This is a genomic window from Pseudomonas sp. MAG002Y, assembly GCF_019400845.1.
Lineage (GTDB): Bacteria > Pseudomonadota > Gammaproteobacteria > Pseudomonadales > Pseudomonadaceae > Chryseomonas > Chryseomonas luteola.
In genome coordinates, this window is sequence record NZ_WOEJ01000002.1 from 1 (window position 1) to 57,478 (window position 57,478).

At 55.4% G+C, this 57,478-nt stretch carries 48 protein-coding genes and 1 tRNA gene; 23 read left to right on the forward strand and 26 right to left on the reverse strand.

The window, feature by feature from the left end:
- Positions 1 to 152 precede the first annotated feature (152 nt).
- The 3 genes from GM154_RS03020 to GM154_RS03030 are packed head-to-tail and all read left to right on the forward strand — an operon-like array spanning position 153 to position 3,691.
- The gene (locus GM154_RS03020) at positions 153 to 812 is read left to right on the forward strand and encodes a paraquat-inducible protein A (RefSeq protein ID WP_219650955.1); all 660 of its coding nucleotides are present in this window, start codon (positions 153 to 155) and stop codon (positions 810 to 812) included.
- Entirely contained in the window at positions 799 to 1,407 is a 609-nt protein-coding gene (locus GM154_RS03025; RefSeq protein WP_219650956.1) for a paraquat-inducible protein A, read from the forward strand. Before GM154_RS03020 ends, GM154_RS03025 begins: the two co-directional genes overlap by 14 nt.
- Positions 1,400 to 3,691: a PqiB family protein gene (locus GM154_RS03030; RefSeq protein ID WP_219650957.1), complete on the forward strand. Its 2,292-nt coding sequence runs from the start codon at positions 1,400 to 1,402 to the stop codon at positions 3,689 to 3,691. The genes GM154_RS03025 and GM154_RS03030 overlap by 8 nt, the downstream gene beginning before the upstream one ends.
- Positions 3,692 to 3,702: 11 nt before the next feature.
- Here GM154_RS03030 and mksF read toward each other — a convergent pair whose 3' ends face one another.
- The 3 genes from mksF to mksB are packed head-to-tail and all read right to left on the reverse strand — an operon-like array spanning position 3,703 to position 8,454.
- On the reverse strand, positions 3,703 to 6,534 hold the full coding sequence (mksF, locus tag GM154_RS03035) for an Mks condensin complex protein MksF (RefSeq protein WP_219650958.1): 2,832 nt from the start codon (positions 6,532 to 6,534) through the stop codon (positions 3,703 to 3,705).
- A complete protein-coding gene (mksE, locus tag GM154_RS03040; protein WP_219650959.1) occupies positions 6,531 to 7,202 on the reverse strand; it encodes an Mks condensin complex protein MksE in 672 nt (223 codons plus the stop codon). Before mksE ends, mksF begins: the two co-directional genes overlap by 4 nt.
- A complete protein-coding gene (gene mksB / locus GM154_RS03045; protein ID WP_219650960.1) occupies positions 7,192 to 8,454 on the reverse strand; it encodes an Mks condensin complex protein MksB in 1,263 nt (420 codons plus the stop codon). Before mksB ends, mksE begins: the two co-directional genes overlap by 11 nt.
- Before the next feature lie 215 nt (positions 8,455 to 8,669).
- Between mksB and GM154_RS03050 the strand changes: the two genes are divergently transcribed.
- Together GM154_RS03050 and rimI are read left to right on the forward strand one after the other, a co-directional pair.
- On the forward strand, positions 8,670 to 9,434 hold the full coding sequence (locus GM154_RS03050) for an energy transducer TonB (protein ID WP_219651184.1): 765 nt from the start codon (positions 8,670 to 8,672) through the stop codon (positions 9,432 to 9,434).
- A complete protein-coding gene (gene rimI / locus GM154_RS03055) occupies positions 9,431 to 9,883 on the forward strand; it encodes a ribosomal protein S18-alanine N-acetyltransferase (protein ID WP_010795944.1) in 453 nt (150 codons plus the stop codon). Before GM154_RS03050 ends, rimI begins: the two co-directional genes overlap by 4 nt.
- 8 nt (positions 9,884 to 9,891) lie before the next feature.
- Here the strand turns inward: rimI and GM154_RS03060 are convergent, their stop codons facing one another.
- Positions 9,892 to 10,422, reverse strand: a complete 531-nt coding sequence (locus tag GM154_RS03060; RefSeq protein WP_219650961.1) for a hypothetical protein — start codon at positions 10,420 to 10,422, stop codon at positions 9,892 to 9,894.
- 162 nt (positions 10,423 to 10,584) lie between these two features.
- Between GM154_RS03060 and otsB the strand changes: the two genes are divergently transcribed.
- Together otsB and otsA are read left to right on the forward strand one after the other, a co-directional pair.
- Positions 10,585 to 11,352, forward strand: a complete 768-nt coding sequence (gene otsB, locus GM154_RS03065) for a trehalose-phosphatase (protein WP_219651185.1) — start codon at positions 10,585 to 10,587, stop codon at positions 11,350 to 11,352.
- Between the two features lie 2 nt (positions 11,353 to 11,354).
- Positions 11,355 to 12,773 carry an alpha,alpha-trehalose-phosphate synthase (UDP-forming) gene (gene otsA / locus GM154_RS03070; RefSeq protein ID WP_010795941.1) on the forward strand — a complete coding sequence of 473 codons (1,419 nt, stop codon included), beginning with the start codon at positions 11,355 to 11,357 and terminating at the stop codon, positions 12,771 to 12,773.
- A 103-nt stretch (positions 12,774 to 12,876) separates the two neighbouring features.
- On the opposite strand, the gene GM154_RS03075 is transcribed toward otsA, so the two are convergent.
- Positions 12,877 to 12,953 (reverse strand) — tRNA-Met (locus tag GM154_RS03075).
- Between the two features lie 235 nt (positions 12,954 to 13,188).
- Between GM154_RS03075 and GM154_RS03080 the strand changes: the two genes are divergently transcribed.
- The 3 genes from GM154_RS03080 to GM154_RS03090 all read left to right on the forward strand — a co-directional run bounded on the left by GM154_RS03080 (position 13,189) and on the right by GM154_RS03090 (position 15,165).
- A complete protein-coding gene (locus tag GM154_RS03080) occupies positions 13,189 to 13,413 on the forward strand; it encodes a DUF2188 domain-containing protein (protein ID WP_074821781.1) in 225 nt (74 codons plus the stop codon).
- Positions 13,414 to 13,784: 371 nt separating this feature from the next.
- Entirely contained in the window at positions 13,785 to 14,051 is a 267-nt protein-coding gene (locus tag GM154_RS03085; protein ID WP_083397816.1) for a DUF2790 domain-containing protein, read from the forward strand.
- A 334-nt stretch (positions 14,052 to 14,385) separates the two neighbouring features.
- Positions 14,386 to 15,165, forward strand: coding sequence for a DUF4886 domain-containing protein (locus GM154_RS03090; RefSeq protein WP_219650962.1), 780 nt, complete (start codon positions 14,386 to 14,388; stop codon positions 15,163 to 15,165).
- A gap of 44 nt (positions 15,166 to 15,209) precedes the next feature.
- Here GM154_RS03090 and GM154_RS03095 read toward each other — a convergent pair whose 3' ends face one another.
- Positions 15,210 to 16,256 carry an SDR family oxidoreductase gene (locus GM154_RS03095; RefSeq protein WP_219650963.1) on the reverse strand — a complete coding sequence of 349 codons (1,047 nt, stop codon included), beginning with the start codon at positions 16,254 to 16,256 and terminating at the stop codon, positions 15,210 to 15,212.
- 292 nt (positions 16,257 to 16,548) lie between these two features.
- Here GM154_RS03095 and GM154_RS03100 point away from each other — a divergent pair, with 292 nt between their 5' ends.
- Positions 16,549 to 17,874: an APC family permease gene (locus GM154_RS03100; protein ID WP_219650964.1), complete on the forward strand. Its 1,326-nt coding sequence runs from the start codon at positions 16,549 to 16,551 to the stop codon at positions 17,872 to 17,874.
- Between the two features lie 50 nt (positions 17,875 to 17,924).
- Here GM154_RS03100 and GM154_RS03105 read toward each other — a convergent pair whose 3' ends face one another.
- The 9 genes from GM154_RS03105 to pqqF all read right to left on the reverse strand — a co-directional run bounded on the left by GM154_RS03105 (position 17,925) and on the right by pqqF (position 26,615).
- Entirely contained in the window at positions 17,925 to 18,167 is a 243-nt protein-coding gene (locus GM154_RS03105) for a hypothetical protein (protein ID WP_010795935.1), read from the reverse strand.
- Between the two features lie 146 nt (positions 18,168 to 18,313).
- On the reverse strand, positions 18,314 to 18,616 hold the full coding sequence (locus tag GM154_RS03110; protein WP_219650965.1) for a hypothetical protein: 303 nt from the start codon (positions 18,614 to 18,616) through the stop codon (positions 18,314 to 18,316).
- A 186-nt stretch (positions 18,617 to 18,802) separates the two neighbouring features.
- The gene (locus tag GM154_RS03115; RefSeq protein WP_219650966.1) at positions 18,803 to 20,650 is read right to left on the reverse strand and encodes a prolyl oligopeptidase family serine peptidase; all 1,848 of its coding nucleotides are present in this window, start codon (positions 20,648 to 20,650) and stop codon (positions 18,803 to 18,805) included.
- A gap of 26 nt (positions 20,651 to 20,676) precedes the next feature.
- Positions 20,677 to 21,837, reverse strand: a complete 1,161-nt coding sequence (gene pqqE, locus GM154_RS03120; protein ID WP_219650967.1) for a pyrroloquinoline quinone biosynthesis protein PqqE — start codon at positions 21,835 to 21,837, stop codon at positions 20,677 to 20,679.
- Positions 21,809 to 22,084: a pyrroloquinoline quinone biosynthesis peptide chaperone PqqD gene (gene pqqD / locus GM154_RS03125; protein WP_074821790.1), complete on the reverse strand. Its 276-nt coding sequence runs from the start codon at positions 22,082 to 22,084 to the stop codon at positions 21,809 to 21,811. The genes pqqE and pqqD overlap by 29 nt, the downstream gene beginning before the upstream one ends.
- The gene (pqqC, locus tag GM154_RS03130) at positions 22,081 to 22,830 is read right to left on the reverse strand and encodes a pyrroloquinoline-quinone synthase PqqC (protein ID WP_219650968.1); all 750 of its coding nucleotides are present in this window, start codon (positions 22,828 to 22,830) and stop codon (positions 22,081 to 22,083) included. Before pqqC ends, pqqD begins: the two co-directional genes overlap by 4 nt.
- Before the next feature lie 42 nt (positions 22,831 to 22,872).
- On the reverse strand, positions 22,873 to 23,784 hold the full coding sequence (gene pqqB / locus GM154_RS03135; RefSeq protein WP_010795929.1) for a pyrroloquinoline quinone biosynthesis protein PqqB: 912 nt from the start codon (positions 23,782 to 23,784) through the stop codon (positions 22,873 to 22,875).
- Between the two features lie 175 nt (positions 23,785 to 23,959).
- Positions 23,960 to 24,031 carry a pyrroloquinoline quinone precursor peptide PqqA gene (gene pqqA, locus GM154_RS03140; protein ID WP_003243383.1) on the reverse strand — a complete coding sequence of 24 codons (72 nt, stop codon included), beginning with the start codon at positions 24,029 to 24,031 and terminating at the stop codon, positions 23,960 to 23,962.
- 130 nt (positions 24,032 to 24,161) lie between these two features.
- Entirely contained in the window at positions 24,162 to 26,615 is a 2,454-nt protein-coding gene (gene pqqF / locus GM154_RS03145; RefSeq protein ID WP_219650969.1) for a pyrroloquinoline quinone biosynthesis protein PqqF, read from the reverse strand.
- Between the two features lie 372 nt (positions 26,616 to 26,987).
- Between pqqF and hhe the strand changes: the two genes are divergently transcribed.
- Complete coding sequence (gene hhe, locus GM154_RS03150) at positions 26,988 to 32,306, forward strand: DUF4011 domain-containing anti-phage protein Hhe (RefSeq protein ID WP_219650970.1); 5,319 nt, start codon at positions 26,988 to 26,990, stop codon at positions 32,304 to 32,306.
- Positions 32,307 to 32,350: 44 nt separating this feature from the next.
- Here hhe and GM154_RS03155 read toward each other — a convergent pair whose 3' ends face one another.
- The 5 genes from GM154_RS03155 to GM154_RS03175 form a co-directional block, all read right to left on the reverse strand.
- Positions 32,351 to 32,794: a globin domain-containing protein gene (locus tag GM154_RS03155; RefSeq protein ID WP_010795926.1), complete on the reverse strand. Its 444-nt coding sequence runs from the start codon at positions 32,792 to 32,794 to the stop codon at positions 32,351 to 32,353.
- A gap of 245 nt (positions 32,795 to 33,039) precedes the next feature.
- Positions 33,040 to 34,515, reverse strand: coding sequence for an aminoacyl-histidine dipeptidase (locus GM154_RS03160; RefSeq protein WP_219650971.1), 1,476 nt, complete (start codon positions 34,513 to 34,515; stop codon positions 33,040 to 33,042).
- Positions 34,516 to 34,621: 106 nt separating this feature from the next.
- Positions 34,622 to 34,987 (reverse strand): HdeA/HdeB family chaperone, encoded by a 366-nt coding sequence (locus GM154_RS03165; protein WP_019366404.1) that lies wholly within the window; start codon positions 34,985 to 34,987, stop codon positions 34,622 to 34,624.
- A gap of 648 nt (positions 34,988 to 35,635) precedes the next feature.
- Positions 35,636 to 36,394, reverse strand: coding sequence for an outer membrane beta-barrel protein (locus tag GM154_RS03170; protein ID WP_219650972.1), 759 nt, complete (start codon positions 36,392 to 36,394; stop codon positions 35,636 to 35,638).
- A 496-nt stretch (positions 36,395 to 36,890) separates the two neighbouring features.
- Complete coding sequence (locus GM154_RS03175) at positions 36,891 to 37,649, reverse strand: outer membrane beta-barrel protein (protein WP_219650973.1); 759 nt, start codon at positions 37,647 to 37,649, stop codon at positions 36,891 to 36,893.
- Positions 37,650 to 38,037: 388 nt separating this feature from the next.
- Between GM154_RS03175 and rtcR the strand changes: the two genes are divergently transcribed.
- The gene (gene rtcR / locus GM154_RS03180; protein WP_219650974.1) at positions 38,038 to 39,645 is read left to right on the forward strand and encodes an RNA repair transcriptional activator RtcR; all 1,608 of its coding nucleotides are present in this window, start codon (positions 38,038 to 38,040) and stop codon (positions 39,643 to 39,645) included.
- Positions 39,646 to 39,700: 55 nt separating this feature from the next.
- Here the strand turns inward: rtcR and GM154_RS03185 are convergent, their stop codons facing one another.
- From GM154_RS03185 to GM154_RS03200, 4 genes are all read right to left on the reverse strand, one after another.
- On the reverse strand, positions 39,701 to 40,249 hold the full coding sequence (locus GM154_RS03185; protein ID WP_219650975.1) for an RNA 2'-phosphotransferase: 549 nt from the start codon (positions 40,247 to 40,249) through the stop codon (positions 39,701 to 39,703).
- Positions 40,250 to 40,345: 96 nt separating this feature from the next.
- Complete coding sequence (locus tag GM154_RS03190; RefSeq protein ID WP_219650976.1) at positions 40,346 to 41,023, reverse strand: DUF799 domain-containing protein; 678 nt, start codon at positions 41,021 to 41,023, stop codon at positions 40,346 to 40,348.
- Between the two features lie 10 nt (positions 41,024 to 41,033).
- Positions 41,034 to 41,393, reverse strand: coding sequence for a DUF4810 domain-containing protein (locus tag GM154_RS03195; protein ID WP_074821817.1), 360 nt, complete (start codon positions 41,391 to 41,393; stop codon positions 41,034 to 41,036).
- 23 nt (positions 41,394 to 41,416) lie between these two features.
- A complete protein-coding gene (locus GM154_RS03200) occupies positions 41,417 to 42,088 on the reverse strand; it encodes a CsgG/HfaB family protein (RefSeq protein WP_219650977.1) in 672 nt (223 codons plus the stop codon).
- 718 nt (positions 42,089 to 42,806) lie between these two features.
- On the opposite strand from GM154_RS03200, the gene GM154_RS03205 reads away from it, so the two are divergent.
- Positions 42,807 to 43,694, forward strand: a complete 888-nt coding sequence (locus GM154_RS03205; protein WP_010795923.1) for a manganese catalase family protein — start codon at positions 42,807 to 42,809, stop codon at positions 43,692 to 43,694.
- Between the two features lie 198 nt (positions 43,695 to 43,892).
- Positions 43,893 to 44,426 carry an ankyrin repeat domain-containing protein gene (locus tag GM154_RS03210; RefSeq protein ID WP_010795922.1) on the forward strand — a complete coding sequence of 178 codons (534 nt, stop codon included), beginning with the start codon at positions 43,893 to 43,895 and terminating at the stop codon, positions 44,424 to 44,426.
- A gap of 52 nt (positions 44,427 to 44,478) precedes the next feature.
- On the opposite strand, the gene rtcA is transcribed toward GM154_RS03210, so the two are convergent.
- A complete protein-coding gene (gene rtcA, locus GM154_RS03215; RefSeq protein WP_219650978.1) occupies positions 44,479 to 45,498 on the reverse strand; it encodes an RNA 3'-terminal phosphate cyclase in 1,020 nt (339 codons plus the stop codon).
- 58 nt (positions 45,499 to 45,556) lie between these two features.
- On the reverse strand, positions 45,557 to 46,777 hold the full coding sequence (locus GM154_RS03220) for an RtcB family protein (RefSeq protein ID WP_074821825.1): 1,221 nt from the start codon (positions 46,775 to 46,777) through the stop codon (positions 45,557 to 45,559).
- A 472-nt stretch (positions 46,778 to 47,249) separates the two neighbouring features.
- Between GM154_RS03220 and GM154_RS03225 the strand changes: the two genes are divergently transcribed.
- From GM154_RS03225 to GM154_RS03260, 8 genes are all read left to right on the forward strand, one after another.
- Positions 47,250 to 48,395 carry a polysaccharide lyase family 1 protein gene (locus tag GM154_RS03225; RefSeq protein ID WP_219650979.1) on the forward strand — a complete coding sequence of 382 codons (1,146 nt, stop codon included), beginning with the start codon at positions 47,250 to 47,252 and terminating at the stop codon, positions 48,393 to 48,395.
- Between the two features lie 175 nt (positions 48,396 to 48,570).
- Positions 48,571 to 49,710 carry a polysaccharide lyase family 1 protein gene (locus tag GM154_RS03230; protein ID WP_219650980.1) on the forward strand — a complete coding sequence of 380 codons (1,140 nt, stop codon included), beginning with the start codon at positions 48,571 to 48,573 and terminating at the stop codon, positions 49,708 to 49,710.
- Between the two features lie 260 nt (positions 49,711 to 49,970).
- Complete coding sequence (locus tag GM154_RS03235) at positions 49,971 to 51,113, forward strand: polysaccharide lyase family 1 protein (protein WP_219650981.1); 1,143 nt, start codon at positions 49,971 to 49,973, stop codon at positions 51,111 to 51,113.
- Between the two features lie 453 nt (positions 51,114 to 51,566).
- Positions 51,567 to 53,024, forward strand: coding sequence for an alginate export family protein (locus GM154_RS03240; protein ID WP_219650982.1), 1,458 nt, complete (start codon positions 51,567 to 51,569; stop codon positions 53,022 to 53,024).
- Positions 53,025 to 53,052: 28 nt separating this feature from the next.
- On the forward strand, positions 53,053 to 54,300 hold the full coding sequence (gene mhpT, locus GM154_RS03245; protein ID WP_219650983.1) for a 3-(3-hydroxy-phenyl)propionate transporter MhpT: 1,248 nt from the start codon (positions 53,053 to 53,055) through the stop codon (positions 54,298 to 54,300).
- A gap of 9 nt (positions 54,301 to 54,309) precedes the next feature.
- Complete coding sequence (locus GM154_RS03250) at positions 54,310 to 54,873, forward strand: DUF3237 domain-containing protein (RefSeq protein WP_010795914.1); 564 nt, start codon at positions 54,310 to 54,312, stop codon at positions 54,871 to 54,873.
- A 172-nt stretch (positions 54,874 to 55,045) separates the two neighbouring features.
- Positions 55,046 to 55,876 (forward strand): p-hydroxycinnamoyl CoA hydratase/lyase, encoded by an 831-nt coding sequence (locus GM154_RS03255; protein ID WP_010795913.1) that lies wholly within the window; start codon positions 55,046 to 55,048, stop codon positions 55,874 to 55,876.
- Between the two features lie 108 nt (positions 55,877 to 55,984).
- Positions 55,985 to 57,436: an aldehyde dehydrogenase gene (locus GM154_RS03260; protein WP_219650984.1), complete on the forward strand. Its 1,452-nt coding sequence runs from the start codon at positions 55,985 to 55,987 to the stop codon at positions 57,434 to 57,436.
- Positions 57,437 to 57,478 lie beyond the last annotated feature (42 nt).

Here is a 57,478-nt window from a genome sequence, read left to right on the forward strand (position 1 = left end):
TGAGAGTAGGTCATCGTCAAGCACCTATACCCAAAACCCCCAGGCCTAACCGCCCGGGGGTTTTGCTTTTGCAGCAGGAAAACTTCCAATATGCTGCTTATCACTGCCAGAATGATCGGCTGATGAATATATTTATCAGGTAATCTAGGCCGATGTCAGATCTTCTTAATCCACATATATCGCATGATCCTGATACGTTGATCGCTTGTCCTGAGTGTGATCTTTTAATGCAAAAGGTCACACTAGCAGTAGAAACTGAGCACAAGATATTGTGCTCAAGATGCGGCTATGAGCTTTATCACTTTAAAAGGCGAGTGGTTGATAAGGGGCTCGCTTTGGTCGTGACTGCTTTGCTTCTTTTTATACCTGCTAATTTCCTGCCCATCATGAAGCTTAAAATGTTCGGGCAACAGACATATGACACTGTCTGGAGTGCAGTCATAGCGCTCTATAAAGCAGACATGACTATCATTGCTTCACTTGTGCTCTCGTGTAGCCTATTTATTCCTCTCATTAAACTGATTTGTCAGTTGCTGGTCCTTATCAGCCTTAAGCGACCTTCAATCAGATCAACAGGTATCTTATTGCTAAGGTGCTATCAGCATCTTCGTGAGTGGGGAATGTGGGAGATCTACTTGTTAGGCATCCTGGTTGCGATGGTCAAAGTCGGCGATGTAGCCGAATTAAGTCTGGGTGTGGGTTTGTTTTGCTTTACGGCTCTACTGCTTATCCAAGTCTGGCTGGACTCGCTTATGTCACCCCAGCAGTTATGGCAGGAAATAGAGGTGGAGTCTGGTCATGCGGGCCGTTGATCAAGGCCTATGGGTATGCCGTGAATGTCATAAGTTAAACAAGCCTGCCAACTCTTGCAGTCGTTGCGGAGCGGCTCTTTATCCCCGTGTTCCCAAGAGCATATCGAGGAGTTGGGCGCTACTGGTTGCCGCCGCTATCTGTTATGTTCCGGCAAATCTTTTGCCCATCATGACGGTGAGCTATTTTGGCAAGGGCGAACCGTCAACCATCATCTCTGGCATCATTGACTTGATTAACAACGGAATGATTCCTATTGCTGCAGTCGTCTTTGTCGCTAGCATTATTGTTCCTACATTCAAACTTATTGGACTGGCCTGGCTGTTGATTTCCGTCCAGCGCAAAAGAGCAATGCGCGCTCGGCAACGCATGTTTCTGTTCCGTTTTATCGAGTTGATTGGACGCTGGTCCATGCTTGATATCTTCGTAATCGCAATTTTGGTAACCCTGGTTAATTTCGGCAGTTTTGCCAACGTGGATGCCAATCCCGGCGCGATCGCTTTCGCAGCTGTAGTAATTTTGACCATGCTTGCTGCAAAGACTTTTGATCCTCGATTGATCTGGGATCATGCCTGCTCAGAGGATAACGATGAGTGATTTGCCCCAGTCTGTAATACGTCCTGCCTCACGTTGGTCTGCCCTTTGGGTGTTACCACTGATTGCCTTGGCCATTGCTGCCTGGTTAGGGTGGAAGGCTTATAACGAGTCTGGAACGCAAGCCACGATCCGCTTTGATGATGGGGAAGGTATTAGTGTTGATCGAACAGAGGTGCTTTATAAAGGTATCTCTCTGGGTAAGGTAAGTCACATCAAGGTCGCAGAGGATAGCCGGGGAGTTATCGCTACGATCAATATCAACAAGGATGCCGAGAAATACCTGCGTTCTGAAACACGTTTCTGGCTGGTGAAACCCCGCGTGTCGTTAGCAGGTGTAACCGGCTTGGAAACCCTTGTCTCTGGGCAGTACATTGCAATTCAGCCTGGCGGCGGAGAGGCTGCACGGGATTTTGTGGCATTGCGCGATCCTCCACCATTAACCAGTAATTTGCCCGGCCTGCACCTTACGCTCAAAGCCGAACGATTAGGTTCTCTTATACAGGGTAGCCCTGTGTATTACAGGCAGCTGGAAGTTGGGCAGGTAGAAGGGTATCAGCTAGGCAGCGATCCTCGAGTTGTCGAGGTCAAGATTCATGTCCGTGAAGAATATGCGCACCTTGTCCGCAAACATACTCGCTTTTATAACGCCAGCGGTATCAGTGTTTCCGGTGGGCTTGACGGCTTCAAGGTGCATACTGAGTCGATCATAAGTCTTGCGGCGGGCGGGATTGCCTTCTTCACGCCTGGAAACCATGAAGACAGTCCACCTACCAACAGCTCTCCTTTCAAGCTGTATAGCGATTATGAGGCTGCCGAGGCGGGTTACAAGGTGGTTCTGCATGTGCGCGACGTTGCAGGGCTGAATCCGGGGCGCACGCCTGTCATGTTCAATGGTGTGCAAGTAGGTACCATGAAAGCCTTGAGCATGAATGAGGACTATACCGGTGCTACTGCCGAGTTGATGATGGATCCTCGCACCGAATCGCTCATGAATGTGGGCAGTGAGTTCTGGACGGTCAAGCCTTCGATTTCACTGGCAGGCGTAACGGGAATCGAGGCATTGGTAAAAGGAAATTACCTTGCCGTGCGGTTTGCCAAGCATGGACGTCCCGCTCGCGAGTTCACGATTCGTTCCAAAGCGCCTCCATTGAACACAGATGCACCTGGTCTGCACTTGGTTCTGTTCAGTGATCGTTTGAGTTCAGTTGATATTGGAAGTCCGATTCTCTATCGGCAAATGCAAGTGGGAAGCGTGCAAAGCTATCAGCTGTCTCGCGATCAACAGAGGGTTGTTATCGGTATACATATCGAGCCTGAATACGCGTCTCTTATCAACTCTTCGACTCGCTTTTGGAATGCCAGCGGCGTGACGCTTACCGGTAATCTGAATGGTGTTCAGGTCAAAAGCGAGTCGCTGCAAACGTTGATTGCTGGCGGGATTGCATTTTCTACGCCGGATCTAAAAGCCAAACGTGTAGGTGATGCACATCGTTTTTCGCTGTTCAAGGATCAGGATGAGGCGATACGTAAAGGCACACTGATTGAGCTGCGTATGGATAACGGCGAAGGCATGAAGCCTGGAACTCCGCTTAATTTTCGTGGTTTGAAGGTGGGGCAGGTAGAAGATGTCGAGCTGGCAGATGACCTGGCCAGTGTAAGGGTCAAGGTTCGCGTGACCGACGCGGAAGACCGTATTGCCAGCTTGGGTGCTCAATTCTGGGTGGTAAAGCCCGAACTGGGGCTCTTGAGAACGGAAAATCTTGGTACGTTGGTAACCGGACGCTATATCGAAGTTTCACCGGCTGCTCGTGCAGGTGTCGCCAAGACCCGTTTCGATGTTCTACCCGAGCCACCTAACACGTTGGATAAAGAGCCGGGGCTGCATCTGGTCCTCAGCGCTTCTCGACGTGGTTCGCTTAAGCCAGGCGTTGAGGTGAGCTATAAGGAAATACCGGTAGGCAAGGTTACGCGCCTGGAGTTGAGTAGCGAGGCCAACCGCGTGCTGGTACATATTCTGATCGAGCCACGTTATGCCCCATTAATACATGCCGGAACGCGGTTCTGGAATGCGAGTGGTGTTGCGGTGGATGCCAGCCTGTTCAGGGGCGTCAAGCTACGCAGCAACTCGTTTGAGGCTCTTCTGGAAGGCGGAATCGCCTTTGCCACGCCTGAACAGGATATGGGTAAGCAGGCCCTGCCAGGCCAGACGTTTGTTCTGTTTGATGAAGTAGAGCCTGAGTGGCAGGGCTGGTCGCCGAAGATCAAATTGGGTAACGCAAATTGAGAGGAACAGGCCTAAGCCTGCTCTTCTTCAAGCGTCTCCGTTATTGCAGGCGCGACCGATTCTTCCTTGCGATGAATGTATTTCCAGTCATCCTCATCGATATAAATACCATTCGGACTGCTGCCGCCCTCAAGGTCTATCGCCACATGGGCGGCTACCTGAGGCTTTACGCTGGCCAGGATAGGTACGAAGCCTAGCTGGCGGCTCGTCTCGATCAGGGCTATCTGATTGCGTTCGTCAATATCCGCGGCTTCGTCGAGATAGTAGGGCAGACGTATACGGCTGGCCTGTTCACGATCCATCAAGTGCAGGAGCAGGTACATGTTGGTCAGTGCCTTGATGGTCATGGTCGTGCCGTTTGAGGCTGCACCGTCAATATCGGTGTGAATAATCGGTTGGCCACCGACCTTGGTAATTTCAAAGGCCAGTTCGAACAGATCTTTCAGGCCCAGCTGGTTATGGTTGGCTGCAACCAGGCGAGCAAGATATTCCTTGGCCTCTTCGTTCTTGGCGTCCTGCTCGGCGCTTTGGGTAAGATCGAAAACAGAAAGCGTTTCGCCCTCTTCATATTGGCCTGCGCTGTGAATGATCTGATCGATGTGCTTGAGCGCGTCCTTGTTTGGTGCGAGAACAATGCGAAAGCTTTCCAGGTTCGAAACCTGGCGGCGGTTGATTTCTCGGTTGAAGAGTCCCAGCTGGTGCTCCAGGTTGTCGTAGTCGTTACGGATGTTGCGCAGCGTACGGGCAATATCGGTCACAGCGGCGCGACGAGCTTTGGCTAGCGTCAGTGCTTCGTCCTGGCGATGGGCGTAGGCATTGACGAGTAGGGTCAGTCGGCGCTCCGGGTCGTCTTCGTTGTCAAACTTGGCGACTCCTTTGAGGCGAACCTGGGCATAGAGGGCGTCGATTTGTGTATCGATACGCTGCAAGGCTTGCCAGGTGTCTTGATAGTCGTTAAGCAGGGGCAGCAGGTTATCCAGCGAGTCATCTACTGATTCCATGAAGGGAATTCCCTGGGGAAGATCGCTAGGAAGAAGCTGCCGGCGACGCAGGGAGTCGTCCAGGGTACGTTGCTTGGCTTCCAGATCGGCCAGTTGGCGTGCGATCAGCTGAAGCTTTACGGAAACCTGCTGAACACGTTCAGTAAATGCATCGCTTGAACGCTTGAGCTCGTCCTGGGAGGCTTCGAGTTGAGCCAGCTGCTCGAGTTTTTCAGCCTCCTGGGCAGCCAGCGTCTGATAGCGACGGAAGTCTTCCAAAGCTTTTTGAGCATCCAGTACTTCCTGATAGAGCTTATCGGACTGCGCCTTGCTCAAGACGCGATCAGCGGCAACGGCTTGCTGGGTCTTGAGCTGCTTGAGTTCGCGTTCCAGACGATCACGCTGGTCGCGTAGTGCAGCGCGGTCAGCCAACGCCTGCAAGGTTGGAGGCTCAATGGATGAAAGATCTATCGAGAGGCCTGGAGCCTCGAAGCGATCCCCGTTGAAGCCATCCAGTACAGTAGTAAGTGTCTTCATCCACTGGGTATCATCCAGACGGACGCCCTGTTCGCCCAAAGGCAGGCTGAACAATGCGCCATTAAACAGGCGCATCAGCCGATCAACATCCTGCTGCGAAAACTCCTCACGCAGACGCGCATAGCTGTTGTTATCCGCGTGATCCAACTGCTGAGCGATCGATTTAAGACGCCTTTCAAGGTCACGGACACGCTCGTCAAGATCGCCACTGCTGAACTGTCTTGACTGAGACAGGGCGCCAGCCAGCTCATCATGCGCGTCTTTGGCAGCCATGAGGTTCTGCTCGAGCTGAGCGGCAGATTCAGCCAGGGCAAAGCGGTTCTTCAGGGCAGCCATCTCTCCCAGCCAACGCTGGATCTCGCTGAGCTGGCGCTCCAGACGCATCATTTCCTGGGTGCTGTTACGCTGAGTGTTCTGCAGGCGGTCCTGTTCGCTGCGCAGGTGTTCGGCCTGGCTGACCAGCTCATCGCGGCGATCTTCGGAATAGGTTTGCCACGCACCGAGAAGTGCATCCAGCAGCGGCGAAAGGCGGTGCAGTTTACCGCGCAGCCGTTCGCGTTGCTGGACACCGTTGGCCAGCGCCTCTACCAGCGGGCCGGCTGCGACCAGAGCCTGATAGTCCTGTTCCATACGACGTACGTCACGGAAGGCTTCCTCAGTAGCGGCGATATAGTCGACGCTGCCGGAGCGCAGGCTGTGTTCGAAGGCATCGAGGAATAATTGCTTGAGCTTAGCCGCCGTGATTTCACGCATGTGGAGCAGGTTGATAAACAAGGCCCGGAAGGTCTTGAGGCTTTGTTCACTGGTGGAGCGCAGAGGGATCAGCGTCAGGTCCAGAGGAATGGAGGTATGGCCGCCAACCAGAAGACGCCTTAGCTCCTCGGGTTTGACCTCGTAAGCCTTGATGCCTTCTCGCTCCAGATTCTTGAACAGCTCGCGTTGCCTTAGGCAGGTGCCGTTTTTCTGGTAGTGAGCCAGATCCAGCTCGCCGGCGTAAGCAAAAAACTGGTGGCCAAAACCGCCTCCCGGTCCTCGGCCTACTACACCAATCACATGGGGGCCGTGGGGCAGAGAAAGCTCTACCAGGATGTAACTGGTGTCGGTAGCGAAGTAAAACTTGCGTGATTGCTCGAGGTTGTACTTGCCAAAGCTCATGTCAGACATGCGCGCCAGGATAGGAAACTGAAGCGCATTGATTGAGGCGCTTTTGCCCAGGTTGTTGGCGCCGTAGACTGACAGCGGATGTTCAAGCGGAAAAAGCCCCAGGCTGTAACCCGCTGTATTGAGCAGGGCAAAGCGGCGGATGCCGTAACGGGTCAGGCTCATGCGTCGGTCTCCTGGTAAGCGCGTTCTTCTGCGGCGGCTCGGGCCAGCTCGTCCTCCTCATCAAGTGTCGTCAAGGCGTCGATATCGTCATCAAGCAATTCGGGGGCGGGCAAGGGCAGCTCGCTGTGGAGCGTGGCGGCCAGATCCCGGTCCTGCTGAACTGCCAGGCAGACGTCCAAAAAGCGGTGCATGGGCGGCAGGAAGCGATAGATACCGTTGTCTTCCGAGGCAAAGCCAAGCTGGGTCAGGCGGCGCAGGATTTTTTCCTCCAGCTCATCTTGCGTTTGTACTTCAGCCTGCAGGAACAGGTCTCGGTACTTTTCCAGCAGGGCCGGCAGTTCGTCACGACCTAAGCTGCCGCCATCCAGAACACTGAGCGGATCACGACCCTGATCCGCCAGATGCTCGACCATGATGAACGTGAACAGCGCCAAGCGCTGGGCCGTCTTGTTTACTTGGGCGCCCATTTGTTCAGGCACGAAGTAATAAAAACCACGTGTATCGCAAACAAGCTCGAAGCCCAGCGCCTTAAAGAGGGTTCGATAGGCATCCTGAAGGTTGGACAGTTGTGCGTATAGCTCGGGCTCGCGGCGGCTGATATGAAAGCCCTTGAGCAGCTCGCGGAAAATCGGCGCAAGCAAGGAGAGTTCAGTTAAATCAATGTGCATGGGTGGTGCTCGCAGTATCTCGGGCGGAGAGGGCGAAAGAGCACAGGCTGACCCGGTGCTCGGCAGTATCGTAATCACGGCGCGGCAGACGCTCGCGCTGGAAGCGGCTGTCACGGGAGAGACGAGAGAACCAGTACAGGAGCTCGTCGGTGGCGCCTTCAGGCTCCTGTTCGAGTAGCCAGATCATGAGGTCCGGCATAGGTAGGGCATTTTCGCAGCGATCCAGCATTTCACGGGCGGTACGAGGTGCCTTGGGCTTCGTGGTTTCCTTGCGTGAATCGCTTGCCTTGGGAAATTGCGCTGGCTTGGGCTCGAAGCGTGCCAGGGCGTATACATAGCTTTCCACCTGAGAGGCTGTACCCAGGAAGACGCTCTGGGGGCGACTGAAGAGGGGCATGGCTGTCTGCGGAACGGCATCCAGACCTTTACGGCGTATAGCAGCCAACGCTAGAGCCGCGCCACGAGTAATGGCATTATGGCGGCGGGCTTCTTCACGTAGCGGCAGTAGTAGTTCACGTGCACGGCGCAGCGAGAGTTGGGCCGTCGTCTGCATTTCAAGGATTCGGGCATGGGTGCGTAGCAGCAGATCATCATCGACCAGCTTTCCCAGGCGATGTTGCTCACCCATCAGGCGTAACAGGACGTGCTCGACCCGATTGACGCCTTTCTCGAAGATACCATCGGCCGAGACGAGCTGAATCATGGGTTCGACATATTCGTCCCAGGTAGCCAGGACTTCGGCGTAACGCTGCCGCAACGGGATCTGACGATCACTGGTCTTGGCCCGCTCGGCGACCCCTACAAGGGCATGCTCGTCGTTACTCAGCTTTTTCAGGACGTCCCGTACACGCATATCCAAAAGGCGCAGCTGTCGGGCCAGCTCGTTGCTGTCTCGTGCTTCGAAGGCGTCCTGGATATGAGCGGCAAGCCGTTCCAGGTGGCGCAGGTAGGCTTCGATTTCAAGGCACAGCCCCAAGCGGTGTTCGCGACGCAGGTAGGCCAGGAAATCATGAATCTGTGCGTTAAGCTCGAAACGGTTGGGGCTCTTGGCAACCGGGACCAGAATATCCAGGCGGATCCACGCATCGAGTAGTGCCGTGATATCGACTGGCGTGCTGTCAGGTAGCTGGGCTCCAAGCCGGGTGCGGAGTTCTACAAGGCTCAGCGTGCCGCTGTCGAAGTGCTCGCACAGTGGGTCCAGCTGCGCCCAGTGTTCGGCAAGTGCGCGGAGAACGCGCTTGGGATCGATCATGACGGGGCCGTTTGCACAAAAGAGTCAATTGTACTGTATGGCCCTAGGCTAAAGGATCAGCTTTGACATGTGGTCGGCCAGTTTGCGTAATGAGTACGCTTTGGCCTTTCCGTCAGGTAGCAAGGCGCGCGATAATTGGTCTTTTTACAGCGTCCGCTGCGGCGCTGATCTATGATGAGCCGTATGACTTTTTTGTTGCTGACGGAATGCTGCCAATGATGGCCGAAGATCGGCGCCGCGCGTATCTGCGCGCCATGCAGATAGACGTCTGGCTGCCACGAACGACGCTGCCTTTTGCTGCACCTTCCCGTCCGGAATTGCTGGCATATGTCAATCCAACTGCCTTGCCCGAGGAGCCAGCACCGACTGTCGCTCGGCCAGCCCCCAAGGTGGAGGCGCCGACTGCAAAGCTGGTTCGGCCGGAGCGTCCTACTGTTTCTTCGGCCAAGGTCGCCACGCCGCCTGAGTCTGAATCTCGTCCTGAGCCGATCAAGCGAGAAGCGCCGCCTCGCTTTTCCCTGCAATTACTGCGAGCCGGATCTTGCCTTCTGCTGGTTGATCTACCGGCAGGCGCTTCCCTGGCAGGACGCGATCCTGCCTATGTACTCCTCAGAAACATGCTGCATGCGGCTGGTCTGCCTGACAGCCCCCAGTCATTGGGTGAGCCTATTCGCTGGCCGTTACTGGCCAATGCAGCGCTTGATCAGGGGCCTGCCGAAGCGCGAACCTTTGTGCAGAGTGTTGTGGCCTCTCAACTGGAAACCGAAACCTGCGATTGCCTCTGGTTGGTTGGTAGCGCCGCCGCTCGCTTTGTTTCAAGCGATGATGTGAAAATCGAATGCCAGGAAATCCGACTGGATAGTCTCGGTTCTGCCTGGGTCATTCCGGGGCTTGAAGCCCTCATGGAGCAACCCCGCCTAAAAGCTGATGTATGGCGTGCCATGCAGCGTATCCGCCCCCGTTGGACAGATGTTAGATGAGCGATTCCATTCATTTTCGGCCGATGACCGAAGCCGATCTCAATGCTGTTCTCAAGATTGAATATGCTGCCTTTAGTCACCCATGGACACGCGGTATTTTTCTGGACGGCCTTAAGTCCTACAACTGCTGGGTAATGTTTGAAGGTGAGCAGCAAGTGGGACACGGTGTGATCAATGTCATTCTGGATGAGGCCCATCTGTTGAACATCACCGTAAAGCCGGAAAGCCAGGGTAAAGGCCTGGGTTACCAGCTCCTGGATCACCTTATGAAGCAGGCTCGCCTGGCTGATGCCAGAGAGTGCTTTCTTGAAGTTCGCGAAAGTAACCAAGCGGCCTATCGACTCTATGAACGCTATGGTTTCAATGAAATAGGCCGTCGTCGGGATTACTATCCTGCCGCCGGCGGGCGAGAAGATGCCCTGGTCATGGCGTGCACGCTGCTGGACTAAGCCAGGACTTAATGTCCTGGCTTCTTCTCGTTCAGATCAAAACCATCAGCAGGCTGCTCAATATCAAGGTCGGTTGCATCCAGGTCGGCTGAGTTCTCGGCACGGCGCTGGTCGGCCTCGTTGACTTCGTCCGGGTTGCCGTCCCATTTTTCACCATCCAACGGCAGGACGCGGCCCATTTCGGCTTCGTCCATGCCAACGCCACCGCCGATGTCCCTGTCACTGACTACGGTCAGCTCCTTGTCGACAGGCCATGCATCACCGTATTCATTCGGATTACGTGCGCCAGAGTCGTCCAGCAAGGTTTCAGGCGTCATGTCATCCAGGGTAACGTGGTGATCGGCTGTTTCGCCTTCCGTCATGCCCGCTTCACTGACGCGCTCCGGGGGGAACTGGCCTTCGTAGTCTTCTTCGGTCTGCTGGCCTCGGTCTTTGCCATGGAATAGCTCATCGTTGAAGTTCAGTTCCTGCATGCCGCCCATGCGGTCTTCGTTATCGTCGATGGGCAGAGGGTCTCGGTTCATATCAGGCTTTTTCATAAGCGTCTCCTCAAGAGATTCGGCTATCCCATACAGTCGGGTCATGTTGGTGTGACCCCATTTAGGCGACGGGATTCCTTTTGTTCGCCTATGCTCGATCTGCCAAGGAGTTGTCGAAAACCCTTCGAACGATGATGAAAATTCACAGTCAGAGCGTACATGATGAATTCAGAGATCGAATTACCCGTACCTCTTCAGCGCTGCGCTTTTTTTCTCGACTTGGACGGAACGCTTGCTGCCCTACAGCCCCGCCCGGAACAGGTTTTTATTCCTGAAAAAACGCTTTCTTCAATTCATACGCTTACCCAGGCAGGCATTCCTGTCGCGGTAGTGTCTGGACGCCGAATCGATGATATTGACCATCTGGTCAAGCCGTTGCAATTGCCAGCCGGAGGCATTCATGGTGCCCAGCGCCGCGATTATTCAGGCCAGATGCATCGTCTGGCGCTCGACGCTGATCTGCTAACGCGCGTAGGCGCAGAGCTTGGCGCTGCCGTTGAATCGCATCCTACACTCTATCTGGAAAGCAAAGGCATGGCGTTTGCGCTGCATTATCGTCAGGCGCCTGAGCTGGAAGATGAAGCGCGGCGGATTGCCGAAACTCTGGTTGAGCGTTATCCGCAGCAGCTGACGTTGCAGCCCGGCAAAAGCGTGTTTGAACTTAAGCCTAAAGGCGCGAGCAAGGGCGCGGTGATACGTACCTTCATGCGTGAGGCACCCTTCGATGGACGAGTCCCTGTCTTTCTCGGTGACGACCTGACCGACGAGGCTGGCTTTGAAGTCATCAATGAAATGGGAGGCCTTTCCATCAAAATCGGAGAAGGCTCGACTGTGGCGCAGCAACGACTGGAGTCGGTCGAAGCTGTAGCCGATTGGCTGTGCGGCCTGGCAGAACAAGCCGGTAACGCACGCGTAGAACAAGAGGATTGAAGATGAGCCGTTTGGTGGTAGTTTCTAACCGTGTAGCACCCATTGAACCGGGAAAGGCTCCGTCGGGAGGATTGGCAGTAGGCGTGCTCGACGCATTGCGGCAGTCAGGCGGTATCTGGCTGGGCTGGAATGGCGATGTTTCCAATGAGGAAGTGCCGCCCGGCAAGAACGAGACACACGATAACATCACCTATCATACCTTCGCGCTCAACAAGCGTGACTATGATCAGTATTACCGCGGCTTTGCCAATGCAACGCTGTGGCCGGTTTTTCACTATCGTGTCGATCTCTCACGCTACAGCCGGGAAGAGTACGATGGTTACCGTCGTGTCAACGCAGCCATGGCAGAGCGTCTCAAGCCTCTGTTAAAGCCTGACGATATCATTTGGGTGCATGATTACCACCTGATTCCCTTTGCAGAAGCCTGTCAGATGATTGGTATCCGCAACCGTATCGGGTTCTTCCTGCACACGCCGTTCCCGGCGCCTGAAATCCTGACAGCCATTCCGCCACACAATGAGCTGCTCAAGACGTTGTGCTTCTATGATGTGGTGGGCTTTCAGACGGAAACGGACAAGCTGGCATTCCAGGATTACATTACACGCGAGGTTCGTGGCGTGCTGGAGAGCGATGGCAGCCTTACGGCGTATGGCCATAACTTCCGTGCCGAGGTCTATCCGATCGGTACTGTACCGGACGATATTATCAAGCAAGCCGAATCCTACCGCGCACGCCGTAACTTCATCTCGCGCAGTATCGAAGGTGTGCCTTATAAGACGATTGTCAGCGTGGATCGTCTTGATTATTCAAAAGGGCTGGTGGAGCGCTTTTGCGCTTATGAAAAGCTTTTGGAACGGTTTCCTGAGCACCGCAAGCGGGTGCAGTTTGTCCAGATCGCACCGACTTCTCGCTCCGATGTGAAAACCTATCAGCATATTCGTCAACAGCTTGAGTCCCAGGCGGGCCATATCAATGGTCGCTTCTCCGAGCTGGATTGGACACCGATTCGTTATCTGAACAAGAGCTATGACCGCCGTACCGTCATGGGGCTGTTCCGCTCTGCTGATATTGGTCTGGTAACGCCGCTGCGAGATGGTATGAATCTGGTAGCCAAAGAATATGTGGCTGCGCAGGATCCAGAAGATCCTGGCGTATTGGTACTCTCGCGTTTTGCAGGGGCAGCCCGTGAGCTCAACTCGGCGCTTATTGTGAACCCTTACGATGTGGTGGGCATGGCCGAAGCCCTTGATCGCGCCATTAGTATGCCGCTACAGGAGCGTAAGGATCGCTATGAGGACATGATGCGGATTATCCGCAAGAATGATCTGGCCTCCTGGCGTGACAAGTTCCTCAAGGATTTGCGGGCGGTAAAGGCCAGGCCTGTAGCTAACTTGCGTGCAGTAGGAGCTACAGGCGCTTAAGTGGCAAAGGCTTAAAAAGGCCCGCAATGTAGCGGGCTTTTTTATGGAAATTTTTCGCAGGCAATAAAAAAGGGTCTAGCCGAAGCTAGACCCTAGAAATAGGTGGTGGCTACGCAGGGACTTGAACCCCGGACCCCAGCATTATGAATGCTATGCTCTAACCAGCTGAGCTACGTAGCCATCCGAGGCGCGCATTATTCTTTCTCCAAAGCCCTGTGTCAACCCCTCTTTTTCATTTAATTGCTTAAAAACTAACGTTTTTTTATAGATGGGCGACTGCATTGGTAAAAGCGCCTGGAAAGGCGCTTTCGTTTCGGTCCGATAAGGGCAGTGTGTTAAGTAAACTTTGTTCAGGTCGTAACAGTCCTTAACAGGAGCGTCTTCTAAAGGCGTATTTCTAGACCAGGAGAAAGCAATGGATAACTATCACGTCACTAAAGGCGACAAGGGTTGGGAGCTGAAAAAGGAAGGCGCAGCCCGTGCCTCCAAAAGCGCTGAGACTAAGGCGCAGCTCGTAGAGCAGATGCATGAGTTTTTTGAGGGAAAGACGGCGTCAGTCAAAATTCACAAGGTGGATGGCACCCTTGAGGAGGAGCGTACCTATCCTCGTAGCGCCGATCCACGCAAGTCAAAAGGTTAGAGCAAGGGTGCCGTTGCGGCTATCAGTCAGCAGAGAGGCAACGGCGACGCCCGTGTATGTCCGGTCAAGGACGACGAAGGCTTCATGAGCTTGCCCCAAATTGCCCTTTAGCACCTTTAAAGAATGAACTGTTTCTCAATTTGAAAGGGGTGTTTAAACGGTATTGGCACTTAAGGACTATTCGTTACTTATTAGGCAATATTCATTTGTCCACTGGGCATTATATCTACAATGACTTTTCTGTAATCATTACGTCATCTCCCTGTGCTGCCCCGTTCCGATAATTAAAGAACAAACTCCGGACCTGTTTATAAGTAGGTATTCGCCTGCTTGTTTATCAGGGAGAAGGTAACTTTATAGTTGGAAGCGAGATGAAAATGAAAGGTTTGATTGTAGCTGCCCTTGTCCTTGCCAGCAGTTCCGTATTAGCTGACCAAATCCCCTCCGATGCCGCCAGCACGCCTGTTGTCGAGCATTACACGTATTCAGACCACCTGGATATCAAACGTGTCATCGACAGTCCCGATATCACCAGTTTCTGTGGTGTCCGTCCTGTACGCATGACATATGAAGACCATAATGACAAAGTTCATGTAATGGAGTATCAGGTTTCGGGCTCTGGTTGTAATGATAACTAATAGGGTTATTTAATCTATTTGATTGTCAGATGTAATTGTTGATTTAATTTTATTTAATATTTTCTGATCAAAAGAGGTGCCTTGCATACTTGTTCAAGGCATCTCTTTTTGTTTTTGAATTAAAAATAGTTTATTTAAACGGCACGCTTGACGAGCGTTTTTACTCACCTGTTGAGGGACTTAAAAACATGCCTGCTTTCATAAACGTTTGTGTTGTGCGAGGTAACGCACGGTTACAGGCTAACAAAAGCAGGGTAATGCCTGTCAGAGTGAAGGCCTCGGTGGCATCGGTTGCCTCGAGGCGTTTCATTTTTAATGCGCAGAGAGGACACGCATGCGAATCAGCATTCGACAGATCACGATGCTCTTCCTTATGTTTCTGGCAGGTGCGGCATATGCTCAGGCTCAGCAGAGCCAGTCGGATCCAATTAGAATTCTGTTTGTAGGTAACAGCTATACCTATGTCAATGACTTGCCAGCCGTACTGAGTGAGATGTCCAGGCAAGGCAAGCAGGCCCGCCCGATCGAGACCAAGACACTGGCTTTCTCGGGCGCATCGCTTGAGCAGCATTGGACGAAAAAGGACGTTCAGCAGGCGTTGCAGGAGCAGAAGTGGGACTACGTCGTCTTGCAGGAGCACAGCATGTTGCCGGTCAAGAATCCAGACTTCATGTACAAGTATGCCCGGCTGATCGATGCTGAGGTCAAAAAGAACGGTGCCAAGACAATCCTGTACCTGACGTGGGCTCGCCAGAACGACCCGGCGATGCAGGCCAAGCTGGATAAGGCGTACACGACACTGGCCAATGAGCTGGGTGCGCTGTTGGCGCCAGTGGGGCAGGCTTGGCAGACTGCTTTGGCGGAAAAGCCTCAACCGTCGCTGTTCCTGCCTGACGGTAGCCATCCTTCCTTCATCGGCTCGTACATAGGCGCTTCGGTGTTTTATTCGCTGATCTACGGTCAGATGCCGCCCCAGCCTAGTGCAGCAGAGTCCAAGCGGCTGGAAAAGGCGAACGCAGGAGAGTTGCAGCAGGCTGCCTGGAAAGCAGTTCAGTCTTTGTCACCAGCATTGCGGACTTCACCGGACAAGGCAATGCACGCCTCGGCTCAGTAGCAGGGGAGGCTCGCCCAAGGAGAGCCCTGGGCGAGACCTATGACTCAAGGTATATATTTCTTTTCCTGTAGGCGCTTGATTGCGCCTATCAGGCAGTCTTCGGTGCTGACCGCTTCTGTAAAGCCTGCACGACGAATCTTGCCCATATCCGAGATCATGTCGAACTCGGTGTTGAAGACAAAATCGCCAAACTTCCAGCCTACAAGCTTCTCATACGGTACGGATTCCAGCTGGTGCTGCTCAGCCAGTTTTTGCCAGTCGTCAGCCTTGCTCGGCATCTGTGTTGCCAGTGAGAAAGGCTGCGGATCGGCGACGTCCATATCCAGAGCTTCACCAATCTTGTGCCAGAGCCGCTCCCAGCGGAACGGCTCGCCGACCAGGTTGAACGCTTCGTTGCGAGCGGCCGGGTCCAGCGCCGCCCATACACTGGCTCGTGCCAGCCAGTGTGCATCGGTCAGCTGAGCCAAGACCCCACGGTAGGCTTTCATCGAGCCCGGGAAGCGCAAGGGCACACCGGCTTGTTTACTCAGGGCTGCAAAGGCCCCGATGACCAGCGCGATGTTCATGGGATTGCCTGCAATATCACCCACCACCACATCAGGACGCAGAATAGACCACTCGAATTCTCCCTGGGCGGCGCGCTCGCGTAGCAGGTCTTCCTGGGTGTAATAAAAGTTAGGCGAGAGGTGGCGCGGGTCGTCCTCATAAAAAGGCGCCGCTGTTGGACCCAGGTGCACGCCGTAAACCTTGGCCCCCTGGTAGTGAACGACGCGTTGTAGCTTAGCGCCGGCAGACTTCAGGCCGTCCAATAGATTGCGCAGCATGGCGCCATTAATGTCGGCTTCCTTGGCCAGGCTGCTATCAGGGCGTAACGCTGCATAAAAGACATGAGTTGTATCCCCCGCCTGGCTCAGCGCCTGGGCCGTAGCGTTGGCGTCAGTCAGATCAAGATCAATGGTTTCAACGTTCGGTACGAAGGTACGACGGACGGCGCGGACCCGCCATTCAGGATCTTCGGCCAGAGTTTCAACAACGGCATTACCGATGATGCCGCTTGCCCCAACGACCAGGGCAACCTTGGAAGCTGACATATGCGTTCTCCACTAAATAGATAACAAGTTGGATGAGGTCTATTTGATGTTACTAAGCTGATAACGCTCAGCCCTACTTGGTTCCGAAAACCAATAGCATCCTAATGGATATATCGACAGGATATCGAACCGACAGCAGCGTCATGCGGTCGATGAATGAAGCCTTCAATATGTATTGCCAGTAGAGGCGTGGTCAGACGGAAGGGTTACAGCGGCGTGCAGTGAATGTCCTGTTCTGACCCGGACTTGCCAATTCACCTGTCAGAGCCTGACATTCATAGGAAGATTACATATGTCGACGTCTTCACCCGAGCCCGATACAAAACTGCGCCGCGCGATTACAGGTCCTTTGCTGCTGTTATTCATCCTCGGGGATGTGCTTGGGGCCGGGGTGTATGCACTGGCGGGGAAGATTGCAGGTGAGGTAGGCGGAGCCATCTGGGTGCCTCTGGTAGTGGCAATGGGATTTGCCATGTTGACGGCGGCCTCGTATGCAGAGCTCGTCACCAAATATCCAAAAGCTGGAGGTGCTGCGGTGTTTGCCGCACGGGCCTTCAAGCATCCCCTTGTGTCCTTTCTAGTGGGTTTTTCGATGTTGGCCGCCGGTGTCACGAGTGCTGCCGGCCTTTCCCTGGCCTTTGCGGGTGATTATCTCGGGGCGTTTATTCACGTTTCGCCCACGATGACAGCGCTGGTCTTTCTAACGCTGGTGGCTCTGCTCAATGCGCGTGGGATCAAGGAGTCGCTTAATGCCAATCTGGTCATGACGCTGATTGAGCTGTCGGGACTTTTATTGGTCGTTATTCTAGCCGCGTTGTATGTAAGTCATGGGCAGGGAGAGCCGGCGCGGGTTCTTCAATTTGCCGAGGGGACTTCTCCACCGCTGGCGGTATTAGGCGCTGCGCTGCTCGCCTTCTATTCGTTTGTAGGGTTTGAAGTGTCGGCCAACATTGCCGAAGAAGTGAAAGATGTAAGACGTATTTACCCAAGGACCTTGTTCGGTGCGCTGCTGATCGCGGGCGTAATATATGTTCTGGTGGGGCTGGCGGCTTCCATCGTTTTATCACCTGCACAACTGGTGGAATCTTCTGCGCCGTTGCTGGACGTGGTTCGGGCAACCGGCTACGGCATACCCCCGCAGCTGTTTGCCGTGGCGGCCTTGCTGGCGGTTTCCAATGGCGCATTGTTGACCATGATCATGGCAAGCCGTCTAGCTTATGGCATGGCCGAGGAGGGGCTGCTGCCCCCAGTGCTGGGGCGTGTACTGCCGCGTCGGCGTACGCCCTGGGTAGCGATTATTGCCACAACGCTTGTAGCCATGGCGTTGACTGTTACAGGGACGTTGTCGGCTCTGGCCGAGACGGTTGTGCTCCTACTGCTTTTTGTATTCATGAGTACGAACGTGGCCGTTTTGGTGCTGCGCCGCGACAAGGTCGATCAGCCGCATTTCCGGACCCCTACGCTGGTGCCGTTGCTGGCGATCGTGTCGTGTCTGGTGCTTTTGAGTCAGCAGAGCGCGGAGACTTGGCTGCGTGCCGGCATTCTGCTCGGGATCGGCGTGGTGCTTTATTTCGTAACGCGTGCTCATTCGACACGTGAAGCGGCGGATGTTGTGTAAGACAAGGTCTTTGCAGGCCGGGCACGACCTGCAGGAACGTGTGATATGCGTTAAAAAATCCAGCGTTGCGGGCGCTGATGCATATTGGCGCTGGCAGGTCTCCAGGGGCGAACGGAAAGTTCGGCCTGTGTGGCGGAGCTGGGCAGTGCAGCAGGTGCGTTGGGGTAGGCAGACAGGTTAGTGGTAAGCGTGGGTGAAGGTTGCGCCTGGGTTTCGTGTCCTAGAAACCAGGCGGCAACCACCAGCAGGGAAACAGCAAGACAAGATGCGGTACGGCTATGCAGGGAGTCCATTCCTTGGCTCTCACAGAGGATAATCAACCGCCTAAATCATATCGGGTAAGTTCATCTGTGAAGCCCTGGATGCCAACTTTATTGCAAAACCGGGCGAACTCTCACATCGGTATGTTGCATGGTTGGCACATGGGAGGCGTACCTCTTCAACTCAGGCGCAAGGTGCCTCGAAGGTGCTGACAGAATTCAATGACCTCATGAGCTCGCATGTGGTTGGATGAGTCTTCCGTCTGCCGCACGGCGGCCGTAATCATCGATTCGATGTTCTGGATATGAATCAGCTTGAGGTCGCTGCTCATATTGCCCAGTTCGATCAACTCCGCAACTCGGTTCTCAGAGCGGGTCAACAGGCGTTCGACAACATCAAGGCTCTCATCAAGCTCGTTTTTGACAGGGGAGGCGTAGAGGTAATCGGTGAGGGTGGGAGCAGGGCGGACTTGCGGTTCCATCGCGGGGTTCCTCATGTGACCTGTGCAGGAATATGGCACGCTCGAGGCAAGATGTATCGCTACTGGCACTTAGGCGCAAGAGCCTGACCTCGTCCAAGAGACGAGTGGTTTATACCGTCGTCGGTTGGTGTGCTGCAAGCGTCAAGGAGGCGGCTTCCGGCAGCGAAGCGCCGAAAGCCGCCTGTATCAGGCGTTCTGATCGATCACACTGCGGTAGAACAGCCATTCGTGTTCAAGGGCATGGGCCTGGTTCTTGGCCTGCCTGAAACCATGGCGTTCGTTGGGGTAGAAATAGCCTTCGGCACGAATGCCGCGATCTTTGAGTGCATGAAGCATGGCCCGTGTCTGCTCCGGGACAACGACGGCGTCCAGCTCACCCTGGAAGAAGATGACCGGGACATCGATCGTGTCGGCATGCAGGAGAGGCGTCCGCGCCCGGTAACGCTCCAGATCCTTCTTGGGGTCGCCAATGAGCCAGTCCAGATAGTCGGCTTCGAATTTGTGGGTCACGCGAGCCAGAGCGGCCGGATCCGTTACGCCGTACAGGCTGGCGCCGCCGCAAAACACAGTATGGAACGCCAGCGCGCATAAAGCCGTATAGCCACCGGCGCTGCCGCCTCGGATAAAGGCGTGGGCCGGTTCGATCAATTCTTGCTCGGCCAGATAATCCACTACAGCGCAGGCATCTTCGACATCGGCCTCACCCCAGCGCAGGTGAAGCGCGTTGCGGTACTCCCGTCCGTAGCCGGTGCTGCCTCTGTAATTGAGATCGGCAACGGCAAAGCCGCGTTGTGTCCAGTACTGGATACGGGGATCGAAGACGGGGTAGCAGGCAGAAGTAGGGCCGCCATGAATGAATACTACCAGGGGGGGCTTGGCCTCCCCTGTCATGGCCGGGTAGAAAAAGCCGTGCGCTTCGCCATCGCCGCTGGGGTAACGCAGGGCCTTGGGTTGGCTGATGCGCTCGTTAGGCAATGGCGCAATACCGCCCGCCAGAATCTCGATGTTGCCATTCTGCCCGTTGATCTCAAGGATGCACGAGGGACGATTGGGCGCTGCGGCAATGCAATAGATGTATCCATCATGCAGGGCCAGGCTGCGAAAGCGGGTGAAGTCTTCCGCGAAGCGCAGCACTCGACCATCGGCCTCGCGTCTGCCCAGGTGGCCGAAGCCTTCTTCGAACCAAGTGGCGATGTAACGCTCGCCGCCCAGGCTGTACCAGCTTCTGCCGCCCAGCTGGAAGGGGGCGGCCGCATGATCGGCCTTGATGGCAGTCAGTCTGCTGACACCTGATGTGCACTCTCCCCACGGTTGCCACCAGCCGTCACGGTCGGACAGGCAGTAGAGCTGGTCCTGTTCATCAAAACGGGGCTGTTGAATCGACTCCGGATCGCGGCCTGCAATGCAGACCGGCGCCTCCCATTGCCCATTATCCAGGCGCTCGGCGCACATGAGTCGTGTAGAGGTCCACGGCTGGTGCGGACGGCTCCATTCGATCCAGGCCAGACGCTTACCGCTGGGGCTCAACGTAGGTGAGGCGTAAAAGTCAGCGCCTTCGGTCAGTACTTGACGTTGGCCGCCTGCCAGTGGAATGGCGACGAGCCGGTGGATGACCGCGTCGTCTTCATGGCTTTCTTCCACCGCCATAATGAGGTTGGCTGCATGCTGCAAATCACCATATCGGCGCTTGCCTTGGGTCAGGGCTATGGGCTGGCTGCCATCAAGCGGTTGGCGATAGAGTTGCTGATCCGAGTCGTTGACAAAAACAGCATCCGTTTCGGTCAGGCAGAACGCGCCGCCCCCGTATTCATACACACGGCTGCGTGCACTGTAACCATCAGGCGTTAGGCAGTGTGCCTTACGGTCGTGCCAGTGCCAAAGTCGGCAAGCGCCGTCTGCAGGGTCATATTGATTCCAGAAAAGGCCTAAGGCCGATACCTGTAGCTCGGCAAAATCGATGCCTGCCGCGACGGCCTGTTGAGCGGTAAAGGTGCTGCCGTCTGCGTCTGTAGAAGCAGGGTGCTGGTAAGCCATGGTGCTTCTCCGTTGCTATGTAAGACTCAGGCTTTGGCGATAAGCCTGGAGTTCCGCTCGTTACGAAAGCTCAGCTGCTCAATGGTCTGAGTGGCCTGCTCAGCCTCGGTACGGGCGTTGAGGATCACGTCGTGATGTGGGGACTTGCTGCACACTGGATCAGCATTGGCGGCATCACCGGTCAGCATGAAGGCCTGGCAGCGGCAGCCACCAAAATCCTTTTCCTTTTCATCGCAGCTGCGGCAAGGCTCTGGCATCCAGTCATAACCGCGGAAATGATTGAAGCCAAAGGAGTCATACCAGATGTGCTGAAGGCTATGATCCTTCACATTCGGAAACTGGATCGGCAGCTGGCGAGCGCCGTGGCAGGGCAATGCGGTACCATCCGGCGTGACGGTAAGGAAGATACTGCCCCAACCGTTCATGCAGGCCTTGGGACGTTCTTCATAATAGTCCGGCGTCACGAAGATCAGCTTGCAGGGATGGCCTTCGGCTTCGAGCTTGGCGCGGTATTCGTTGGTGATGCGTTCGGCGCGTACCAGTTGCTCTTTAGTGGGTAACAGGCCGACCCGATTGAGCTGCGCCCAACCATAGAACTGGCACGTCGCAAGCTCGACGAAATCCGCTTCCAGGGCGATACACAGCTCGATAATACGGTCGATCTTATCGATATTGTGCCGATGCGTGACAAAGTTGAGCACCATGGGGTAGCCATGGGCTTTTACCGCGCGGGCCATCTCCAGCTTCTGGGCAAAGGCTTTTTTGGAGCCGGCGAGCAGGTTGTTTACCTCTTCGTCGCTGGCCTGAAAGCTGATCTGGATATGATCAAGCCCGGCGTCGCGAAAGGTAGCGATCTTCTGCTCGGTAAGGCCGATGCCGGAGGTGATCAGGTTGGTGTAGTACCCCAGCCTACGAGCCTCGCCGATCAGTTCGGCCAGATCCTGGCGTACCAGAGGCTCGCCGCCAGAAAAGCCCAGCTGTGCTGCGCCCATCTGCCGGGCCTGCTGCATGACGGTGAACCACTGTTCAGTGGTCAGCTCCTTGCCTTGAGCCGCAAAGTCCAGGGGATTGGAGCAGTAGGGGCACTGCAGGGGACAGCGGTAGGTCAGTTCTGCAAGGAGCCACAAGGGCAGCCCTACCGCAGGCTGCTCAGGCAGGTTAGCCGAGTTGGATCCAGTGCTCTGCACGAGCAACCTCCATGAACTGCTCCACATCGTCACCGAGTTCCGGGACGCCTGGGAAGCGTTCGTTCAACGCATCAATGATGGCGGCCACGTCACGCTGGCCGTCGATGAGTTCGCCAATGGCACCAGCACTTTCGTTCAGCTTGATCATGCCTTCCGGATAGAGCAGGACAAAACCGTTCTGTGCGGGCTCGAACTGGAAGCGATAGCCCGGGCGCCAGCGCGGCACCTGGGTGCGGTCGAAGCTCATAGTTGAATTCCTTTATGCCAGACGCGCTGGTCGGTTACGGTGTGGTAGGGCGGCCGTTTCAGCTCGTAGGCCATGCTCATGGCATCCAGCATGCTCCAGAGGATATCGAGCTTGAATTGCAGGATTTCAAGCATGCGCTGCTGGGCATCATAAGTGGTGTAGTGCTGGAGGGTGATGTGCAGGCCATGCTCCACATCGCGGCGTGCCTGACCAAGGCGTGTGCGAAAGTATTCATAGCCGGCTGGGTCGATCCAAGGGTAATGCTGGGGCCAGCTATCCAGACGCGATTGGTGAATCTGCGGAGCAAAAAGTTCGGTCAACGAGCTGCTGGCTGCTTCCTGCCAGGAGGCGCGGCGCGCAAAGTTGACGTAAGCATCTACCGCAAAGCGTACGCCAGGGAGCACTAGTTCTTGCGAGAGAACCTGCTCACGGTGGAGTCCTGTTGCTTCAGCCAGGCGTAGCCAAGCCTCGATTCCACCTTCCGTTCCAGGAGCACCGTCATGGTCAAGAATACGCTGAACCCACTCGCGGCGAATCTCGCGGTCCGGACAGTTCGCCATGATGGCGGCATCTTTTAGAGGAATGTTTACCTGATAGTAGAAGCGGTTAGCCACCCAGCCCTGAATCTGCTCGCGTGTTGCACGACCCTCATACATGGCTACGTGATAGGGATGATGAATATGGTAATACGCGCCCTTAGCGCGCAGGGCCTGTTCGAACTCTTCAGGGGTGAGGGCGTGTGGCATGTCTGGCCTCCTCGGTAGATAAAATGACCGGATGCACGCGGATCACAGCTCGATGCTCATGCCATCCCAGGCGACTTCGACGCCGCGTCGCTCGACTTCTGCGCGTTCGGGCGAGTCCTCATCCAGAATCGGATTGGTGTTGTTGATATGAATGAGCACCTTGCGTGGCGAGGTCAGCTGGTCGAGGACCTCAAGCATGCCGCCGGGGCCGTTCTGAGCCAGATGGCCCATCTCGCGGCCGGTGCGGGTGCCAACGCCACGGCGCTGCATTTCATCGTCCTCCCATAGGGTTCCATCGACCAGCAGACAGTCGGCTTCGGCCATTTTGGCCAGCAGGGCGTTATCCACCTGACCCAGGCCTGGCGCATAGAACAGCTTGCCGCCCGTAAGCAGGTCTTCAACGATCAGCCCGATATTGTCACCGGGATGCGGATCGAAGCGGTGCGGCGAATAGGGCGGTGCAGCGCTACGCAGCGGTAGAGGCGTGAAGCGCAGGTTCGGGCATGCCGGAATAACGAAGCTGTCTTCCAGCTCGATACGGTTCCAGCGCAGGCCACCGTTCCAGTGTTCCAGCATGTTGAACAACGGGAAGCCAGTCGTGAGATCCTGATGAACCATGTCGGTACACCAGACCTCATGAGGACAGCCCTCGCGTAGGCTGAGCAGACCTGTCGTGTGGTCGATCTGGCTATCGAGCAGAATGATCGCGCCGATGCCGGTATCCCGTAGCGCACGGCCCGGCTGCATGGGGGCGAAACTCTGCAGTTGCGCGCGGATATCCGGTGAGGCGTTGCACAGCACCCAATTTACGCCGTCATCGGACAGGGCTATGGACGACTGGGTGCGAGGTTGCGCACGAAGACTGCCGTCACGAACACCACGGCAGTTGGGACAGTTGCAGTTCCACTGGGGAAAGCCGCCGCCTGCAGCGGAGCCAAGAATCTGGATATACATGATTTATCTATGAAATGCGGCCAACTTAGAACTTGTCACGAGCGGCGAGGGACATTCAGGAGAAGCTCCTGTTGGCGGTCCGGCTGCGCCGAACAGGCCTCACGGTAGGCATGACCCACTTCTAAGGTGGCTAGAAAAGGAACGCCCCGGATAACCGGGGCGCTGGATCACGCAATCAACGGTTAGCGAAGTACATGGTGACTTCGAAGCCAATGCGCAGATCGGTATAAGCAGGTTTAGTCCACATAATGAATACCCCTCAAAGTGATATCGGAAAGGTCCGATTTACTTAGTACAAAATACCTTGCATACGTTCAGGATAAACACATCCTGAAACGCACTTAAGCTAGTTTACCCTGATATGGTGCGACGTATAGTTACAGGGTTCGCCAATGTGTTTCTGTCGAGACATGGTTGGCTAAACAGGTCCAGCCGTGGTAGGCGCTGTGTAAGGCATGCAGAGCGTACTGAAGGTCGTCAGGGTGTAGAGTCAGGATCGCTTTGCGAAGATCATCGAGATAGGTCAGCGGATAACCTCCTTGATGAGCGCTCCATAGCTCTTCACCCAGCTGGTGGGTGTCGAGTGCACTAGGTAGGAACTGATCGGCAAGGACCTTTTGCTGCTGCCCGAATGGCTCATGGGTCAGTGCGGCGATTTCGGTCGGCAACCGGGCAAGAAACGCCTCGATATGATTAAGGATGTCTGCGGTCGTCACCGTTGGAGACTGGATGCCAAACACGAGCGTTGACCGTCCCGCGATCTGACGAATACTGGAAAATACCGCATACCCCAGCTGCAGCTCCACACGCATGCGCTGGTAAAAGCGCGGTTGCACGAGATGGCCAAGGAACCGCCAGGCGGCCTCCTGCCGGATGTCATGGGGCGGTGCCGGACAGGCCAGCAGAACGGCATGTTCAGCCGAGTGCCCAGGAACGGTGTGCCACCATCGACCACTACGGCTCGGCGGGACTGGGGGGCGCTGCGCAGGTACTCCGGGCAAGTCCAGCAAGCAATGGCGAAGCGAGTTCAGCTCCATCTCCGAAAAGCCGATAGACAAGCCATCCCACTGTGCAACAGACCATTGTCCAGCAAGCTGGGTAGGGCCTTCCATTTCCTGATCCGTCTGGGTCTGAGGAGGCTCCGCCATCAGATCGGTGAGCCGGCTTATGAGCTGCCTGATAGGCATGCTGTTCGGCTCAGCGGGCGGCTGGCTGAAGACTTGCCAAGCTTCGTGACTGGGCCTATGGAGCATAGGGATGAGCGCATGGAGTACAGCCGGAATCGCCTCACTCAAGCCGGTCAGCCTAAGCTGCCATTGCTGGCCAAGCGTGCTGAGGGAAGCCTCAACACCTGCCTGGCGTGCCTGATGGCTGATAGCTTGTAGTGCGTGGTTGAGTGTGCGGACGAGAGCCGGTTGATACGCGGCTGGTTCCAGAAAGTGCCAGCGGATATACAGTGCACCTTCACCCAGGCTGGCAGCCGCTTCCTGGATATTCTGAAGAGCGGGTAGCGAAACGGAATCTGCTCCCGTCTCGATCTGTGCAGGCACGAGGAACGGGTTGAGCGGTGGAAGCGTCCAGTTCAGGGCTGGCGCTTGTTGACGTTCGCATGCGCCTGGAGTAGGAAGCAAATTGTGTTCAGGCTTCAATTGCTCGAACAGGTGTCGCAGGGCGGTTACGCCAGCGCTTGATAGGCCCGGTGCTTTCAACCCGTCTTCGAGGAGTGACCGGGCCAGTGGCAATGCGGCGCTGGTTGCACGTGTTCGCTGCGCGAGGCGCGTGTATTCCGCCTGTAGCTCAGTCAGATCAGGCTGGCGTTCCAGGAACGTCAGCCAGTCGAAAAAGGCATGAGCTATCTGTGATGACGCTTTAATGCCTGCCTCGGTCAAGGCTATTTCAACAGCGAGTACCGCCTGCTGCCTGAAGTGATAGAGCGGCTCCAGCGCCAGCGTCTTGATCCATCCTTTCTTTCGCAAGGTGCTTATCAGGCCGCCGGTATGTTCGGCATGCGTCCAGAGGGACAGGCAATCAATGACCTCACGACTATCAGCGGGCAGGTCTTCCAAGGCGAACAGCAAACTGAGCGTCTCTGTATCCGGAGGCTCTACCGGTGCGATGCGTTCTGGAGGAAGAAGCGCAGGGGGCGATAATGGTTCGATACGCTCCCCCGCATTGAAGCTAGCGCCGTAACGGTCTGCCAGCTGGCGTAGTTCATCCAGGGGCTGTGGTCCGACCAAGACCAGCGTCATCTGTCCGGCTTGATAGAAGCGCTCGTGGAAGCCTTTCAGTGCTGCTTGAAAACGCAGGTTGGGCACGAGCAGGCTGTAGCGGTTGCCCGCATGGAATGCTGTGACAGGATGGCGGCGCGACAACGGGTGCATCTGCCACGTCAGGCGGTGCGTGCGGGTATCCCTTGACCAGGCAATAAACTCGGCATGGATAACCTCGCGCTCGCGGCGTTGATCTTCGTGGGCAAGACGCGGGTGGACGAGCATGTCACACAGACGGGCAACTCCACCTTCCAGCGCGGCAGGTGGCACCTCGAAAAAAAAGTCCGTGGTGCGATCCCGTGTACTGGCATTGACCTGCCCGGCATGGCGTTGCACGTAAGCCATCAGGCCTTCATCGGCGGGATAGGCCTGCGTGCCCAGGAAAAGAAGGTGTTCAAGGAAATGTGCAAGCCCGGGCCATGCGCCATCCACATCATGACTTCCTGCGGCGACCCGAATGGCGGCCGAGGCCCGTTTGAGTCGAGGCACCTGTCCCAGAATAACGGTCAGGCCGTTGGCAAGGCGAAGGGATTCGAATCGGGTGGCAGACAAGTTATTCATGGCAGTCGTTATGCACCGGTGATATGCACAGGGCTTGTTGGAGCCGCTCTACGGCTTTGTTGCAGGCAGAAATGCATCGTTAGGCTACACGGATAAGGCCATGTCCGACCATGTCCCAAGAAATTGCCATGCTTTAAGCAGAACTTTTCCGGATATCGCGTGCTTTTCAGGTGTATTTATGTACAGTATCTGATGTGTATCGATACATTGCGGATCAAGGCGCTTTAAAGCGCACAGTGTATGGCGCTCGCCATTACGGTCAGTGTTTTCTGTTCTTCATCTTTTCACCGACAGACTGACTTATCTATTGATGACCGTTGATTTGAATACCGACAGCCTGGCTGTCGGTCTGCTGTTTTGAGGACGTTGTTCGTGGACGACACTACAGGCTCATCCGTCAGCCATCTCTCCAACCTCGAGCGGCTGCGAAGCCGTCTGCTCGATCTCAGCGCCCGTAACCGGCTGCTCAATTTTTCCCATGCGCGGAGCAAGCGTTTCGTTCGCGTGATCGACGAGCTTCCGGACCAGTTGTTCGAGATGCTGCTTTCCGAGCGCTCGATGCGCTTTGCGGCCGTGCCTGAGCCTACGCAAGCGTTGCTGCTCCAGCATGGCTTTCTGGAAAAAGACCCCTGTACGGGGCAAATGCGCGAAGTTAAAAAACTACCTACTGCAGAAGAGTGGGCTGCGGTATTGGGCATGGCTTCCAGCTATGAACTTCCCATGCCGATACTGGCCGAGGCGCCTGTCGTGGATGACAGCCTTCTGCGGCTTGAAAACGAAGGAGGCCTGATCGAAGAACCTCCCGTGCTGGAGGAGATCCGGGAGCGCAAGCATTCGGATGAGTCCATTCAGAGCCTTTATTTTCCGCCCGAACTCGAGGCGCGCCTCCAGATTCTGCATGCCCAGTCACGGGTCGCGCTGGAAGAAAGCGGTGCGAATATCCTGTATCTGGCCATTGGCTTTCTGGAGTGGGACGAATCTGTAGCCGGTAGCAACAGTACGCGTCTGGCGCCGCTCATGCTTGTGCCCGTGCAGCTGGAAAAAGGCAGGCTCAACGCGGAAACCGCGACCTTCGAATACCGTATCCAGTACACCGGCGAAGATATCCTGACCAATCTGTCGCTCAGGGAAAAGTTGCAACTGGACTTTGGAATTGCGTTGCACTCCATCACCGAGGAGCTAACGCCCGAGGCCTATTTCCGTCTGGTACAGGATACGATCCTCAGGGCCAAGCCTGCCTGGCAGGTGCGCCGGTTTGCCTCGCTCGGTCTGTTCGAATTCGGCAAGCTGATGATGTATCTGGATCTTGATTCGGAGCGCTGGAGCGAAGGGCAGCTGGGGACGCATCCGCTGGTACAGCGCCTGACAGGCGCCTCGGTGGATGAAAAGGAGCCTCTGGCCGAGGCTGGATTCAGTGCTGAATATGCAATTGATGAACTGCCCGAGGTGCACGAGCATTATCCGCTGATCGACGATGCGGACAGCTCCCAGCACAGTGCTCTGGTGGATGTCATCCGGGGTGAAAACCTGGTCATCGAAGGGCCCCCTGGTACCGGCAAGTCCCAGACCATTACCAATATGATCGCGGCGGCCATGGCTCAGGGTAAGAAGGTGCTGTTCGTGGCAGAAAAGCGCGCAGCGCTGGAAGTAGTCAAGAATCGTCTAGAGCGGGCAGGGCTGGGTGATTTCTGCCTGGAGCTGCACAGCCATAAAAGCCAGAAGCAGGCGGTGATCTCCAGTATCCGCCAGCGAATCCAGAAACGGGGTACCTTTCGTTCGCCCAAGGAGCGACAGGCTCAGATCGAGCACTATGAACGTCTGAAGCGACAGCTCAACCGCTATGTCGAGCAATTGCACGCTCCCTACGAGCAGGTTGGCATGACGGCGCATCAGATTCTCATGCAGGCGACCCGTTTGCGTGAGAGCCTGCCTGTGGCGCCTTCCGAACTGCATCCTGTGTATGACTTGCCTGTTTCGCGTGTGCAGCTGGAAGAGCAAGCCAACTTTTACGCCACCTATTATCGCAAGACTGCGCAGGAAGCTGGCGAGCCGGGACGGCTGGAAACCCATCCCTGGTTTGGCTGCCGCCTCACCCGTTTGACCGGCACCGAGCGGGAAGGCCTTATGTCGTCGCTTGAGCATGCCCGGCAAGCGCTGACCCGCTTTGCTGCGCTCAGGGCTCCACTGGCCGAACGGATGGGGGCACCGGCGCTCGCGCAGTTCACGCCCCAGGCACTGGCTGATCTGGCGGAGCGCCTTCCCGCGTTGATTCTCCCGCAAGGCGACGAGGATTGGACATTGCTGCCCTTGCTGGATGAATCATCCTGTACAGCATTGGGTGACTGGCTGGACCGGTTCGATGCCTTGCTCAAGGGGCAGGAGGCCCTAGCGCGCCGTTTCAAGCCTGACGCCATTCGTTCCGCCGATATCTGCCAGCTGCTTAACCGGGCTTGCGCTGCGCTACGGTTGCATGTGGAAGGAGAGCTGGACCTGTCACAGGCGCTGGACCTCATGAAGCGAACCCGCGATCTGATGCAGGCAGCTGCTCAGGTCAATACGGCCGTGCAACACCTGCAAGAGCAGGGCGCGGCAGGCGAGTGGATAAGCGACCGGGAGGGACTGGAGCAGCTGGGTACGTTGCTTCTCCTGGCGCAGGCACTGCCGGCCGAATTGGTCGAGGCGCGTCAGCGAAGCTATGAAGACGAGGCGCTCGATATCCTACTCTCCAAGCTCGCGGATCAGCTGCCCGAACTGCGCCGTCAGCGTGAGCATCTGTCCAAGGTGTTTTCGTTCAGCCGCCTGCCCGATAGCCAGCGTCTGGAGGATCTGCATCGCGTGCTGTCCGATGCGTCTCTGCTGCGCTGGTTCAAGGGCGAGTGGCGAGCGGCCAAGGCAGAACTGCTGACGTTGATACGGCCCGGTGTGAAGCTGGGCGAAGGCATCGACGCGCTGGTAGAGGCCGTCGCGTTTCAGCGTGAAAGCACGGCGCTGGCGCAGAATACCGGCTATGCCCAAAAGTTGGGGCCGCTGTTCAAAGGGCTTGAGACCGAAGTGGATGATCTCTTGCGTCTGCGCGCTTGGTATCGTCAGGTCCGTGAAACCTGCGGGCGCGGCTTTGGTGTCAAGGTATGGATTGCGGATTACCTGACCAAGGCAGACGCTGCGGACATCGCCGCGTTACAGGGTGAGGCCGATACACTGCTGGCCTATCTAGGAGAAGTAGAGGATTTAAGGCAGGACCTCGAAACCCTGTTTACCTTTGATGCTCATGATCTGCGCACACAGCCGCTGCTGGCCGCTGACGGTGTGCTGGTCCGCCTGCTCAAGAGCGTGGGTGGGGCACTCAAGGCGATGCTGCCCCATGTTCGGGAGCAGAATCCAACGCTCAATGGGTTGCAGGCACAGATCAAAACCCTGGAGGCGTGGCAGCAAAGCGCTACCCAGCTGCGTCAGGACCAACAGCTTGCGGCTGTGCTGGAAGGCCGCGAGCTACCGACCCTGGAGCAAGCCTCAAGCGCCCGCGCCACCCTCAACACCTGGCGTCATACCGTCGAGCTTGCCCGGCCATTGCTGGCGTTGTCTGTTGGGCGTGACCTGATGGCACGTCTGGCCGAAGAGGACGCGGACGGCGCCGAACGCCTGATCCAGGAGTGGCAAGAGCAGGCTGCGGTCATTCAGCAGGGCATGGCAGCCTGGGAAGACCGTCTGGACGCTTTCCTGGTACGAGGAGAAATCGAGCCTGACGAATGGTGGCAAGTCGTTACGGAGCCGACATTCGAAGCGCTGGAAGCACGTTTGCGCCGGGCGTCCGAACGTGAAGACCTGCTCGACCACTGGTTCGAATACCGTCGACTGCGTAGCCGGCTGGCTGATCTTGGTTTCGAGTCTACCGTTGTGGCCATCGAACGGCAGCGTCTGACGGCAGATCAATGCGCTGACGGCTGCCTGCTGGGCCTGCTGGACCGCTGGGCCTGCCAGATCCTGGAGGACAATCCGGCACTGGGGCAGTTTTCCGGTAAGGAGCAGGAGGCTATTCGGGCGCGCTTTGCCGAAATCGACCAGGCGCTCAAGCAGATTCAGCGCGACGAGGTGGCGTACGACATCGATCAGGTAGAAGTGCCTGCCGGCAACAACTCCGGCAAGGTGAAGGAGCGTACCGAACTGGCGCTGTTGGAACACGAAGCCAGCAAACAGCGGAGCCATCAGCCGATTCGCAGTCTCATGCAGCGCGCCGTCAAGGCGCTGCAGGCACTCAAGCCGTGTTTCATGATGAGTCCAATGGCGGTGGCGCAGTATCTGCCCGCGGGCGAAGTGGAGTTCGATCTGGTGGTGATGGACGAAGCCTCGCAGATGCGTCCCGAAGAGTCCTTGGGCAGCATTGCCCGTGGTCGTCAGCTCGTGGTCGTCGGTGATCCGAAACAGCTGCCGCCCACCAATTTCTTTGCACGCCAGGGAACAGGAGACGATGCAGAAGATGAGGACCTGTCCCTCGCTCAGGATTCCGAAAGTATCCTGGATGCGGCCATGCCCTTGTTCCGGCTGCGCCGCCTGCGCTGGCACTACCGCTCGCGGCATGAAAGCCTGATCGCCTTTTCCAACGCGGCCTTCTATGACGGTAACCTGGTGGTCTATCCCTCACCGCATCGCGAGTCGGCTGAGTTTGGCGTCAAGTTTGAGCGTATCGGCAACGGCCGTTTCGTCGAGCAGCGCAACGTAGAGGAAGCCGAGGCAGTTGTAGCAGCGATTGAGCATCACCTGCTCAATCGCCCACAGGAGTCCCTGGGCGTGGTTGCGATGAACGTCAAACAGTCTGAACAAATCGAGCGCCTACTGGAGCTGCGCGCCAAGCAGAACCCGGAGCTTCAGCTTGCCTGGGAGCGTAATGCGGGACTGGCCGAGCCGCTGTTCATCAAGAACCTGGAAAACGTGCAGGGGGATGAGCGAGACGTCATTTTCATCTCGTTCACCTACGGCCCCATGGAGGCCGGTGGCAAGGTGCCCCAGCGCTTTGGCCCGATCAACAGCGACTCGGGTTGGCGACGGCTGAACGTCTTGTTCACTCGCTCCAAGAAGCGTATGCACATTTTCACGTCGTTCACGGCGTCGGATGTGCTTGTTACCGGTACGTCGAGTCGTGGCGTACACGCGCTGCGTAACTTCCTACACTATGCCGAGACGGGGTATCTGCCGCGCGTGGAAGAAACCGCACGCGCCCCGGACAGCGACTTCGAGATTGCCGTCATGGACGCCTTGTCTCGCCACGGTTACACCTGTGAGCCGCAGGTTGGTGTGGCAGGCTTTTTCATCGATCTGGCCGTGCGTGATCCTGAACAGCCAGGGCGTTACCTGATGGGAATTGAATGTGATGGGGCGGCTTACCACTCAGCCAAGTCCGCGCGGGACCGGGATCGGCTGCGTCAAAGCGTCCTGGAGCAATTGGGCTGGCGGATCCGCCGAATCTGGTCAGTGGACTGGTTCCGTAACCCTCGTACACAGCTCGATCCCATTATTCATGAGCTTGATCAACTACGAAGGGAAGGGCCTGTCTCTACCAAGCAGTTGAGCAAAGAGGAAAAGACCATGGAGCATGAGGTTTTAGATGCAAGCGTAGGGACCCACCTGCTGGTTGAGCCTCCTGTTACAGAGAGAGCAAATCACGGCCCGGACGATATGAACCCGCACGTCCACTAAAATAAAGGCCCGCCAAGCGCGGGCCTTTTGCTGGAGCCTGCCTGTTAGCAGGCTTCGCCGTACAGCGTTTTCTCACGGTTGATCATGATATCTGCCAGGAACCAATAGGCTTCGCCCCAGGCATTCAGGATCTCGTCAGTGGCCGCATCACCCAGTACATCCTTGATGGCTGGGAGCAGGGCATTGGCAACCGCAGGGTAGTGTTCGGCCTTAACGTGTGTCGCTACGTGCCGAGCACAGATTTTGTCCACAGCACCCTGAATCGCTTCAAGATGGTCCACATTCTTGGCAAAGGCCAGGATGGCGGCAGCCAGGCGTCTGGGTTGTTCGCCTGACTTATGGGCGGCTTCGTCGAACAGTGCCTTTATCTCTGGATCGACAAACAGACGCTCGTACATTCGGGTCGTAATGGCGACGCCATGCTCCTGAATGACAGGCGCCGTCGATTTGATAATAGCAATGGTTTCAGGTGATAAAGGCTGGCTCATAAGGCTTCCTACCGTATTCTCAGGCCGCTGCAAAAGGCGGCCCTGTTGTCATCAGGCTAGTGTTATCGATAACAGCGCCCCTCGGCGGAGGGCTTGCTAGAAGCATAGACTACCGCGCTGATATCGCCGCAAAGGCACGAATCGATGGCTGTAGCCTAATAAGGTTGCGAGGCGGAGGTATTGATATATGTCATGGTGCCTGCAATAAGCCAGGCACCATGACATGTGGTCAGGCTCAACGGGCGTCAGGAAACCTTGAAGCCCGGCTTGATATGCGCCACCAGATCAAGGAAAAGCGTCCATGTACGCTCGGTAGACGAAATGCTCAAGCATTCATCGGGCGAGTGTGCGTTACGGATGTCCGGGCCGAAGGAGATCATGTCGACATCCTGCAGCTTGGCACTAAACACACCGCATTCCAGTCCTGCATGAATACCCGCCACTTCAGGAGCGCGGCCATATTGAGCGGTGAAGCGTTCAACAAACAGGTCGCGTAACGGGGATTCCGGCCGGAAGGGCCAGGCAGGATAACCATCATGCAGTTCGAAGCGTGCACCGATCACACGTGCCAGGGCTTCAAGCTTGGCAACGGTCGCATCCATTTGTGAGGGCTGCGAGCTACGGCTGGCGCTGCCAAAGCTGATCTCGTCGCCTACGATATCCAGCGTACCCAGGTTGGTAGAGGTTTCTACAAGGCCGGCTATATCCGGACTCATACGTTGAACACCCTGGGGCATCAGGATCAGGGCTTCACTAAGGGCCGTGGTCGTGGTTTTGGCAAAGCAGCGCTCCGGCATGGACGCGGCTTCCAATGCGAGTTCAAGGCCAGGGTCGGCCGTCACGTATTCCTGTGAAAGCCGTTCGTACCATGTCTTCAAGGTGGCGTCGAAAGCGTCGATGTTGTCTGGAGAGATAAGCAGCGTGACTTCAGCGCGGCGGGGTATCGCATTACTTTTGCCCGAGCCTCCCTGTACATGCGCAACGTGAACATCATGCTTTACCAGCAGATCACTCAGGATGCGGCCCAGCAGCAAGATTGCATTACCACGTGGCGTATGAATATCCAGGCCCGAATGTCCCCCTTTAAGGCCGCGTACGTGCAGCTTCATGGCTCTTGAGCCGGCAGGAACGTCGCTCCACTGGATCGGAAGACGCATATCGCTGCGATTGCCGCCCGAGCAGCTGGTGAATAGCAAGCCTTCTTCCTCACTATCGATATTGAGGAACAGACGACCCTTCAAGGTAGATGTATCGAGCTTCGAGGCGCCTCTGAGGCCTACCTCTTCCTGAGATGTAAAAATGGCTTCCAATGGAGGGTGCGGAATGTCATGACTTTCCAGCAATGCCAGCATGAACGCCACGGCAATGCCGTTATCGGCGCCCAGGGTAGTGCCATCAGCCTTGAGCAAGTCGCCTTCGATACGCAGCGAGATGGGGTCGCAATTGAAGTCGATGGGGTTGCCTTCGTTCTTCTCGCACACCATATCGGTATGCCCCTGCAGGATGGTTACAAGCGCATCTTCATAACCAGCGCTACCTGGCTTGCGGATAATGATGTTATCCAAGGCATCACGTTCGGCCTGCAAGCCATGGCGATCAGCAAATGCCATCAAATGATCGGCAACAGCCTGCTCGTGGAAAGAGGGGCGGGGAATAGCGGAAAGTGCTGCGAAATGACGGAAAACTGCAGCCGGGGCAAGATGCTCAACAGAGGCCGACATGATGGCTCCAGAAAAAGGAAAACGTTGAGCGTCGGCTGATGCTGCTGGCGAGTCAAGCAGTTTTACCCATGAAGCACCCGCCAGAGCGCCTCATGAGAAGGGCGGCTTACTGGTTCATGCGCTGGCGATAATCCACCAGCTCCTTGCCCAGCGCCTCGGTGGCATCCTGAAGCGTATCGATCGGACGCTTGCGGCAATAGTCACTGATCCACTGCATGCGCAGGCCGTCATCCATGCCTTCTGAAATATTCTTGATTCCACTGCGGGTGGACTCATTGAAGAAGGTGAAATAACCCGACACCCACTCACTGGCATACGGCTTGTCAGCGCTCCAGGTACTGAGCAGGTCACGGCAGGTCTTGGATCCAATACCCAACGCCTTGATGGGCTCATCCCCATCAGCAGCAAACGCCCCTTGCGCCAAGCTGCTCACCAGTGCCAGCGTCATGGCTATCCCTGTCATTCGTTTCATGGTCGTCCTCATGGGTTGGAAGCAAAAAGCGCTTGGACCTTATAAAGAGTGAAGGATTCGCTGGCAATCGTAACGTCTAAAATCTGCTTTCAAGTTTGCAGCTTTGTTCATTTACACGAGGCGCTGGCCTATGCTTTAACGACACAGTATTTCAGAAATGGTCATCTAGGAAACTAATGCCTTCTGCCATTTGATATGGGTCGGAAAACATGTTCTAGATATTCCAGTAGAAGAAGATGATAAAATATTTTTAAATATTTCGTGATTTAAGCGAAGCCTTCAGTAATGAATGAAGGGGCATTTATAGTTTGAGAAAGCGCATGGCACCCTCATATGGCAAAAGCCTTAACAAGAATTAGACGATATAGTCGATCGCTGAATCGTTAGCGACTTTTTTTCGAGCTGGGTAAGCATTATCAGACAAGCAAATATGGCCTCGGTAAGCCAGCACGCTGTTTGTAAAGGTTGGCCAATCGATATCAATTAGATCGGCGTGTATCAGTGATGTAAAGGTTTTATAATGTTGTTTGTAAAATGGTGATTCAATTAATTGTTGATTGAAGCCTTCCAGCAGAATAAGCGATATCTCATTAAGAACGAAACCCGAGTTTCCTCGGGTTTCGTCGAATATAGGCGTATAGCCAAACGTTAGAAGGCCAGTGCTACTTTTGCACCGTATTCATTGGCCTTGAGTTTGACATCGTCGGCGACGTCGAGGTTGTTCTTGAGTTTGTACTCGTTATGAACATAGTAAACGCCGACCATGACAGGCATGGAGTTGGCACCCTGGTTGAACAGTACACTCATCTCGGCGTACGGATTGGTACGGTCGCGAAGATCAACGCGGTCGCTGCCTACATCTTCAACTTTGAGGCGAGCCCGGGCGTTGAGCGTGCGGCGTGCACCGGCTTCCAGGCGGAAGGTTGTCGCCTCATCAAACTGATGGTTATAGCCCAGTGCAGCCTTGGCAAATGCACCTTTGGTGGTCAGCTTGACATCTTCGCCACTAGTATCAGGCTCATAGCGTGTCCAGCCATAGCCGCCACCTACCAGAGCATCAAGGTAGTTGGTGTTGTCGATGGCCATGCGCCAGCCAAGATCGACATCGCCTTGAGCTTCCTTGAGTTTATTGCTGTGTCTTTCACCAAACTTGACCTTGGCTTCGCCTTGATAAATGAAACCTTCCTCGCCGGTCATCTTGTTACCAAAGTTATAGAAGACGCCTCCTTTGCCCATATGGGTTTTATCGGAGCCTACGTCAGACTCAAGTTTATATTTGCTGTAGCTGCCTAATACACCCAAATTGGAAATAGGGCCGGTATCAGCGGCCATTGCATAGGATGAAGCGATGGTAAAAGCAGCTACGGCAGAAGTCTGAACCCAGCGGGCTCCGAAGAAAGGAAACATGATCGACTCTCCTAGATAAAACAGTAAATCGCAACAGGCGCGTATTACGAATGGCGCTATGTCTATAAGTTCAAAAAAATAGACGATATGCGTCAGCAATCAAGGCGATATAGTGAATTTTTAATTAATAGCGCCAATGAATAAGTTTCTGCTATTTATTTTGATATCAAAATGATTGTGTTGCATGCTTACATACATGGCTGCATACATAGCACTACTCAGTTGAAGGACTGATTATAAGAATCGCACTGCTCGAAATATGTTAACTACGAATTAGGCAGCTCATATGCGTGCAAACATAAGCCGCTATAAGCAGGTAGCAAAGCGTTAATTGAAAGGTGCTCGCACGACAAATAGCGCATGGGGCTGGCGGGGAAATGAGAGGTATACCAGGGCGGAAAAAAGCTAAGGTTGAGCAGAAGGGTGGCGAGGTGATCTGTATCGTTTTCTTCTGGATGCCACCGTTATGGTCAGCATCCAGAAGAGGGCTGAAGCGTTAGAACGCTACGCCGACTTTTGCACCGTATTCGTCATGCTTGAGCTTGACGTTATCGGCCAGGGCTAGGCGATCCTTCAGCTTATCCTCGTGGTGCTCGTAGTACAGACCTGCTGTAATCGGCAGACCTTTGCCATTCTGGTTGAACAGCATGTCCATCTCCGCATAAGGATTGGTGCGGTCATGGATATCTACACTTTCGCCGCCTTCATGCTGGACATGCAAACGGGCGCGCTCATTCAGCTGACGACGCACACCGCCTTCCAGACGCAGGGTGGTGTTGTTGTCGAAGGCATGGTTATAACCCAGGGCTGCCTTGGCGAAAGGCCCTTTTGCGGTCAGGCGTAGATCATTGCCGCTGGTATCAGGTTCATAGCGAGACCAGTCGTAACCTGCACCGACAAGCGCATCGACATAATTCTGATTATCGATTGCCATTCTCCAACCTAGATCAGCCTGGCCACGACCTTCCTTGAGGCGGTTGCTGTGCTTCTCGCCAAACTTGCCTTCAACGCCTGCCTGATAGATAAGGCCTTCGCCGCCGGTCATCTTGTTGCCGTAGTTATAGAACACGCCAGCTTTAGGCAGATGTCCATTTTGCGAGCCCAGGTTGGACTTCAGCTTGTACTGATCATAGCTGCCAGTGATACCGGCTGTAGAAATAGGGCCGCTGGTGTCTGCCATAGCGTGAAAAGAAAAGGCAGCCAATACAGAAAAAATAGAAGAATGAATCCAGCGATTGCGTGCTTTGATAGTCATAAAGATACTCCTGAACATAACGCTATAATGTTACATAGCAAGCTCACTTTAATTCAGACTGAAGTTAATGACAATAATAGTTAGCTATCTAACTGATAGGTGGTTATCGATTGGTTGGGTGAGTATTGGTGCTTCTATACCGCTAGCGCCGGGGCGATAGCGCCTTGACGCAAGTGATACAAGAGTGGCATTCGGCAGGAAGCATTCCAGGTTTCTCTGCATCCCAGCAGTAAGAGAGCCAGAAGGTTATGATCACGTTCTGCGCACAAACGACGGGTGCCTGACGGGCTTGGGGGCGGTTCTGCTAAGCCCGGCCGCTTGATCCATTGAGACGCCAGGGCCGGAACCTGTTTAGTATTGGTCACTTCGCTTAATAGACGAGATAGGGATGTCAGGCAAAAGAACAGTTGCCATTGGTTTTATCGGCTCGACGCTGGATCGGGTAGGCCAGGGCGCCAATCGCTGGAGTAAATGGCGTCCAACGGTTGGGCTATGCCAGCAGCAGGATCTGCTTGTCCACAGGCTTGAGCTGATTCATGGCACTGATGCGCGAGATGTGAACCTTGCCGAGCGGCTGAGAGAAGACATCCATCAGGTATCGCCGGAAACCGAGGTGCGCCTGCATGCCTTGTCGCTACGTAATCCCTGGGATTTCGAAGAGGTGTATGGCGCACTGCATGACTTTGCGGTGGGCTATGCCTTTGATACCGAGCATAAGGACTATCTCGTGCATATCACGACGGGCACACATGTCGCGCAGATCTGCTGGTTTCTGTTGACCGAGGCCCGCTACTTGCCTGCAAGACTCATTCAAACGTCACCCGCCAGGCGTCGTGATGAAGGCAATGAGGTATCAGGAACCCATGCGCTGATCGACCTTGACCTGTCTCGCTATGACCGTATCGCTACCCGGTTTCAGCATGAGCGTCTGGAAGGTCTGGCTTTTCTCAAGTCAGGCATTGCAACGCGGAACATGACTTTTAACCGGACCATCGAGCAGATCGAGCGCGTCGCCCTACGCTCTAAAGCGCCTCTGCTATTGATAGGGCCTACAGGCGCCGGCAAGTCTTTTCTGGCGCGCCGCATTTATGAGCTCAAGCGCAGCCGACATCAGGTGGATGGACGCTTTGTCGAGGTCAACTGCGCCACGCTCAGGGGCGACGGTGCGATGTCTACCTTGTTTGGTCATGCAAGGGGGGCCTTTACTGGCGCACAGAGCGCGCGCGAGGGGCTGCTTCGTGCGGCTGACGGCGGTGTATTGTTTCTGGATGAAATTGGTGAGCTGGGCCTTGATGAACAGGCCATGTTGCTCAAGGCGGTCGAGGAAAAGCGCTTCTTTCCGCTGGGCTCGGATAGAGAAGTGACCAGTGATTTTCTACTGATGGCGGGTACGCATCGGGACTTGCGCAGCCGCGTAGCGGAAGGGCTGTTCCGTGAAGATCTGTTTGCCCGCATCAATCTCTGGACGTTCGACTTACCCGGGTTGGCGGGGCGGCGAGAGGACATTGAGCCCAACATTGACTTTGAGCTGGAGCGTCACGCTCGGGAGCAAGGACGCCTGGTGCGCTTCAATCTGGAAGCGCGGCGTCGTTACCTGAATTTTGCCATTTCCAGCGAGGCTGCATGGAGCGGCAACTTCCGCGAGCTATCCGCCTCCATTACACGCATGGCGACTCTGGCGGACAGCGGACGAATCGATGAGGCAAACGTGCAGGAGGAGATCGACCGGCTGCGCCGTGCCTGGGGGCTTCAGTCGTCAAGCGATGGGCTGGATCTGCTTCTGGGCGAGCGGGCCGAGGAAATGGACCTCTTTGATCGTCTGCAGCTCGTGTCTGTCATCCGCATCTGCCAGCAGGCGGATAGCCTGTCTGACGCGGGGCGTCGACTGTTCGGCGTCTCACGACAGGCCAAGGCCCAGCCGAACGATGCCGATCGGTTACGCAAATATCTGGCGAAGTTCGGCTTGGAGTGGGGGCAGGTAAAAAAGGGGACGTGAAGCGGACATGTATTTCCCAAAATGAGCCGTGAGGCATGCTGTCAGCCAGCTGTGCTCATGGCTCTGAAATAAAATCAGCAGGCACATGCTCTACCAGCCAGACGCCATTGTCAGCCTGAAAGAATCGATGGCCCTGTTGATGCATATCCAGGGCTCTGATAACGAGCACTACCGGCTGGCCATAACGTTTGCCGACATTGATGGCAGTATCGGTATTATCAGAAAGATGAACGTGGTGGCGTGAGCCTGGAATCAAACCTTTCCTTCGTATTGATTCCAGAAAACGGACAGCTGTACCATGGTACAAGCGTTCGGGCGGTACTTTTTGGATGTGCTGAAGAGTGACCTGTGAGGTGGAGTGACCTTGAGCCGCCCGTATACGCGTTCCGTCGGGCGATAAGCTGAAGCGCTTTTTATCGTTGCCAACTACAACTTCTCGTATCAGGTGCTCGTTGAGTTCTCGGCCATGTCTGGCTGCGCCTGCGATCAACGTGGTGATCTCAACCCAACCTTCGCTATCGAGCGCTATGCCGATTGCCTGAGGCTCATGCCTGAGGACGTAACTCAGAAATTTGCTCGTTTCGATAAGCCTCTGATTGCTCATCGAGTCCTCCATTCAGCTGCGTGTATTTCAGCGTAGGCGAGGTAATACAGGCATTGGGCGGTATTGTCTGGCAATCCGCCCAATAAAAGGCGCTGACTAGCGTCCTGCAATGGGCTCCTGGCCGTAGCTGGGCGAGTGCGGGCCTACCAGGATGCCGTTGGGACGGCCAGCCGACAGCAAACGAAGGCTAGTGATTCCGGCAATTTCATGGCCTTTATCGCTGATCGAGTTCGCAATCTGGTTTATAGCGGCTGTGATCAGTAAGCCAATCAGACCGCCACCGCTATTTTGCTGCTGCTCAGCTGTACTTGCGCTTGCCGCACCTTGCCAAAGCAATTTGCCGCTGCGCAAATCGACGAGTTTGGCGGAAGCCGTTACAACCGTCTCACTGCTGATGATGGCATATGTACTGCCATAGCGGCTGACCTCCACATACATGGCAGCATCTGCGCCAAAGATTTCGCGAAGCTTGGCAGGCGGCGCCGCCTGCATTTCGTCAGGGGTTAACAGGCCGTTTTCCTTGAAAGTTTCATCCACGAGGGCGACAGGTAAAACGTAATAACCGGCTTCGGCCAGAGGGTAGGTCAGCTGTGAGAGTACACTGTATGTCGCCTTCACATCGGGAGACTTGTTGACTGGCGGCAGGATGACAATGGAAGCTGGTTTGCTTTCCCTGAAGGCCGTGTAGTCATAGGGCTGCTGCTGGTTAGCGCAACCTGCCAGCAAGCCGAAAGCAGACAGGATAAACAACGCTTTGAGATAAAAACTGCGCATGGGATAGCTCCTACTTCTTGAAGTTGCGCATCAGGAAGTCCATGTACGCAGTGGACTCTGGAAACAAGGTCTTTTCAGTTTCAAATTGCTGGCGGACCTGATCCATTTTGCCTACTTCGGCGTAGAGCATGCCTAGCTGTGCGTGATAACCAGGCGCAGGCGTTAGGCCTTTGGAGCGGGCTTGTTGCAAACCGGCCTCCATCGCGATGATTTGCTGTTCAGGGCCGGTTTCTTTGGTGAAGTGCTGATACACCTGATCCTGATAGCCAGGCCAGTAATAAAGCGATTTGGGCTGTTCAGCGCAGCCGCTCAACAGCGCGATCAAGGTAAGCGACAACAATGCAGCGCAGGGCTGTAAAACGCTTTTCATATCCATTCCTTAGAACGTAAAGCTTATTGCACGGGCTTCCAGGCACCGCTATCAATCCCTTCAACCAGGCGGTTGACTGCTTCGCGAATGGCCAGGTCCAGTACCTTGCCGTTCAGCGTCGAGTCGTAACTGGCTGTCCCGCCAAAGCCAACCACTTCCCGGTTGGACAGGCTGTACTCACCAGCACCCTGGGTTGAGTAAACCACTTCAGACGTACGAACGTTGACGATATTGAGGTTGACCTTGGCATAGGCAATTTGTGATTTGGCGCGACCAAGAATGCCAAAGAGCTGTTGGTCGCCTACTTCCTTGCGGCCAAATTCTGTTACGTCACCGGTAACCACATAATCAGCACCACGCAGTTGTTGGCCCTTTTTCGAGAGGGCACTTTCCTGCGCTATTTCACTCATGTTGTCACGGTCCAGTACATTGAACCGGTTGGACTGCTGAAGGTGAGTCACCAGAATGGTTTTAGCTTGACCGCCGAGACGATCGACACCATCTGAAAACAAGCCCCGCATATAGCTTGAGCGGTTGTCGAATTTACCTACGGAAACAGGCTGGCGTATGCCTTGGTAGACACTTTGAGCGGAGGTCACCTTGGCAACCTCCAAGGTCCGGGATTCTTCGGTTGCGCAGCCAGACATTAGAGCCGACAAGCTAATGGCGCTTGCAATCAAAACCTTCTTTTTCATGTACTTCTCTTTACTGAAGTTGAGGCTATTACCATCACTCCGTCTGTGCGTAGTAATAACCGTAGGCGAGCAGATCACACTGCTCTAGCGTTTGCCGTATGCAACGAAGAAAGAGAAGTAGGGATGTATTCGCTGGAATTGCCAGGGATAAGCGGCAATCGAGAATCAAGAAACCTGACCAATCCTTGGCTGATTAGCATCCTGCTAGAGAAGGGAATTTGTGAAGTCTATCAACCTTCTTAAAACATATTAGGTTGTGCTTCGACGAATGGAGCAGATGACGTCATAGACGGAGCAGCAATAGGAGAAGCCGTGAAAGATTTGTCTCAATCAGTGACTGATAGGTCTGTTTTCGAACAAGTAAGTCACGAGGTAGGGAAAGATTTTCAGCCGACCAGCGGCAGAGAGAATTAAAGGATAAAAAGCGCCATTTAAAGCCTGCTTATCATGACACGGAAACGCCTTGCAGGCTCCGAAAATACTGGCCTAAAGCCGCTTCGCTGCGTTTACTCAATAAGACTTTCTAATTAGCTTGATAGATAAAAGCATTCAGGCTAATGGTCGCCTGCTCTGAACTATCTGGAGCCAAACTGCCTCCACTTCTACAGAGCCTGTACATGACGTCGTTAAGCAGGCTCCTACACCATTGGTGTTATCAAAATCAAAAAGGAAGTAGTGGGATAAGGACAGCGTGATTAAATCTGGATAGGAGAGCTGTATGTTCGTTCATAACAAACGACTTCAGTATACCGTTCGTGTAGCTGGTCCCAACCCGGGCCTGGCCAATCTAATGCTTGAGCAGTTTGGCGGTCCTCAAGGCGAACTCGCGGCTGCGATGCGCTATTTCACCCAGGGTCTGGCCGAAGACGATGCAGGTCGTAAAGATATGCTGATGGATATCGCGACCGAAGAGCTTAGCCACCTGGAAATTATTGGCTCTATCGTCGGTATGTTGAACAAGGGCAACAAAGGCCAACTGGCCGAAGGCATCGAAGAAGAAGCCGAGTTGTACCGTAGCATCACCGGAGCGGGTAACGATTCTCACATTACATCGGTTCTGTACGGTGGCGGCGCACCGCTCACCAACTCTGCAGGTGTACCGTGGACAGCAGCTTATATCGATACCATCACTGAGCCGACTGCTGACCTGCGCTCCAATATCGCCGCCGAAGCGCGTGCGAAGATTGTGTATGAGCGCCTGATCAACCTCACTGACGACGTAGGCGTGAAAGATGCCTTACAGTTCCTGATGACGCGCGAAATCGCTCACCAGAAGTCCTTTGAGAAAGCTCTACACTCCATGCAGCCCAACTTCCCGCAGGGCAAGCTGCCAGGCAAGCCGGAGTTCGCCAACGTGTACTTCAGTATGTCCCAGGGCGAAGGCGATATGCGTGGTCCCTGGAACCAGGGTGGCGAGTGGGAATACGTAGAAAGCCCGCAACCTGCTGTTGATGGCGGTGATGGCCTGGCTACTGTCAATCTGCCTGCCAAAGACATGAAAGTGGTCGAGCAGATGGTCAAGCGCACAGCGTCCGATCCGGCCAGCAACCCTCTGACTGGGGCTGATCTGGGCTCTGGTATGGCTACGCAGAAGAAAGAAGTCTGACGCTTTTCTGCTAGATGATTACCCGTGCATGGCTTGGCTGTGGTCTGACACCACACCCTGCCATGCAGGGTTCTTATGTAAAACCTTGCGTGAGCCGATAGATACGTTCTTCACCCCGGCACTCATCAGGACGAATTAAAATGGCGGAACGCAGCCGCAATAAACGGCACTGTTATTACCGCATATCAAGGAAGCGAGATGACTGAAGAAAACCGCGACGCACAACTTTCCGAAGACCAGGCGATTGAGTTCGCCCATCAAGTACTCGATTTAGCGCGCAGTGGCGATGCAGTCACATTGGGCAAGCTGCTGGATAAGGGGCTGCCCCCCAACTTACGCACCAGCAAAGGTGACACACTGCTAATGCTGGCCAGCTACCATGGACAGCTTGATGCGGTACGTACATTGCTCGATCATGGCGCTGACCCGAATATCTGCAACGATAACGGCCAGAGTCCTATTGCGGGTGCAGCCTTCAAGGGCAATCTGCCAATGGTAAAGCTGTTGGTTGAGCAGGGTGCCGATGTGGAAGGCGTGTCCCCGGATGGCAAGACCGCACTGATGATGGCTGCGATGTTCAATCGGGCCGAAATCGCCGAATACCTGATCGAAAAAGGCGCCAATATTAACGCCCAGGATGCTAACGGTGTAACGCCTCTTGCAGCTGCACAACGTATGGGCGCGCCTGAAACGGTTGCGTTGCTGGAACGAATTCAAGAGCTGCAAAAGTAGGCAGCCTGTTTATGAAAAAGGCACCTGTCAGGCGCCTTTTTTGGTTTCTGGCCTAGCGTGACTCTAACCGTACCTGATAGCAGTCACCGCTCAATGGCTCGATCACGATGCGGACCGGGCAGAACCGCTGGATGACCTCGGCATTGCTACGCAAATGCTCAGACGCATATAGACACGTAAAACGACCACTGCCTGCCAACAACAGGGGGAGCAAGAGCTGGTCCGCCAGATGTTCGCCTACGGCAGCGCCGCTGCGCTCGAAGGCGAGCAGTTCATCAATGGCAAGATTGGCGACTTGTTCTGCCCTTACGCGGCTTTGCCCGAACGCAGCGAACACCTCGGTAACCGCCTCGTACTGTTGCTCGATTAGCACTACATTTCCGGGCCCCTGCGCCTTCTGTAGCTGAACGGTATGCAGGTTGTCCTGAGACCAGCCCAAACGTTGTGTTACTTGGTTCAGCTCGCGCGTGCCTATCGACTCGGGCAGGCCTGCCAGAAGCGCTTGCGCCTGCTGGCTGACCAATTGACCACGGTCTTCCAATATCAGCGGACTCAACCTGCTGGGTTGGATCACTACCGTCATCTCACCTCCACCCGCAGGAGCAAAGCCATGACGGATGAGGTCCAGCTCTATATGGGCGCCCATCCGTTTCAGTAGCGGCAGCCATGCTTTTTGCAGGAAGTCGACTGGCGGTGCAGCAGGGTTGTGCGTTCCGCCTTTCAGTCTCAGGCGACTGGGAGCAGGTGCCTTGAGCAGGGCGGGCAACACGGTCTGCAGGACAAGTACACAGCTGCCTGCCGTGCTGATGGCAAATTCATAATTACCACCCTTGATTGCGCCAGGCTGAAAACGCAGGCTCAGCGAGCTCAGCTCCGCACCCTCAAGCGTTGCATCGCATATCGCGGCGGCCGCTTGCACGGCTGTCAGGTGCTGGCGAAGCAGGCCAGGGCGGCTCCGCTTCGCATGAATATTGATGATACTGAACGGCTGGCCCGTGATCATGGACAGGCTCAAGGCGCTACGCAGGATCTGACCACCGCCGATCGACCCGTCCAATTGTAGTTCTTCCATGGTTAAAACCTTCTTTGTCGTGCAGTTCAATCTGCTTTCATTCGTCCAGTGAAGCTGATCAGCCTTTGACGCATACCACCTGACGCAGGGTGTGCACCACTTCCACCAGGCTGCGCTGGGCTTCCATTACACGGTCGATGTCTTTATAGGCCATCGGGATTTCATCGATGACGTTGGCATCCTTTCGGCATTCCACATGTGCGGTAGCGCGTACCTGGTCCTCGACCGTAAACAGGTTCTTAGCCTTGGTCCGGCTCATGGTTCGTCCGGCGCCATGGCTGCAGGAACAGAATGACTCCTCATTGCCCAGGCCGCGAACGATAAAGCTCTTGGCACCCATGGAGCCGGGAATGATGCCCAATTCGCCCTTCTTGGCTGATACCGCCCCTTTGCGGGTAATCAGTACCTCCTGACCGAAATGCTGTTCTTTCTGCACGTAGTTATGGTGGCAGTTGACCGCTTCCAGGTTTGCCTCAAACGGCTTGGTGATGACCTTTCGGGCCGCATCGATCACTGCGTGCATCATCAGGGCGCGGTTCTGTTTGGCAAAATCCTGCGCCCAGGCGACAGCCTCGACATAATCGTTGTAGTGCTTGCTGCCCTCCTCGAAGTACGCCAAGTCTTTATCGGGAAGATTGGCAATGTGCTGTTGCATGTCTTTTTTTGCCAGCTCAATGAACAGGTTCCCGATGGCATTACCTACCCCGCGCGAGCCGCTATGCAGCATGAACCAGACCCGCTGGGCTTCGTCCAGGCAGACCTCGATAAAATGGTTCCCGGTACCTAGGGTACCCAGGTGGTTGCGGTTGTTGGTCTTTTCCAGTTTCGGGTATTTATCGGTAATGGCCTTGAAACGCTTGGCCAGGCTGGACCAGGCATGATCGGCCATATCAGGTACGTTCTGCCAGGCACCCTGGTCGCGGCGGCCAAAAGTCTTGCCATGGGGGACGGCCTTTTCGATGGCGCTGCGTAGCGGTTGCAGGTTGTCAGGCAGGTCTGAAGCCATCAGGGACGTACGCGCCGCAATCATGCCGCAGCCGATGTCGACGCCCACCGCCGCAGGGATGATGGCGCCCACAGTTGGGATAACGCTACCGATAGTGGAGCCTTTACCCAGGTGGACATCCGGCATTACTGCCAGATGCTTGAAGATGAACGGCATCTTGGCTGTATTCATCAGTTGCTGTTTGGCATCGCCTTCGACCGGGACGCCTTCGGTCCACATCTTGATAGGCTTGCCGTTGGCTACTTCAAGAAGCTGATAGTTCTGCTTGTCCATTTCTACGCTACTCCATGGGTTGTCTGTGAGATGCAGGCAAACACGCTGCAACCTTCATATCCCTGGATATAGCAGAGGGCGTGCCATTGTTTTAAAAGCGCTTGTCTTTAAACTTAACTTATTGAAATTTAGGGATTTTATTGAAATTTTTTTGAGAGAGGGCTGCTTGGTCTCTTCTGATTTACGATATTTTTATCTATCACTCTATATATTTATATAGCAATGGCTTCTCTCTATCTTACGTCTCATGATTTAGTCATCCGGCACCCTAAGATGACGCCTCTGTTCGTTCATCAGCCGACCAGCTGTCGGTAAAACTTATCTCGGGCAGTTGCTTTACAAGAAATTAAGATGGACTATTGTGGTATGACGACATACAGCATATAGCTATCGTCTAGAGTCACATTTAAGGTTTTATTGCGTAGTTTTGTTGTAAGCGGCAATTCCATACTAATAAAAACAGGAAGCTGGTATGACAACTAAGTCTATTCTGCAGGCTAGATCTACATGGGTGACAGGCGCGTTGTTGCTGGCAGTCAGCACGAGCAGTCTGGCAGCCCATATGCGCGAAGTGGCGACGTCCGGCTGGGCAACCCAGAACGGTGGTACACGTGGAGGCTCTGCCGCCATGGGAACCGATATCTATACTGTACGTTCTGCCACCGAGCTCAAACAGGCGCTAAGTGCAAACGCTGCAAGCAGTGGGCGCATTATCAAGATTGTCGGAACGATCGATATCAGTGACGGAAAACCCTTTACCAGTACGAGCGACATGGCCGAACGCGGCCTGCTGAATGTTCCGGGCAATACGACCATTATTGGTTTGGGCAAGCAGGCCGGTATTGTGGATGGGTTCTTCATGATCAAGCAGAACAACGTGATCATGCGTAATCTCACGATCGAAAATGCCTGGGACCCTTCGCCTACCTGGGATCCGGATGACGGTGATCTGGGTAACTGGAATTCGGAATTCGATGGCGTCACGATCAGCGGTGCCAGTAACGTCTGGCTCGATCATCTGACCTTTACGGACGGCGGGCGCCTGGACGATCCGAATGAGATCGGCAATGGTGTTCATATCCAGCATCATGACGGCGCTCTTGATGTAGTGTTGGGTGCGAACTACGTCACTGTATCCAATACCGTATTCAAACTGCACGACAAGAACATCCTGATCGGTAACAGCGATAGCCGCGGCACTACTGATAGCGGCAAGCTGAAAGTCACTATCCACAATTCGGTTTTTCAGGATGTAGGCCAGCGCGCTCCACGGGTACGGTTCGGGCAGGTGCATCTGTACAACAACCTTCATCTTGGTAGCGCCAAGGACGCTGTTTATCCCTTTGTTTACGCCCACGGAGTAGGTAAGTCCTCCGCCATTCTCTCGGAAGCTAATGTCTTCGCGATTTCCGGTATCAGCGGGTGTGAACAGGTAACGGCCAATTGGGGTGGCACGGTTTACAAGGATGTCGGTTCGCTCATCAATGGTCGGAAAATGACCTGCTCGTGGGATCCGAATATCGGTTGGGCTCCGCCGTATCGATACACCAGGTTACCAGCTTCACTCGTACCGCTTGCCGTACCCGTGAGAGCCGGTGCAGGCAGGATCAACTTCTAGCGAGCCAGCGTTCGTCTCGGTTGGCTTTAAACATCCTTTTGAACATTAAATGCCTGAGCGTTATGGCTCAGGTGTTTCTCGAAGATGTTTTTGTTCAGCCTAATACCAATATGCCGGTATTTAGATTGTTAGATTTATAAATGAGTGGCAGTGAACCCAACGTAGGAAAAACAAGATGAAGATGAAGTGTGGGCAACTCAAGGTATTAACGTTGAGCGCGGGTCTGTTGATGTCTGTCATGGCCTCGAGCAGCTTTGCCGCCGACGTACTAGAAGCCGCCAGTACCGGCTGGGCTACGCAGAATGGCGGTACGAAAGGCGGCGCGGCGGCGGCGTCGGTCAATGTCTACACCGTACGCAATGCAACAGAACTCAAGAATGCGCTGAAAGCCTCCGCCAGCAGCCGTATCATCAAGATCTCCGGCAAGATTGATATCAGTGACGGCAAGGCCTACACCACGACCAGCGACATGAAAAGCCGCGCACAACTGAACGTACCGGCTAACACGACCATTGTGGGCCTGGGCTCTACTGCGCAGATCGTTAACGGGTTTTTCATGATCAAGGAAAATAACGTGATCATGCGCAACCTGACTATCGAGAACCCATGGGACCCAGTGCCGGTCTGGGATCCGGATGATGGTAGTCTGGGTAACTGGAACTCGGAGTTCGATGGCGTCACCATCGAAGGGGCGAATAATGTCTGGATTGATCATCTGACCTTTACTGATGGCAGCCGTCCGGATGATCCAAACGAGATCAAGAACGGGCGACATGTACAGCATCACGACGGTGCGCTGGATGTGAAGAAGGGCGCGAACTACGTGACCATCTCCCATACCATCTTCAAGCTGCACGACAAGAATATCCTGATCGGCTCCAGTGATAGCGCCAGCTCGACGGACAGCGGAAAGCTCAAAGTCACCATTCATAACTCGATCTTCGAAAACGTTTCTCAGCGTGCCCCACGTGTGCGTTTCGGGCAGGTACATCTGTACAACAACCTGCATGCCGGCAATACGAAGGATCCCGTCTACCCGTTCTACTCGGCCCATGGTGTCGGCAAGTCTTCAGCGATTCTGTCCGAGGCCAATGCCTTTAACATCAGTGGTATCAGCAGCTGCGACAAGGTCACTGCGCAGAACGGCGGCTCTGTCTACAAGGACGTTGGTTCATTGATCAACGGCGCCACGATGAGCTGTTCCTGGGACGCCAATATTGGTTGGACGCCCCCTTATAAGTACACCAAGATGGCCGCTTCGCTGGTAGCTTCCAGCGTTCAGTCTTCTGCTGGCGCAGGCAGAATCAGTTTCTGATTGACTGCTGACGATTCTGGCCCCTCTGGTGCTTTTGCTAGAGGGGTTTCTTGTCTACCACACAAGCCGTTGTGCGTCGTTTATCGGCCTGCATGTCATGGAACCTCGACGCGTCGACAGACGAAAGCAGAGACGCTACTCATTTTGGTTGAGAGCTATCTTTAGAAATCTAAAAATTCCAATATGACATTATTGCAGTGAAACTCATTTGCGTTGAGCCTGCGTGCGCGTTACAGACACTAAACAGTAAGGACGTGTACATGACCATGAAATCAGGCTCGCTCAAGAAGCCGGCTTTACTGGGCGCAGGCGTGGTGCTGTTGACCGCGGCCGCCAGCACCTTTGCAGCGGATATGCGTGAGGCGGCCAGTACAGGCTGGGCTACGCAAAACGGGGGAACCAAGGGTGGCGCAGCTGCAGCCTCCGCCAATATCTATACCGTACGCACCGCCAATGACCTGAAGAACGCGTTGAAGGCCTCGGCCAGCAGCCGCATCATCAAGGTCTCTGGCAAGATCGATATCAGTGAAGGCAAGGCCTATACCAGTACCAGTGAGATGAAAAAGCGCGCTGAGCTGGTTGTGCCTGGTAACACCACAATTGTGGGTCTGGGCTCTACTGCGCAGATCGTCAACGGGTTTTTCATGATCAAGGAAAACAACGTGATCATGCGTAACCTGACCATCGAAAATCCATGGGACCCCACACCGGTTTTCGACCCGGATGATGGCGATGCCGGTAACTGGAACTCTGAGTACGACGGCGTCACGGTACAGGGCGCGAGTAACGTCTGGATCGACCATATGACGTTTACCGACGGTAGCCGCCCTGATGATCCGAGCGAGATCAGGAAGGGTCGCCATGTGCAGCATCATGACGGGGCGCTGGACGTGAAGAAGGGCGCCAACTACGTCACCATCTCCAACACCGTGTTCAAGCTGCACGACAAGAACATCCTGATTGGCTCCAGCGACAGTGCCAGCTCGACCGACAAGGGCAAGTTGAAGGTCACTATCCATAACTCGGTCTTCGAGAACGTTACGCAGCGTGCGCCGCGTGTACGGTTTGGTCAGGTTCACCTGTACAACAACCTGCACACAGGTAACACAAAGGACGCGGTCTATCCGTTCTATTCCGCCCATGGAGTAGGCAAGTCATCGGCTATCCTGTCCGAGGCCAATGCCTTCAACATCAGCGGCATTAGCAGTTGTGACAAGATCACCGCCAAGAATGGCGGCTCTGTCTACAAGGACGCCGGCTCGCTGATCAATGGCGTTTCCATGAAATGCTCATGGAATTCCAATATCGGTTGGACGCCTCCTTACAAATACACCAAGATGGCGGCTTCCCTCGTGGCCTCCAAGGTGCCTTCCGAGGCTGGCGCAGGCAAGATCAGTTTCTGACCCGTCTGACCGCCATCTGCCTTTAAGGGGGTGGCGGTTTTTTGCCTATCTTCTCGCCTTTTCTATCCCTTCCTGTCTGGCATGCTGCTTTGCGCGCGATACATCCATTTGCATGCTTAGCCATCTAAATAGTTAATAATTATAACGTTCGATAATCGATCGTTAAGTCCGTTAATGTCTTGACGGTAGGCAGGCTGACGTCAAGTATCCAAAAGGCAAGCACATAGAGATGAAGCCAACGGCATTCATCCAAAAGTTAATAATAAAAACAATATGGGGCTAGTCTATGTTCATTCGTACCGATTCACCCGCTTACCCTGCGTTATTCACCTTCTGTTTTCATACCGTTTTTCGGCTACCTCGGCACGTTAACGACGTGTCGCTGCTCTCCGGCTGACCAAGACCTTTCGTTTTCCAGCACTGATCCACAACAACAATAAACAGGTATCGGTCATGTCCTTATCGCTTTCCTGGCGTGCCGGCGCGCTGGCGCCCTCATGCCTTGCTGTTGCGTTATCTGGAGTTTCCCTGGCGGCTCAGGCTGCCCCTTCGGTGGTACTGGAGCAGTCACGTCCTGCGCCGCTCGATAATGCTCTGGAAAAAGCACGTCCTCTACCACCCGGGCCGCCTCGCTGGGCGGAGGACTATCGGTTTCTGGACGATGCGTCCAAGCGGAGCGACTTTTTTGATCCGCTCCGTTATCAGCGGCTGTCCGATTCAGCCTGGGTCCAGTTTGGTGCGGAAGCGCGCTACCGGGCGGATACCATCAATAACCCCGTCTTTGGGCTGCGTGGTGTGAACAAGGATTCCTACACTCAGCAGCGGCTTCAGGTCCATGGTGATCTGCATCTCTTGGATGACCAAGTCCGTGCGTTCGTCCAGCTGGAAAACACCCGGGCTTGGAACAAGGCGCTTTACGGGCCGTATGACCAGAGCAGGACGGAGCTGCATCAGGCCTTTATCGACATCAATACCAATACCCTGGGCGGGCGGCTGATGACGCGGGTAGGGCGCCAGGAGCTGGGTTACGGCAACCAGGCGTTTGTTACCTACCGTGATGCACGCAATATCCGGCTCAATTTCGATGGGGTACGCCTGAGCTATTCCCGTCCCGGCGGCTACAAGCTCGATGCCTTTGGCTTGCGTCCCGTCGAGACAGGCGAAGACAGCTTTGATGATGGCTCCAACAATAACGTCAAGTTTTATGGGTTGTACGGCACGCTACCGCTGACAGCCATCCTGAAAATGGATGTATACGGATTTGGCCTGGAAACCAACGAGCGCACCCTGGATGGGCTGACCGGAAGCGAAAAGCGCTACACCGGAGGCGTGCGGCTGTTTGGTAAGCAGGCCGGTTGGGACTGGACATGGGATCTGGCCTACCAGGGTGGTCATCTGGAAGGGGCGCGTATTCGTGCCTGGGGTATCAGCAGCGAGACGGGATATACCTTCAGGCAGCCCTGGAAGCCACGATTGGCGGTGCGTTTCGATGCAGCCAGCGGTGATGACCGCTTTGGTGATGACAAGATTGGCACATTCGACCCATTGTTTCCCAAGAATGGTTTCTATGGAGATTCGGGGCTGACCACCCTTTCGAACATGTATCTGATCGGCCCGCTGCTGACATTCGCCCCACGCCAGTATCTGCAGCTGGAAGCCGGTGCCTTTGCCGTCTGGCGTGAAAGCACCCGCGATGGCGTCTATCTGCCGGGCATGTCCTATGTGCCGGGAACGCCCAACAGCTCATCGCCCAAAACGGGCAACCTGTTTCGCAACAATCTGCGCTGGCTACCGACCGCCAACCTGACCGTGGACCTGGAATACAGCTATTTCCAGGCGGGTAAGGCCGTGCGGCAGGCCGATGGCTCAGATACCCACTTCGGCATGGTTTCAACAACGTTCCGTTTCTGATGCGCCTGACCCATGAGGAGGTTTCGCTATGACTACGCTCGGGATGGCTGATGCCCGTACACGCCTGACCATAGGGTTGTGCTTTGTAGTGGCTCTGCTGGAGGGAATGGATCTGCAGGCCATGGGCATCGCAGCGCCCAGTATGGCTGCCGCGTTTGGCTTCAAGCCGGCGCAGATGGGGCTGGTCTTTAGTGCCAGCATTCTAGGCTTGCTGCCGGGGGCCTTTTTAGGAGGTTGGTGCGCCGATCGGATCGGGCGCAAAAAAGTGCTGATTGCCTCGGTTGTGCTGTTTGGTCTCTTTTCGCTGGCCAGCGCTCATGTCTGGGATATGCAGAGCCTGTTGATCGCACGCTTCATGACCGGCATCGGGCTGGGTGGGGCGTTACCCAACCTGATTGCCCTGTCCTCCGAGTCGGCCGGCGAGCGTGCCCGTAATACAGCGGTAAGCCTGATGTATTGCGGCGTACCGCTGGGTGGTGCGCTGGCGGCCATTGTCGGTCTGCTGGAAACCGGTCTGGGCTGGCGAACAGTATTTTATGTAGGAGGCTTTGCGCCGCTTCTGGTGGCGCCCCTGCTGGGCGTGTATCTGATGGAGTCATCGGCGTTCGTCAAAAGCCGGCAGGCGGCCCGGGCAACCGAGCAGTCCATTCGCACCTGGGATGGCCTCTTTCATCAGGTAAGGGCATCCACCACGTTGATGCTGTGGGTCAGCTACTTTTTTACCCTGACGGTGATGTACATGCTGCTCAACTGGCTGCCGTCACTGCTGGTCGGGCAGGGGTTCAGCCGCAGCCAGGCCGTGACGGTTCAGATCCTGTTCAATATCGGTGGCGGTATCGGCTCGGTCCTGTTCGGTCTGCTGATGGACCGCTGGAAACCCCGGATTGTCGTGGTCGCCATCTACGCCGGTATCTTGGCCGGACTCGCGGGGCTTGGGCTTTCGAGCAGCTTTGCCGGGGTCATCATGGCGGGATTCCTGGCGGGCCTCTTTGTAGTAGGCGGCCAGTTGGTGCTGTATGCGCTGGCGCCTCTGGTGTATCCGGCGGCCGTACGAGCGACCGGGGTGGGCTCAGCCGTGGCGATAGGACGATTAGGCGCCATGGCCGGCCCGCTCCTGGCCGGTCAGGTACTGGCCATGGGCGGCGCGGCATCGACCCTGGTCATCGCAACAGCCCCCGGCGTGCTGATCGCTGCGGCGTCTGTGCTCTGCCTGCTCAACCGACAGGCCGCCAAGCCGGTCAGCACAGGTGTGCTGGCAGGTGAACCGGCTCATTAAGGAGAAACCATGTTCAGATCTCTATGGGTAGCCGCCTTGTTGACGGCTAGCACGTTACTGTCAGGCGTCTCGCTGGCAGAGGAAGCACGGGAAAAGCCTGCCTTTGATCCGCCGCCGCTTGGGTTGGAAAGATTGGCCCGGTTTGAGGTCGATCTGACGGCGCCTGTCTGGGAGCTTGGCAAGACGAGCGAGCTGGGCAAGCGCCGAATCATCCCGATTACCGGTGGCCGCTTTGAGGGGCCATCGTTCAAGGGAGAAATTCTTAACAACGGCGCAGATTGGCAGGTCGTGACCGACGATGGGCTGGCCATCATCGATACACGCTATCTGCTCAAGACCGATGACGGCGCGCTTGTTTACCTGCAAACCAAGGGGTACCGCTACGGTCCGCCAGAGGTGATGAAGGATGTGGCCGCCGGAAAGCCTGTCGATCCGAGCAAATACTTTTTCAAGGTCACGATGACATTTGAAACCAGCGCCGAGAAGTATGACTGGCTCAATCGGGCCATCGGCGTTGGCAGTGCCATGCGCCTGGGCAAGGCTGTGGTGTATGACGCCTATCTTCTCAAGTGATTGATTGGATTAACTATTTGGATGACGCCTCAAAACATGCCTATAGGAGACCGGATCTTGGCGGCATAGGAGGGGCATAAATAATGGTAAAAAGCTAAAAATAGTTAATTGACATAACTATTTTTCTGCCTTAGCTTGGACTCACAAGAAGCACAACAACAAGGGTTCCGCCATGAGCAATTACGAAGGTCGCTGGAAAACGGTAGAGGTGAAGGTCGAAGAGGGCATTGCCTGGGTGACCCTTAATCGTCCCGAAAAGCGCAACGCCATGAGCCCGACGCTGAACCGGGAAATGCGCGAGATTCTGGAAACGCTGGAACAGGATGCCGATGCCGGGGTAGTGGTACTGACCGGGGCCGGCGATGCCTGGACGGCAGGCATGGACCTCAAGGAGTACTTCCGCGAGGTGGATGCAGGCCCTGAGATTCTTCAGGAAAAAATCCGCCGTGAGGCCTCCGAATGGCAGTGGAAGCTGCTGCGAATGTACAGCAAGCCGACCATTGCCATGGTCAACGGCTGGTGTTTTGGCGGAGGCTTCAGTCCACTGGTGGCCTGTGATCTGGCCATTGCCGCCGATGAGGCCACGTTTGGTCTCTCCGAAGTCAACTGGGGTATTCCGCCTGGCAATCTGGTGAGCAAGGCGATGGCGGATACAGTCGGCCATCGTGAGTCGCTCTATTACATCATGACAGGGCGTACCTTCGATGGGGTCAAGGCTGCCCAGATGGGGCTGGTCAACAAGAGTGTCCCGCTGGCGCAGTTGCGCGAGGAAACCGTCACCCTGGCGCGTGAGCTGCTTGAAAAGAATCCGGTGGTGCTGCGGGCGGCCAAGATCGGCTTCAAGCGCTGCCGTGAACTCAACTGGGAGCAGAACGAAGACTACCTGTACGCCAAGCTTGACCAGGCTCGCCTGCGCGATCCCGAGCATGGCCGTGAAGAAGGCATGAAGCAGTTCCTCGATGAGAAAAGCATCAAGCCGGGTCTGCAAACCTACCGTCGTTAAAACGCCGGATACCCTTGCGCCTGTGTAGCCACTGAGCTGCCCAGGCGGGCGTTCGAACGTATGCTGTTATGTGCAGCTCCTGACAATTACAAAAACGAGGATCGCATCATGTACGAGGTTTCCCTACTGATTGGTGGCCGTCACGTGCAGGCTTCCAATGGGCGTCAGTTCGAGCGTCGCAATCCGCTGACCGAGCAAGCCGTCACTCGCGCAGCCGCAGCCAGCCTTGAAGACGCTGATGCTGCTGTCGCGGCGGCCCAGGCAGCGTTCCCGGCCTGGGCGGCGCTGGGCCCTAATGAGCGCCGGACACGCTTGCTCAAGGCCGCTGAACTCATGGCCAGTCGCGCGGATCAGTTCGTGGCGGCCGGACAAGGCGAGACGGGCGCTATGCCCAACTGGTATGGCTTCAATGTCCATCTGGCCGCAGGCATCCTGCGTGAGGCGGCCTGCATGACAACCCAGATCACCGGACAGATCATCCCTTCCGATCTGCCTGGCTCGATGGCCATGGCGGTGCGCCAGCCCTGTGGCGTGGTCGTCGGCATCGCACCATGGAATGCGCCGGTCATCCTGGCGACCCGTGCGATCGCCATGCCGCTGGCCTGCGGCAATACTGTAGTACTAAAAGCCTCCGAACTGTGCCCGGCCGTGCATGCCCTGATCGGTGATGTGCTTCATGAAGCCGGGCTGGGTGACGGAGTGATTAACGTTATCCACAACGCACCAGAGGATGCGCCGGCTATCGTCGAGCGACTGATTGCAAACCCGGCGGTACGCCGCGTCAATTTCACGGGCTCCACAAGAGTAGGCAAGATCATCGGGAAGCTGGCAGCGCGCCATCTCACCCCGGCGGTGCTGGAGCTGGGCGGCAAGGCGCCGCTTCTGGTGCTGGACGATGCGGACCTGGATGCTGCGGTAGAGGCTGCTGCCTTTGGTGCTTTCTTTAACCAAGGTCAAATCTGTATGTCGACCGAGCGGCTAATCGTGCACGAGTCCATTGCCGATACGTTCGTGAGCAAGCTGGCCGACAAGGCCAGAACGCTGCTTGCAGGCGACCCGCAGGCTAGTACCTCGGTCCTGGGGGCGTTGATCGACCGGGCCCCGGCCGAGCGCCTGCAAACCCTGATGGATGACGCCCTGACCAAGGGCGCACGTCTGGCGGCAGGCGGAGAGATCAATGGCTGCCTGATGCAGGCCACTGTGATCGATGGCGTAACGCCCGACATGAAGCTCTACCGCGAAGAGTCCTTTGGCCCGATGGTGTCAGTCATTCGGGTAAAGGACGACGAAGAGGCGCTGCACGTGGCCAACGACTCCGAGTACGGCCTGTCTGCCGCCGTGTTCAGCCGCGACGTGAACCGCGCTCTGGGGCTGGCTCAGCGGATCGAGTCCGGCATCTGCCATATCAATGGGCCGACAGTGCATGACGAAGCCCAGATGCCGTTCGGCGGTGTGAAAGGCAGCGGCTATGGCAGTTTTGGCTCGGCGGCTTCGGTCGAGCATTTTACCCAGCTGCGCTGGATTACGCTCCAGACAACTCCCCGACATTACCCCATCTGAACCCACGCTATTCCTGGCAACAACAATGACAACACCGGCCTG

Excerpts from the sequence above, each read along its gene's own strand:
- GM154_RS03230 (WP_219650980.1), top strand. The coding sequence starts at position 48,571 with ATGAAGATGAAGTGTGGGCAACTCAAGGTATTAACGTTGAGCGCGGGT.
- GM154_RS03050 (WP_219651184.1), top strand. The coding sequence starts at position 8,670 with ATGATGGCCGAAGATCGGCGCCGCGCGTATCTGCGCGCCATGCAGATA.
- GM154_RS03220 (WP_074821825.1), bottom strand. The coding sequence starts at position 46,777 with ATGGACAAGCAGAACTATCAGCTTCTTGAAGTAGCCAACGGCAAGCCT.
- mksE (WP_219650959.1), bottom strand. The coding sequence starts at position 7,202 with ATGCACATTGATTTAACTGAACTCTCCTTGCTTGCGCCGATTTTCCGC.
- GM154_RS03060 (WP_219650961.1), bottom strand. The coding sequence starts at position 10,422 with ATGAAAAAGCCTGATATGAACCGAGACCCTCTGCCCATCGACGATAAC.
- GM154_RS03210 (WP_010795922.1), top strand. The coding sequence starts at position 43,893 with ATGACTGAAGAAAACCGCGACGCACAACTTTCCGAAGACCAGGCGATT.
- pqqD (WP_074821790.1), bottom strand. The coding sequence starts at position 22,084 with ATGAGCTTCGACCGCACCCAGGTGCCGCGCTGGCGCCCGGGCTATCGC.
- GM154_RS03175 (WP_219650973.1), bottom strand. The coding sequence starts at position 37,649 with ATGACTATCAAAGCACGCAATCGCTGGATTCATTCTTCTATTTTTTCT.
- mksB (WP_219650960.1), bottom strand. The coding sequence starts at position 8,454 with ATGATCGATCCCAAGCGCGTTCTCCGCGCACTTGCCGAACACTGGGCG.
- pqqC (WP_219650968.1), bottom strand. The coding sequence starts at position 22,830 with ATGCCACACGCCCTCACCCCTGAAGAGTTCGAACAGGCCCTGCGCGCT.
- mksF (WP_219650958.1), bottom strand. The coding sequence starts at position 6,534 with ATGAGCCTGACCCGTTACGGCATCCGCCGCTTTGCCCTGCTCAATACA.
- GM154_RS03115 (WP_219650966.1), bottom strand. The coding sequence starts at position 20,650 with ATGGCTTACCAGCACCCTGCTTCTACAGACGCAGACGGCAGCACCTTT.
- otsA (WP_010795941.1), top strand. The coding sequence starts at position 11,355 with ATGAGCCGTTTGGTGGTAGTTTCTAACCGTGTAGCACCCATTGAACCG.
- otsB (WP_219651185.1), top strand. The coding sequence starts at position 10,585 with ATGAATTCAGAGATCGAATTACCCGTACCTCTTCAGCGCTGCGCTTTT.
- GM154_RS03110 (WP_219650965.1), bottom strand. The coding sequence starts at position 18,616 with ATGGAACCGCAAGTCCGCCCTGCTCCCACCCTCACCGATTACCTCTAC.
- pqqB (WP_010795929.1), bottom strand. The coding sequence starts at position 23,784 with ATGTATATCCAGATTCTTGGCTCCGCTGCAGGCGGCGGCTTTCCCCAG.
- GM154_RS03085 (WP_083397816.1), top strand. The coding sequence starts at position 13,785 with ATGAAAATGAAAGGTTTGATTGTAGCTGCCCTTGTCCTTGCCAGCAGT.
- rtcR (WP_219650974.1), top strand. The coding sequence starts at position 38,038 with ATGTCAGGCAAAAGAACAGTTGCCATTGGTTTTATCGGCTCGACGCTG.
- GM154_RS03260 (WP_219650984.1), top strand. The coding sequence starts at position 55,985 with ATGTACGAGGTTTCCCTACTGATTGGTGGCCGTCACGTGCAGGCTTCC.
- GM154_RS03020 (WP_219650955.1), top strand. The coding sequence starts at position 153 with ATGTCAGATCTTCTTAATCCACATATATCGCATGATCCTGATACGTTG.
- rtcA (WP_219650978.1), bottom strand. The coding sequence starts at position 45,498 with ATGGAAGAACTACAATTGGACGGGTCGATCGGCGGTGGTCAGATCCTG.
- GM154_RS03080 (WP_074821781.1), top strand. The coding sequence starts at position 13,189 with ATGGATAACTATCACGTCACTAAAGGCGACAAGGGTTGGGAGCTGAAA.
- GM154_RS03195 (WP_074821817.1), bottom strand. The coding sequence starts at position 41,393 with ATGAAAAGCGTTTTACAGCCCTGCGCTGCATTGTTGTCGCTTACCTTG.
- rimI (WP_010795944.1), top strand. The coding sequence starts at position 9,431 with ATGAGCGATTCCATTCATTTTCGGCCGATGACCGAAGCCGATCTCAAT.
- GM154_RS03105 (WP_010795935.1), bottom strand. The coding sequence starts at position 18,167 with ATGGACTCCCTGCATAGCCGTACCGCATCTTGTCTTGCTGTTTCCCTG.
- GM154_RS03095 (WP_219650963.1), bottom strand. The coding sequence starts at position 16,256 with ATGTCAGCTTCCAAGGTTGCCCTGGTCGTTGGGGCAAGCGGCATCATC.
- GM154_RS03025 (WP_219650956.1), top strand. The coding sequence starts at position 799 with ATGCGGGCCGTTGATCAAGGCCTATGGGTATGCCGTGAATGTCATAAG.
- GM154_RS03165 (WP_019366404.1), bottom strand. The coding sequence starts at position 34,987 with ATGAAACGAATGACAGGGATAGCCATGACGCTGGCACTGGTGAGCAGC.
- GM154_RS03225 (WP_219650979.1), top strand. The coding sequence starts at position 47,250 with ATGACAACTAAGTCTATTCTGCAGGCTAGATCTACATGGGTGACAGGC.
- GM154_RS03250 (WP_010795914.1), top strand. The coding sequence starts at position 54,310 with ATGTTCAGATCTCTATGGGTAGCCGCCTTGTTGACGGCTAGCACGTTA.
- GM154_RS03235 (WP_219650981.1), top strand. The coding sequence starts at position 49,971 with ATGACCATGAAATCAGGCTCGCTCAAGAAGCCGGCTTTACTGGGCGCA.
- GM154_RS03170 (WP_219650972.1), bottom strand. The coding sequence starts at position 36,394 with ATGTTTCCTTTCTTCGGAGCCCGCTGGGTTCAGACTTCTGCCGTAGCT.
- pqqF (WP_219650969.1), bottom strand. The coding sequence starts at position 26,615 with ATGAATAACTTGTCTGCCACCCGATTCGAATCCCTTCGCCTTGCCAAC.
- mhpT (WP_219650983.1), top strand. The coding sequence starts at position 53,053 with ATGACTACGCTCGGGATGGCTGATGCCCGTACACGCCTGACCATAGGG.
- GM154_RS03100 (WP_219650964.1), top strand. The coding sequence starts at position 16,549 with ATGTCGACGTCTTCACCCGAGCCCGATACAAAACTGCGCCGCGCGATT.
- GM154_RS03205 (WP_010795923.1), top strand. The coding sequence starts at position 42,807 with ATGTTCGTTCATAACAAACGACTTCAGTATACCGTTCGTGTAGCTGGT.
- GM154_RS03090 (WP_219650962.1), top strand. The coding sequence starts at position 14,386 with ATGCGAATCAGCATTCGACAGATCACGATGCTCTTCCTTATGTTTCTG.
- GM154_RS03155 (WP_010795926.1), bottom strand. The coding sequence starts at position 32,794 with ATGAGCCAGCCTTTATCACCTGAAACCATTGCTATTATCAAATCGACG.
- GM154_RS03240 (WP_219650982.1), top strand. The coding sequence starts at position 51,567 with ATGTCCTTATCGCTTTCCTGGCGTGCCGGCGCGCTGGCGCCCTCATGC.
- GM154_RS03160 (WP_219650971.1), bottom strand. The coding sequence starts at position 34,515 with ATGTCGGCCTCTGTTGAGCATCTTGCCCCGGCTGCAGTTTTCCGTCAT.
- GM154_RS03255 (WP_010795913.1), top strand. The coding sequence starts at position 55,046 with ATGAGCAATTACGAAGGTCGCTGGAAAACGGTAGAGGTGAAGGTCGAA.
- GM154_RS03190 (WP_219650976.1), bottom strand. The coding sequence starts at position 41,023 with ATGCGCAGTTTTTATCTCAAAGCGTTGTTTATCCTGTCTGCTTTCGGC.
- GM154_RS03185 (WP_219650975.1), bottom strand. The coding sequence starts at position 40,249 with ATGAGCAATCAGAGGCTTATCGAAACGAGCAAATTTCTGAGTTACGTC.
- GM154_RS03030 (WP_219650957.1), top strand. The coding sequence starts at position 1,400 with ATGAGTGATTTGCCCCAGTCTGTAATACGTCCTGCCTCACGTTGGTCT.
- GM154_RS03200 (WP_219650977.1), bottom strand. The coding sequence starts at position 42,088 with ATGAAAAAGAAGGTTTTGATTGCAAGCGCCATTAGCTTGTCGGCTCTA.